Below are 56,859 nucleotides of genomic sequence, written 5' to 3'. Positions count from 1 at the left end.
TTCGGCTCCGGCATGGCCGCCATCTCCACGGTGCTGATGCTCTTCAGCGCGGGGGACCACCTCGTCGTCACGGACGACTGTTACGGCGGCACCTACCGGGTGCTGACGCGCGTGTTCAGCCGCTTCGGGCTCAAGGCCACCTTCGTGGACACGAGCAACCCGGACGCGGTGCGCGCCGCCCTCCGGCCGAACACGAAGGCCCTGCTGGTGGAGAGCGTCAGCAACCCGTTCCTCCGCCGCACGGACGTCACCGCGATGTCCATCCTCGCGCGCACGTGCGGGGCACTGCTCATCGTCGACAACACCTTCCTGTCGCCGTACGTCTCGCGGCCGCTCACCGAGGGCGCGGACATCGTGGTGCACTCGGCCACGAAGTACCTCGGGGGCCACAGCGACGTCGTCGCGGGGACGGTGGCGGTGAAGACTCCGGCACTGGCGCAGGAGGTCTACTTCCTCCAGAACGCGGTGGGCGCGGTGCTGGGGCCCCAGGACTGCTTCCTCCTCCAGCGCGGCATCAAGACGCTGGGGGTCCGCATGGAGCGGCAGGTGCGGACGGCGGCGGCGCTCGCTCGCTGGCTCGCGGACAGGCCCGAGGTGCGGGAGGTCTTCTACCCGGGCGCGGGGGCGGTGGTGTCCTTCCGGCTGGCCCAGGATGCGTGGGCGCCCCCCTTCGTGGAGGCGCTCCAGTTACCCCTGCTCGGCGTGTCGCTGGGCGCGGTGGAGAGCATCGTCACCGTGCCTGCCCGCCACTCGCACGCGTCCGTCCCCGCCGCCGAGCGGCAGCGGCGCGGCATCACCGACGGGCTCATCCGCTTCTCGGTGGGGCTGGAGGACCTGGAGGACCTCCAGGAGGACCTCGCGCGCGCATTGGGACTGGCGGTGCGTGTGGCGGCGTGAGCGGCACATCGTGTTGACGCGCGCGCGACGCCTCATTACCTGAAGGGCCGATGCTCATTTCCGTCGCCACGTCCGGTTCCTGTCGCGGAGGCATGTGTTGCCAGGCCTCCACGGGTCCGTCCGTTCGCGCGCGCTGAGCCTTCCTCACGCACCGCGCGTTGACCGGCCCGTTACCCGCTTCTCGGGAACGGGCCGTTTCATTTTCCCCTCTTCGCCCCGGCAGGGGCCTTCCACCACGCGGTGACGACACGTCACCCAGGAGAAGCAGATGTCCGGCAGTCCCCATGAGGACGCGCAGCGCACCGAGTCTCCGCAACCCGGAGCGAGTGCCGTCAGCCCCGCCCGCGAGAGCACGCGCTTGAGCCAGCCGAGGGTCTCCCCCGCCATCACCCGGCTCGAGCGGCATCCCGCCAGCCTCAGCTCGAAGGTGGTGACACGCGGACTCCGCCGTCAGGTGCGCCGTGATTGAGCTTCGAGGTGTCAGCAAGGTGTACGGGCAGGGCGCGCGGGAGGTGTCAGCCCTGCGCAACGTGTCGCTGCGGGTGGAGTTCGGTGAGGTGTTCGGCGTGCTCGGGCAGAGCGGCGCCGGCAAGTCCACGCTCATCCGCTGCCTCAACCTCCTGGAGCGCCCCACCACGGGCGAGGTGCGGGTGGACGGGCGGGACATGCTGTCGCTCGGCCCCGACGAGTTGCGCGCGGCGCGGCAGGGCATCGGGATGATTTTCCAGCACTTCAACCTCTTCTCCTCGCGGACGGTGGCCGGCAATGTCGCCTTCCCGCTGGAGGTGGCGGGCTGCTCGCGCGCGCACATCCGCGAGCGCGTGGCGGAGCTGCTCGCGCTGGTGGGGCTGTCCGACAAGGCGGCGGCGTATCCCTCGCAGCTGTCAGGCGGACAGAAGCAGCGGGTGGGCATTGCCCGGGCGCTGGCCCCGCGTCCGCGTGTCCTGCTGTCCGACGAGGCCACGTCCGCGCTGGACCCGGAGACCACGCGCTCGGTGCTCGGGTTGCTGCGGGACATCAACCGCCAGCTCGGGCTGACCATCCTGCTCATCACCCACCAGATGGAGGTGGTGAAGTCCATCTGCGACTCGGTGGCCGCGCTGGAGCGCGGGCGCGTGGTGGAGCAGGGCAAGGTGGTGGACCTCATCGCCCGCCCCGGCACCCGGTTGCATGACCTGTGCTACCCGCCCTCCGCGGGCGCCGCGTCTCCCGGCGGGCGGCGGGTGGAGCTGTCCCTGGTGGGCGAGCACTCGACGCGGCCCATCCTCACCACGCTGGCGCGGCGCTTCGGCGTGGACGCGTGGCTGCTGGAGGGCTCGATGGAGCGCGTGGGAGAGACACGCGTGGGCCGGCTCCTCTTCGAGCTCACGGGTCCGCCGGAGGCGGTGGACGGAGCCCTGGGCTTCCTGCGCGAGCAGGGCCTGACGCCGCAGGTGCCCCATGTCTAGCGAGCTGCTGCGCTCCCTGTGGGTGGCCACCGGAGAGACGCTCTACATGACGTCGGTGGCCGCGGTGCTGGTGCTGCTGGCGGGCCTGCCGCTGGGCGTGCTGCTGGTCATCACGGACCGGGGTGGACTGTGGGAGCGGCCGGCGCTGGGGCGCGTGCTGGGGACGCTCGTCAACGTGGGCCGCTCGGTTCCCTTCATCATCCTCATGGTGGCCATCGTCCCGCTTACCCGGGTGCTGGTGGGCACCACCATCGGCACCACGGCGGCCATCGTCCCGCTGGTGGTGGCGGCGATTCCCTTCATGGGCCGCGTGGTGGAGCAGGCCCTGCGTGAAGTGGACTCCGGACTCGTGGAGGCCGCCGTCGCCATGGGCGCCACCCGCCGCCGCGTCGTCTTCGGCGTGCTGATTCCGGAGGCGCTGCCTTCACTCGTGCGCGGCACGGCGCTCGTGGTCATCAGCCTGCTCGGCTACAGCGCCATGGCGGGCGCGGTGGGTGGCGGCGGGCTGGGCGACCTGGCCGTGAAGTACGGCTACATGCGCTTTCGCACCGACGTCATGCTGGGCTGCCTGATGGTGCTGCTGGTGCTGGTGCAGCTCGTCCAGTGGCTCGGCGACGGGCTGGCCTCGCGCTTCGAGCGCGCGTCTTCCTGAACCTCTACCTGGAGCCCTCCATCGTGAAACGCTTCTTCGTCCCGTTACTGCTCTCCGCCGCCGTGCTGCTGGCCGGCTGCAAGGCTCCCGCATCCGATACGTCCACCGAGGTCGTCCGCATCCTGAGGGTGGGCGTCAACCCGGTGCCGCACGGAGAAATCCTGCGCGCCGCAGCGCCCGTGGCCCTGCGGGAGGGCCTGCGCCTGGAGGTGGTGGAGTTCACCGACTACGTGCAGCCGAACATCGCGCTGTCGGATGGGCAGCTCGACGCCAACTACTTCCAGCACGTGCCCTACCTGGAGCGCTTCAGCTCGGACCGGAAGCTGGCCCTGCGCAGCGCGGGGCCCGTGCACCTGGAGCCGCTGGCGCTCTACTCCACGAACTACCGACAGCTCGCGGAGCTGCCCGAGGGCTCACTGGTGACAATTCCGTCCGACCCCAGCAACGCGGCCCGTGCGCTGCGCCTGCTGGAAACGCAGGGGCTGGTGCGCCTGCGCGAGGGCGCGGGGGCCACCGCCACCGTGCAGGACGTGGTGGGCAACCCGCGCCGGCTGGAGCTGCGGGAAATCGACGCGGAGCAGCAGCCGCGCACCCTGGAGGACGTGGCCGCCGCCGTCATCAACGGCAACTACTTCCTGGAGGCGCAGAAGCACCTCGAGCTGAAGGCGAACGTCCTGGCCCGTGAGGCGCCGAGGAACAACCCCTACGCCAACGTGCTCGCCGTGAGGAAGGGCGACGAGGGACGGCCCGAGGTCCAGACGCTGGTGCGGGCGCTCCACTCCGAGGAGGTGCGGAAGTTCATCGAAGCGCAGTACGGCGGTGCGGTGGTGGCGGCGTTCTGAGGGAAGCCTGGCGGGTCGGCATGCCCGCCGCATCCGAGCTCCAGTCGGGTCCCAGTTCCTGCCCCGTTCAAGACACGGGTTGGGTGCCAGTCGGAGAGGCTCCTGACCCGTCCTGTTCGGAAATGTCGGGGGTTTCGTGCGGCGAAATGTCCCGACATTTCCGAACAGGACGCCCCCGAAGTGCCACCGGGGCCTGAATCAGTCCGGGCGCTTGAAGTCGTCCGAGCGCACGCCATAGCGCTTGAGCAGCCGGTGCAGGCTCTCGCGCTCCATCCCTGCGCGCTCGGCGGCGTGGGTGACGTTGCCGCCGAACTCCTGCATCAGCGCGGAGAGGTACTCGCGCGACACGGCATCCCGCGCGCTGTCCACCGCCTCGCGGTAGGGCAGCTTCGCCAGCGCCTCGGCCGGGACTCCTCCGGCCGGGGCCCCGCCAGCCTCCGCCACCCGAGCCACACCCAGCTCCGGCGGCAGGTCGTCCACGCCGATGCGCGGCCCCTGCGCCACCGCCGCCGCACGAGCCACCGCGTTCTCCAACTGCCGCACGTTGCCGGGCCACGCATACGCATTGAGGGCTCGCAGGGCCTCCGGCGAGAAGCCCTCCAGCTCCGGCCGGCCCGCTCGCGACAGGAAGTGCAGCGCCAGCAGGGCGATGTCCTCACGCCGCTCGCGCAGTGCCGGTAGCCGCACCGTCACCACGTTGAGCCGGTAGTAGAGGTCCTCGCGAAAGCGCCCCGCCGCCACCTCCGCGGTGAGGTCCCGGTGCGTGGCCGCCACCACTCGCGCGTCCACCTTCACCGGCGTGGTGGTGCCCACGCGTCGCACCTCACGCTCCTGCAGCGCGCGGTTGAGCTTCACCTGCACCGGAAGCGGCAGGTCGCCAATCTCGTCCAGGAAGAGCGTCCCGCCGTGCGCCTCCTCGAAGAGGCCGGCCTTCGCCATGGTGGCGCCGGTGAAGGCACCCTTCGCATGGCCGAACAGCTCGCTCTCCACGAGGTCCGCGGGAAGCGCCCCGCAGTTCACCGCGACGAAGGGCTTCGCCTTGCGCGGGCTCTCCGCGTGTACGGCGCGCGCCGCCAGCTCCTTGCCCGTGCCCGTTTCCCCCGTGAGCAGCACGGTGAGGTCCCTCACCGCCACCTGGGACAGCAGCGCGTGCAGGCTTCGCATCGCGGCGCTCGCCCCCAGCAGGCCATGGAGGTCCGGCGCCGTCGCGAGCCGCGCCTTCAGCCCCGCCGCGACCTGGCGCTGCCGCCGCTGCTCCAGCGCCCGCGCGACGAGGAGGGCCACCTCGTCCGGGTCGAATGGCTTGGAGAGGTAGTCGTACGCGCCCTCCTTGATGGCCTCCACCGCCTTGGGAATGCTCGCGTACGCCGTGACGAGCACCACCTCCGTGTCGGGCGCGCGCCGCTTCACCTCGCGCAGCACCGCGAAGCCGTCCGCCCCGGGCATCTGGATGTCCGTCACCACCACGTCGAACTCGCGCTCCGCCAGCCGTGCCAGCGCCTGCGTCCCGTCCGCCGCCTCCGTCACCGCGTAGGCGTCCGCGAGGATGCGCGCGAACAACTTGCGCATGTTCTCCTTGTCATCCACCACGAGGATGGCCGGCTTCCGGGTCGTGCTCATGCCATGGCCTCCTGCGCGGGAGACGCGGGTGGCAGCCGCAGCGTGAAGCGCGCGCCCCCCAGCGGCCCCGTGTCCGCTTCAATCCGGCCGCCGTGCGCCTCCGCGATGGCCTGGCTCACCGCGAGCCCCAGCCCCGTCCCCGACGGCTTCGTGGAGAAGAACGGCTCGAAGAGGCGCGGCCGGTCCTCCGGCTTCACCCCGGGCCCGGAGTCGGACACCGCGACGCTCGCTCCGCCGTCCGGCGCCGCTTCGATGTGAAGCGCCACCCTGCCCCCCTGCCCCGCGGCTTCCGCCGCGTTCTTCACGAGGTTGAGCAGCACCTGCCGCAGGCGCGGAGGCCACGCCCACGCGGTCGCGGCTCCCTCCACGCGCACCTCCACGTCGCCCAGCCGCGAGGACTCGCGCAGCCGCGCCACCACCTCTTCGCAGACCTCGCGCAGTGGCACGCGCTCCAGCGGGCCACGCCCCGGGCGGGAGAGGTCGAGCAGCCCCTCGACGATTTCCTGGCAGCGCACCGCCTCCTGCTCCACCACCTCGAGGTCCTCCGCGAGCGCCCCTTCCGCCTTGCGCTGGAGCAGCCGCACATAGCCGAGGATGACGCCCAGCGGGTTGTTGATTTCGTGCGCCACGCCCGCCGCCAGCCGGCCGATGCCCGCGAGCTTCTCGTGCTGGACGAGCTGTGCCTGGTGCGCTCGGAGCGCGTCTGTCATCCGGTTGAACTGGGCCGCGAGCTGGCCGAGCTCGCCCGGGTCGCCCTCGGGGATGCGGGTGTGCAGGTCGCCGCGCGCCAGCCGTGCCGCGCCGTCGGAGAGCCGCGCCACCGGCCGCGCCACCGAGTTGCCGATGTAGATGCCCACGCCCACGGCGAACAGCGTGGCCCCGCCGAGGAACAGCAGGGCCCAGCGAAAGCTGGCGTGCTCCACCGCGCCCACGTGCGCCTCGAAGGAGCCGATGGAGGTGTCGAAGCGCTGCGCCAGCGAGTCCGCCCGCGCCTGGATTTGCGACACCAGCTCCAGCGCGCGCCCGTGCGCGGCGGTGATGGCGGCCTGGTCCTTCGCGAGCACGGCCGGGAGGAGCGTGTCGTGGTAGAGCCGGTTCAGCGCGTCGCCGTTCTGCTGGATGTCCGCGACCCAGGTCTGCTCCTGCGCGTCGCGCGCCTGCTCACGGAGCTTGCGGGTGAGCGTCTCCACGCGGGCCCGCGCCTCGTCGTGGAAGCGCACGTGGCTGGCATTGCCGAGGATGATGGTGTGCGCGAGGTGCGCGTACTGGTCTCTCACGGCGGTGGCCAGTTCCAGCGCGTCCCGGACACGGCCGCCCGCCTCGCGCAGCGCGTGGGAGCCATCGTGGATGTCCGTCAGCCGGGCGAGCGCGAAGCCGGACGCGGCCGTGAACAGCGCCACCAGCGCGCCGAAGGCCAGGAGCAGCTTGCGAGTGGTGGAGCCGGGGGTGGAGAGCATCTCGCCCTCTATATAGGGGAGTGAGGCCCGGGCTGCTCACTGTGCGGCGGCGAAGATGCCCCGCGGGGTGGGTACGGCCCCGGGAGGGCCCCCGGTAGGCTCGCCAGGCTGCTTCCTCTGCCTGGAGGAACGCCGATGCGCTGGCCGGCCATGTGGGTCTGTTCGCTGTCTCTTGCCGTATTCGGGTGTCCCGAGGTTCACAGGCCGGGGGGACTGGCCGACAAGGCCGCGCATCGGGATGCGCTGGAGAGCATTCCCAAGCAATGTTCAGACGCGGAACGCAAGAAGTTCTGCGGCGGAGACGAGGAGGGCACTGAAGAGTGCATCAAGAGGTGCGGTGGATGAACTGGCGCACCGCGATGGGCGCCTTCGCCGCCCTGCTGTTCCCGCTCCCCATGGTGTTCCTCCTGGGCAGCGTCTTCCGGCCGGGACTGCCTGAGCAGCAACAGGAACACGGGCGGCGGGCCGCCCCTGTCCTTCGGGGTGAAGAGCGGCTGCAACTGCAGAGCTATCACCGCAACTGCAAGCGAGCCCCCGACTGCGAATTTCCCCTCGGATGTCTGCATGATACCCGGGCTGGAGCCAACTACTGCTCAGACAGCCAGTGCCTGACGGACATGCAATGCGGTGATGGGGAGGAATGTCGGACGCTGACAACCTCTGGCGATGGACCGCTGGTGCGCATCTGTGTCCCGGTTGGACTCCGCAAGGAGGGCGAGTGGTGCGTCCCGATTGGAAGGGACCTGCACGGCACCTGTGGTCCCGGACTCGTCTGTGGCGGAGAGGCGGGACTGTGCGCTCGCGCTTGCCGCAAGGATGACCCGGGCTCCTGTCCGGAGCACTTCTTCTGCGCGGACACGGAGCTCGAGCCGCTGTGCCTGCCAACCTGCGAGAAGTCCGGGTGCCCCGACGGCCAGGAGTGCATCCACTACGAAGAGGGCGCCTCCATCTGCGAGAAGGTCTACGGCCCCAACTGCCAGCAGACCCCGTGTCCTGAAAATCAGAAGTGCGAGCTGGACCACGAAACGGCCTACCCGGCCACGGTGTGGATGCAGTGCGCGCAGTACTGCCACAAGGACCCGACTTCCTGTCCCCCCGGGCGCATCTGTGACGGATGGAGCTGTGAGCCCCCCTGCGACCCGAACGGCCCCAACACCTGCGCGGAAGGCTACCGCTGCAGGAAGAGACGCCCCACGCGCGCCTGGGTCTGCCTCCCGGACTATTGACCCGCGCCTCCTCCCCCTTGCGCGCCATGCCGCTCCCGAGCATGTAAGGGCAGGCATCACCCCAAGCGGAGGAGCAGTCCCATGGCCTTGCGGTTCAAGAACCTCGACGGCAGCGGTCCCCAGTCCTTCGACCGCGTCCTCAAGTGGGCCGTGGCCGACAAGCTCACCGGCCGCCGCCGCAAGTCCCCGGACCGCGCGCCCGTCCCCCGCGTGGAGCCCGACCTCGCCCTCCTCGCGACGCCTCCCGGCCCCGGAGAGGGCGCCCGCCTCACCTGGCTCGGCCACGCGAGCTGGCTCGTGCAGCTCGACGGCCTCTCCCTCCTCGTCGACCCCGTGCTGCGCGACGCCATCAACGTCGTCATCCACCGCAACGTGCCGCCCGGCGTCCCCGTGGAGAAGCTGCCGCCCATCACCGCCAGCCTCGTGTCGCACAACCACTATGACCACCTGGACCTGCCCACGCTGAAGCAGGTCGGCGCGCCCATCGTCACCGGGCTCGGGCACACGCCCGTCTTCAAGGGCTCGCGCCTGCCCGTCACCGAGCTGGACTGGTGGCAGTCCACGAAGGTGGGCCCCGTCACCGTGCACTTCGTACCGTCGCAGCACTGGAGCCGCCGCGGCCTCAACGACGTCAACGAGATGCTCTGGGGCGGCTTCGTCATCGAGGGCTCCAGCGCCCGCGTCTTCCACTCCGGCGACACCGCCTGGTTCGACGGCTTCAAGGAAATCGGCCGGCGCTTCCCGGGGCTCGACGCCGCGCTGCTGCCCATCGGCGCGTATGACCCGGCCTGGTTCATGAGCCGCCAGCACATGAACCCCGAGGAGGCCGTGCAGGCCTTCGAGGACCTCGGCGCCACGCGCTTCCTCGCCATGCACTGGGGCACCTTCAAGCTCACGGACGAGCCGCTCGACGAGCCGCCCCGCCGCCTGGACGCGGAGTGGACCCGCCGGGGCTGGCCGCGCGAGCGCGTCCACGTCCTCCCCGTGGGCGGCACCCTCACCGTGCGCAACGGTTGAAACCCACCGGGGCCTGTGCTGTGGGGAGGAAATGCTCCTGCCCACCCTCGTCGCCCTGGCCCTCGCCCAGGCCGCACCGCCTCTCACCACCGTCTCCGAGCAGAGCGGCTGGACGCGCACCGGCCGCTACTCCGAGGTGGAGTCCCTCTGCCGCGCCTTCCCCAAGGCCTTCCCCGGCAAGGTCCGCTGCGACACGCTCGGCACCACGCCCGAGGGCCGGCCGATGCTCGCGCTCGTCGCCAGCGCGGACGGCACCCTCACCCCCGCCGCCGCCGGGAAGAAGGGCCGCCCCGTCGTCTTCTTCCAGGGCGGCATCCACGCGGGTGAAATCGACGGCAAGGACGCCGGCTTCTGGCTGCTGCGCGACATGCTCAACGGCACCGCGCTGCCCGGCGTGCTCAAGGGCGTCACCGCCGTCTTCGTCCCCGTCTTCAACGTGGATGGACACGAGCGCTTCGGGAAGAACCACCGCCCCAACCAGGTGGGCCCCGAGGAGATGGGCTGGCGCGTCACCGCGCAGAACCTCAACCTCAACCGCGACTATGCGAAGGCGGACGCCCCGGAGATGGTGGCGCTCCTGAAGTACCTGCACGCGTGGGACCCGCTCGTCTACGCGGACCTGCACGTCACCGACGGCGCCCAGTTCGAGCCCGACGTGTCCGTGGGCATCGAGCCGCAGAAGTCCGGCCCGGCGGCCCTGCGCGAGCTCGGCGTGAAGCTGCGCCAGGAGCTCTTCCAGGAGCTGGAGTCCCAGGGCCACCAGCCCCTGGAGTTCTACCCGTCCTTCCGCGAGGACGATGACCCGGCCTCCGGCTTCGCCTACGGCGTGGCCCCGCCGCGCTTCAGCCACGTCTACTGGTCCATCCACCACCGCTTCGGCGTGCTGGTGGAGACGCACTCGTGGAAGCCGTACGCGGAGCGCGTGAAGGCCACGCGCGACACGGTGGCGGGCCTGCTGCGCCTGGTGGCCCGGGACGGCGCGGCCCTGCGCGCGGCGGCGAAGGCGGCGGACACGGAGGCGGCGTCCGGCAAGGTGCGCGAGGTGGTGCTCGCCTGGCAGAACACGGAGAAGAGCCGCCCCATCGCCTTCCGGGGCTACGCGTACGAGCGCGCCCCGTCCGAGGTGTCCGGCCAGACGTGGATTCGCTACGACGTGACGAAGCCGCAGGTGTGGAACGTGCCGTACTTCGACGAAATCCGCCCGGCCCTCACCGCGCCGCTGCCCTCGGGCGGCTACCTGGTGCCGCCGGCCCACGCGGCGCTGGTGGCGCAGAAGCTCGCCGCCCACGGCCTGCGCTTCCAGCGCCTCACGCGCGAGGCCCCCTCCACCGAGGCGGAAGCCTTCCGCGCCACCGACGTGAAGTGGAGCCCCCAGTCCGTCGAGGGCCGCCAGTTGCTCACCGTGAAGGGCGCCTGGGAGAAGGGCACGCACGCGCTGCCCGCGGGCACGCTGTACGTCCCGGTGGCGCAGCCGGGCATCCAGATGGTGGCCCACCTGCTGGAGCCCACGGCGCCGGACTCGCTGCTGTCGTGGGGCTTCTTCAGCTCCCACTTCGAGCAGAAGGAATACATCGAGGACTACGTGCTCGAGCCCTTCGCCCGGGAGCAGCTGAAGGACCCGGCGGTGAAGGCCGCGTGGGACGCGAAGCTGAAGGACGCCACCTTCGCGAAGGACCCGCGCGCCCGCCTGCGCTTCTTCTACGAGCGCCACCCCGCCCGCGACGTCCGGCTGCGCGTCTACCCCATCCTGCGCACGCAGGCGGCTCCCGCCGGGCTGGCGGCCGCGAAGTAGCGCCCCAGACACGGACGCCCCGCGAGCCACAGGGCTCACGGGGCGTCCTTTCACTTCACGCCTGCTCCGGGCCCCTCAGCGGACGAGGGGCCCGGCGTGACGAGCCACCTCAGCCGAGGATGGGGTCACACGTGCAGGTGCTCGGGTTGCAGACCTCGCGGCGCCCGCAGCCACCGCAGTCCGCCTTGCACGCGCACGAGCACGAGTTCGCATCCGGCTGGTGCTGCGGGTCGCAGTTCAGCGCCGCCGTGTTGCACGCGCAGGCGCACACATTCGGGTCGAACTCGTAGCCCTCCGCGCAGGTGGCGTCCGGCGCGCAGGTGCAGGCGCAGGCGGCCTGGTCGCACGTCTCATACGTGCCGCACGTCCCGCCGCAGTCCGCCGTGCAGGCGAAGGCGCACACCGCCGGGTCCGTGTTGCACACCTGGCCCGGCGCTCCGCCGCCGCCGCAGTCCGCCGGGCACTCGCACCGGTCCGTGGCGCGGTTGCACGCCAGCTTGCCCCGGCACGAGTCCGCCTCGCTGGCGTCGTAGTACGGGTCCGACCTGCACGGGGGCGGCACGCCGTTGGGGTTCGTCGTGCGGTCGCTCCAGTACCGGTAGGACACCGCCGCCTCCGTGGTGCCCGCCGTCTTCGGACGGCAGGCGCCGTAGAAGGACACCGCCCGGCTGATGCCGTCCACGTCGAAGCCGTGGGTCCGGCTGCGTGGCAGGTCCCCGGCGCTCGGGCACACGGCCGCGTCCGTCACCTCCGCCACCGCCACCCTCAGCGAGGCGCCGATGGGCGGCTTCAGCGTCTTGTAGCCCACCGAGGCGATGACGCTGTCGACGATGGCGTTGATGGTGGTGGTGATGGAGGCCGCGTCGCGGATGCTCCCGTACACGCCGCCCGTGGCCTGGATGATGTCCAGGTGCCGCGGGTTGGCGTTCTCCTCGTAGTTGTTCGGGTCATTCGCATCCGTCCAGCAGCGCGGCCCGTCCGGCGGGCAGATGATGCCGTGCACCTGGATGGGCTGGTCCACCGGGTTGTTGCTCTCCCCCGCCACGCTGCCCGTGTCGAGGAAGTACTGATTGAAGGTGGCCACGGGGTTGGAGGACTGGTCGCGCGTGTCCGTCAGGATGACGACCACCACCTTGGCGCCCGCGCGGAAGCGGGTGTCCGCGGTGCCGCCGGCCGCCTTCAGGTCATTGATGGCCTTGCGCGCGGAGTCCAGCGAACGCTCCGTGCCGGTGCCGTCGATGTTCACCCAGCACTGGTTCTTGCTCGTGCACGTGGTGGCCTCACCGCCCGCGGGGATGGTGACGTTGGTGCACTGGCCGTTGCCGCCGCAGGTGCTGCTCTGCGTGAGCCACGCCCGGAACTGATTCACGTTGCGGGTGAAGCCGCGCAGCAGGTTGGAGTTGGGCTCGTTGGAGGCCGTGTAGCTCGTCGTCACCATGGCCAGACGCCAGTCGAGCGTCGCGTTGCCCAGCTTCTGCGCCACCGCCGTCGCCGCGTCCGCCAGCGACTGCTGCGACGTCGCCATGGAGCCGCTGTCGTCCACCACGAAGAGGAAGTCCACCACCGCCTGGCTGGCGGTGAACTTCTCGCACTGCACCGCGTCCGTGTCGCCGAACTGCGCCAGCGCCGTGCCGCCCGCCGTGTCCGACAGCGTGAAGAGGCTCTTCGCCTCCGTGTACTCGGCCGCCGGCGTAATCGCGAGCACCACCACCACGCTCTGGTTGGAGCGGTGCACGTACTGCGCCTGCATCTTGAACGGGCCGGTGATTCCAGCCGTCCCCGCCAGCGCACCGGCGCTGTTGGGCACCAGCGAGCGGGCCAGGGTGTTGGTGAAGGCCTTCAGGTCCGTGGTGCCCGCCTGCGAATAGCGCGCGGCCAGCGCCTGGAAGCCGTCCCAGGTGGTGAAGGTCTGCGTGTAGTCGCGCGTGGCGGAGTTGAAGGACGCCGTGCGGATGCCCGCCTCGTCCCCGGTGGGGTCCGCGGCGGTGCCCACCTGGCCGCGCTTGTACGCAATCAGCGTCACCTTCTTCGTGGGGTCCCAGCCGATGAGGCCCACCGAGCTGCCACCCACCGTGAGATTCACGAGGTTGGCGTCCGTGAAGGTGCTGGGCAGCGCCAGCCGCAGGTCACCACCGGAGTCCTCCTTGAAGGTGACGGTGCGCAGGTTGGTCGTCTTGCACGCCTGGCCCGCGGGCGTGTTCGACGCGCCGTCATTGGGGTTGCGCGGGTCCAGCTCGCCCGGGTCCACCTGGCCGTTCTGGTTGGCGTCCTCCGCGCCGTCCTGGATGCCGTCGCCGTCCGAGTCCGGATTCAGCGGCGAGGTCGTCGTGGTGGTATTCACGTCGCCGGAGTAGCCGCAGTTGGTGCGGGGAGCCGCCGCCGTCGCCACGCCGCGCTCCAGGCCGTCGCGCAGGCCGTCGCCGTCCGTGTCCGGGTTGGTGGGGTCCGTCTCGTTCGTGTCCACGCGGCCGTTGTTGTTGGGGTCCTCGCCCTGGAAGCCGCCCCTGCCGGGGCCGTCCTGCAGGCCGTCGCAGTCGGTGTCCGTCAGGCGCGGGTCCGTCTCGTTCGCGTCCACGCGGCCGTTGCGGTTCTCGTCCTCCACACCGTCGGGCGTGCCGTCACCGTCCGTGTCGGCGTTGTCCTTGTTGGTGTTGGTGGCGGTCTCCACCGCGTCGGGGATGCCGTCGAAGTCCGCGTCCGGCACGGAGGCGGCGCAGTCGGACACCTTCGGGTCCGACTCACCGGAGTCCTTCACGCCGTCGTGGTCCTTGTCCTCGTCGCCGTCCTTGCACGAGTCGCCGTCGGTGTCCGGCTTGAGCGGGTCCGTGCCAATCTGCTTCTCGAGGCCGTCCGGCAGGCCGTCGTCGTCCGTGTCCCGCTTGCGGGGGTCCGTCTCGCCCGGGCTCACCGTGCCGCTGTGGTTGGTGTCCTCGTCGCCGTCCTTCAGCCCGTCGCCGTCCGAGTCGAGCGCGTTCGGGTCCGTCTCGCCCGGCTCTCGCGCGCCGTTGCGGTTGGTGTCCTCCAGCCCGTCCGGCAGGCCGTCGCCGTCCGTGTCCGCCTTCACCGGCGAGGTGCGGGTGTCCGGGTCCGCGTCCGCGCGGAAGGTGCACCCGGTGTTGAGGGTGGTGGTGCGGCCCACCTCCACGCCGTCGCGGAGGCCGTCACTGTCGGTGTCGCGCAGGCCCGGGTCCGTCTTCAGGCCGCTGGGATACACGTTGGCGAACTCCTCGGAGTCCGCCAGGCCGTCGCAGTCCGAGTCCTTCGTAGGGTTGCTCTCGTCGCCCGCGTCCGTGGGCACCCGGCCCGGGTCGGGGTCCGGGTCCGGCTCGATACCAGCATCCTCGTCCGTGGGCTGGACACCAGCGTCCGGCTCTTCGCCCGGGCCTGCATCCACGACGGGCTTGGGGTCATCCTGGGGGTCATCGCCACCGCAGGCCGTCAGCAGCGAAGCTGCCAGCAGCACGCAGGTGACGAGCTGCTTGATAGGGGTACGCATCGTCTTTGACTCCAGTTGCTTCGACACCAAGTGGGGGGAGGGATGGGTCGAAGCAGACATCGATTCTAGAGAGCGATTCGTGCCCTGCCAGCCTGTATTCCCTTTAGGGCGAGAGAGGGTCGGCGCCCGGTCGCTTCCCATGCAGCCACATGGGCAGATTGTGGCCGGACTGTGAGCGAACAGGGTTCGCGAGGTGAGAGGGCTCGGATATCTTCGCGTCCGTGCCCGTCTTCGGTCTTGCGGCATTGTGGAATGGCTCGGCCCTGCCGGAGCGTGTCGCGGCCTGGGTGGAAGGGCTGGGCACGCTGCTGGCCACGGCTCAGTCGCTGCATCTCGTGGTGTCGCTGCGCGCGGAAGAAGCGGGCCTCGAGCTGAAGGTGGAGGCCCCCGGCTACCCGCGCGCCGCGGTGGAGAAGCTGGCCGAGGAGGCGAAGCGCAGCCGCGGCACCTTCGTGGAGCTGTGGCGCATGCCGAAGGCCGAGCGCGATGCCTTCCGTGCGGCCACCTTCGGCGGTGGCACCGCCTACCCGGGCGAGGAGCGCGCCGCCGCCGCACGCGCCCTGCAGCAGCACGTGAGCAAGCTGGCCCTGAGTGACGCGCGTCCGTCCGCGCCCCCCGCCAACCCCATGGACGCGCCAAAGCCCGTGGCGGTGCCCGTGCAGGCGGCCCGGCCCGCGTCAGGCTCCTTCCCCTCCGTTGCCGCCGCGAGCACACCGGAGGCCGGTGCCGCGGCAGCCGCTCGTGACGCCGCGAGCGCGCCGGAGGCCTCGGCCCCGCAGCCCCGGGCCATTGCCCCCTCGCACCGGGTGCCCACGGCGCCCCAGGACGGCCCGCAGCGGCGCGGACGGCGCTTCGCGGTGAAGCTGGAGCTGGAGTTCCGCACCGAGCTGGACTTCGTGCGCGAGCACGCGCTCAACATCTCCAACGGCGGCCTCTTCGTGCGCACCGCGCACCGGCCGCAGCCCGACAGCGTCGTCACCGTGGACGTGAAGCTGCCCAACGGGAACCGGCTGCAGGGCGACGCGGTGGTGGTGCACGTGGTGGATGACCCGTACACCGGTGGCGTGGGGCTCGCGTTCCTCAGCGACGACGCCACCTTCTCCCAGACGCTGGACCAGTACCTGGCGAGCCTGGTCGGCGGCACGGGCTGACGATGGACGGCACGTCGGAGACCTGGCCGCGCGACTGTGGCCGCTTCGAGCTGCTGTCGCGGCTGGGGCGCGGGGGCATGGCGGAGGTGTTCCTCGCGCGGATGCGGCAGGGGCCCCGGGCCGGAGAGCGGGTGGCCATCAAGCGGGTGCGCCCCGAGCGCGCGCGAGACGCCGAGGCCCGCGAGCAGCTCCTCCACGAGGCAGAGCTGGCGCGGTGCCTGAACCACCCGCACATCGTCGGCTTCGTGGAGTACGGCGAGCTGCCGGATGGCGGCTACCTGGCGATGGAGCTGGTGGAGGGGCCGGACTTGGGCCGCGTGCTGGCCCAGTGCCGGCGCCGCCGGATTCAACTGCCCATCGACATCTCCGTGCTCATCGTCCGGCAGGTGCTGGAGGCGCTGGCGCACGCGCACCATGCCACCAGCACCACGGGACGGCCGCTGGGCGTGGTGCACTGCGACGTGTCCCCGCACAACGTGCTGCTGTCGCGCACGGGCGAGGTGAAGCTGGCGGACTTCGGCGTGGCCCGCTCGCGCGCGGGCCTGGCGCTGGATGCGCGGCGCCTGGGCAAGCAGCACTACCGCTCGCCGGAGCTGATTGCGGGCGACGTGTCCGTGGCGGTGGACCTGTGGGCGGCGGCGGTGCTGCTGTACGAGCTGCTGTCGCTGGAGTCCCCCTTCCCCTCCGGCCCCGGTGACGAGGTGGAGTCCTCCATCCGCGGAGGCCGGGTGACGCCCATCCGCCAGCTGGTGCCGGAGGTGTCCGACGCGCTGGCGCTGGTGCTGGAGCGCGCGCTGGCGCCCCACCCCGCGCAGCGCTTCAAGGCCGCGGAGCAGTTCGCCCGGGCGCTCGCGCCGCTGTGTGATGACCGCGTGGCCACGCCGCTGGCGGTGGCCGCCGTGGTGCGCGGGCTGATGGGCACCGAAGCCTGAGGCGTAAAGCCCCTCGCCTCACGCCACCTGCTGGCCCACCGCGGGCGGCACCATGCCCGGGTCTCCCTCCACCACAAGCCGGCTGCGGCCTCCGCCCTGCTTCACCACGCGCACCTGGACGCCGATGCGCTCGGCCAGCCCGCTGACGTGGGAGATGATGCCCACCTGCCGGCCCGTGGCCTGGAGCGCGTCCAGCGTGGCCAGGGCCACCTCCAGCGTTTCCGGGTCCAGCGTGCCGAAGCCCTCGTCGATGAAGAGCGTCTCCACCTGCGTCGTCTCGGACGACAGCGAGGCGAGCCCCAGCGCGAGCGCCAGCGACACCAGGAAGCTCTCTCCGCCGGAGAGGCTGGCCACGCTGCGCACCTCGTCGCCCATGTCCCCGTCCACCACCTGCAGGTCCAGGTCGTGCCCCGGCACGCGCATCAGCCGGTAGCGCCGCGCCAATTCCCTCAAGTGGGCGTTGGCGTGCAGCAGCAGCGCGTCCAGCGTGAGGCTCTGGGCGAACACCTTGAAGCGCTTGCCGTCATGCGAGCCGATGAGCTCGCCCAGCGCCTTCCACACCTCCGCCTCGCGCCGACGCTCCTCCAGGGCCGCGGCCTCCGTGCCGTGCCGCGCCCGGGCCGCGTCGTCGGACTCCAGGCGGGCGCGCAGCGAGGCCTCGGCGTGGCGGCGGGCCGCCACGTCGGCGCGCAGCCGCTCGCAGGCGGGCTTCGCGTCGGACTCGGACAGGGCCGGGGGGCCGGACTCCTCGTGCCGCGTGCGCCGCTCCCGCCGCTCCGCCAGCACCGCGCGCGTCTGGGCGAGCGCCTCGCGCAGCGCGGACAGGGCCCGCGCCTCCGCCTCGCACCACGCGGCGTCGTGGGCCAGCAGCGCCTTCACCGCCTCCAGCGTGGTGCCCCGGGCGGAGAGCTGTTCCGCCAGGGCGGCGCGCGCGGACTCCCTCGCCTCGATGGCGTCGGCACGCGCGCGCAGGGCGTCCTCGGCGCGGGCGGCGGCCACGCGCTCCGCCTGCTTCGCGGCGTCCGCGGCCCTGCGGGCGCGCTCGAAGGACTCCACCGCGGCCTCCAGCCGGGCGCGCAGCTCCGCGCGCACGTCCTCGGTGGAGCGGCCGTCCAGCAGCGCGGCGCGAGCCCGGGCCACCTCGCTCCGCTCCTCCTCCTTGAGCGCGGCGAGCTTCGCGTGCTCCTCGGCGTGCTGGGTGCTGACGTCCACGAGTCCCTGGGCGCGGGCGCGGTGCTTCTGCTCCTCGGCCTCGCGGCCTTCAGCCTTCTGCCGGGCCTCTTCCTTCGTCTTCCACAGGGCCACGCGCTTCGCGCAGTTGCCCCGGAAGGTGGCGGGGTCCGCCTCCAGCTTCGCCTCCCAGCCCTCGTCCTGGGCGAAGACGGGCGCCACGTCCGCGAGCACCTGCCGGCGGATGGCCTCCGCCGCCTCCACGCGGGCCAGCACCTCGTTGAGCGCGCCCTCCGCCCGGGTGAGCAACTCCTCGGCGCGCCGGAGCATCTCCGCCGCCGCCTCGCGCCGCATGCGCTGCGTCTCCAGCGCGGCCCGGGCCTCGCGTGCCGCGCGGGCGAGCCCCTCCGCGGCCTCCTCCTCGGCCTTGAGCGCGGCGAGCCGCTCCTGCACCTCGGCATGCGCCGCGCGCAGCCAGGCGCCGGCGTCGGCGTCCTCACCCGACTCCGAAGGCAGGGATGCGTCGTGTGCCGCCCCCGACGACGCCGCGCCCGCTCCGGGACCGGACGCCAGCGAGGCACCCGGCACCTCGCGCACGTCTGACAACGCCGTGCCTCCGAAAGGCCCGGACACCGCGCGCACGTCTGACAACGCCGTGCCGCCGCGAGGCCCGGACACCGCGCGCAGCCACCTCTCACGCGCCCCGCCCCACGCCGCGCGGTGCTCCGCGCTCCGGGCCGCGGCCGTGTCACGGCGAGCCCCCGCCTGTCCCGCGCGGGCACGGGCCGCCGCGCCCTTGGCGCTGGCCTCCATCTCGGTGCGACTGGCCTCGGCCCGCTCCGCCTCCAGCGTCTCCACGCGCGCCGTGGACTCCGCCACCAGTCCATCCAGCGCGGACACCTCGCGGGCATACGGATGCTCGGTGGCCCCGCACAGCGGGCACGCCTCGCCCTCGCGCAGCAGGGCGCGGTGGGACGTATAGCTCTGCGTCGCCTGCGCCATCGACAGCGCCCGGCGAGCCTCCTTCAGCGCGGCCTCGCGCTCCGCCCGCCGGGTCGCCGCCTCCCGGGCCTCACCTTCCGCCGCATCCGCCTCTGCCTTCGCCTTCGCGGCCTCGCCCTCGGCGGCGCGCACCTCCGCCACATCAGACGTCAGCCCTTCCCTTGCCACCTCCAGCGCCCGCAGCACGTCCTGCCGCGCCAGCAGCGACTCGCGCAGCGCACGCCGTGCCGCGCCCGCCTCTGCCCCCTCCGCGGCCTCCGCATGCGTGGCCGCCGCCTGCGCCATCTCCTCGGCCTCGGCGGCCTTGGCCTTCTCCTCCCGCCGCAGCGTCACGTCCCCGCGCAGCCGGTCCACGTCTCCGCGCAGCCGCCCGGCCTCCTCGCGCGCCTTCCGCCCGTCGCCCAGCGCCGCCTCGTAGCGCTCCAGCTCGCGCTGCCAGCGGGGCCACTCACCCGCCAGGGCGACCCAGTGCGCCTTCTCCGTCAGCCACCTGCGCGCGCCCTCACCCTCCGCGCGCGCCGCCGCCTCGCGGGCCAGCACCGCCTCCAATTCCGCCTTCGCCGTCCCCGCCGCCCCGCGCGAAGTCTCCGCGCGCTTGCGCGCCTCCTCCGCCTCCCGCGCCACCACGGCCAGCCGGGCATCCAGCCCCGCCGCCTCCTCCAGCGCGGGCCTCGCCGCCTCTTCCGCGTCGTGCGCCCCCGTCCTCGCCCGCTCCGCGTCCAGCAGCACCACCCCGCGGGCCGCCGACTCCGCCAGCGCCTTCTCCGCCTCCGAGGCCCGGGCCACCTGCGCGGCCTGCGCCTCCGTCCACCGCCGCTCCGCGCCCTCCGCCGCCGCCACCGCGCCCCGGAAGGACTCCGCCGCGCGCACCTCCTCCAGCCGTGCCGCGCGGGGCGCCGCCTCCTCCAGTGACTGCGCGGCCTCCGTGGCCTTCGCCTCCGCCGCCAGCTCCGCCCCCTGCAGCTCCGCCCGCTCCGAGTGCCAGGCCGCCGCCCCCTCCGCCGCCTCCAATTGAGCTTCCGCCGCCGCCCTCGCCCCGGCCTCCTCGCCGAGCCGCGCCTGCGCCGCCTCGCGGTCCGCCTCGGACATGAGCGCAATCGCCGCCAGCCCCTGCGCCCGCCGCGTCAGCTCCTCCTGCTCCGCGCGGTTCTTCTCGTGCGCGGCGACGGACAGCCGGCTGTACACCTCCGTGCCCGTCATCCGCTCCAGCAGCTCCGCGCGCTCGCTGGCATCCGCCTTGAGGAAGGCCGCGAACTCGCCCTGCGCCAGCAGCGCCGAGCGGCGGAACTGGTCGAACGACAGCCCCAGCCGCTCCTGGATGGCCGCCAGCACCTCGCTCTTGGTGCGGCCGAACTGCTGCGCGCTGGCCACCTCCGTCAGCATCATCTCCTGCGGCCGGAAGCGCCCCTCCGCGCGGCTGCGCGCGCGCCACACCGACCAGCGCGCCCGGTAGCGCTTGCCGTCCTTCCCCTGGAAGTCCACCTCGGCGTAGCCCTCGCCCGCCCCGCGCCGCAGCATGCCGCGCACGTCGTACGCCGACAGCCGCGCCTCCTCCTCTTCATCCGCCCGGCCCACCGGCGCGCCGCCACGCCCGCCCAGCCGGGGCGTGCGGTCGAACAGCGCCAGGCACATCGCGTCCAGCAGCGTGCTCTTCCCGGCGCCCGTGGCACCGGTAATCGCGAACAGGCCCAGCCTGTCGAGCGGCGGCCGGTCCAGCTCCAGGGCGAAGTCGCCCGCGAAGCTCGTCAGGTTGGCGCCACGGATGGCCAGAATCTTCATGACGCCTCCTCCACCTCGGCCAGCAGCGTGTGGAAGGCCTCCAGCAGCACCGGGGACGGCGGCTCCTGGAAGTCCCTCGCGTAGCGCGCGCGGAAGACGTCCTCGGGCGTGCGCTCCTTCAGGGACAGGCCCGGCTGCGCTTCGGCCAATGCGCCGCCCGTACCCGTGTACGCCGGAGTCAGCTTCACCAGCCGCACCGCCTTGCCCTCCAGCACCTTCTCCACCTTCTGCCGCAGCGACGGCTCCGGACGGGGCAGCGCCACGCAGACCTCCAGGTAGGGCCGCGTCCACTCCGGCGAGGCCTCCTCGCGCTCCGGCAGCGCCTCCAGCAGCGCCACCACCTCCTCCAGGGGCACCGCCTCGCGCGCGGGCACGCGCACCATGTCCGTGGTGCGCGGCACCGTCAGCGGCCGCACGCCTTCCAGCGCGTCACCCTTCAATTCCACCAGCAACACCTGGTGCCGGTAGCCCGCCTCCGACAGCGACAGCGGCAGCGGCGAGCCGCTGTAGCGCACCCCCTCGCGCCCCCCCACCCGCTGCGCCTTGTGCAGGTGCCCCAGCGCCGCGTACGCCACGTCCTCCGGGAACAGGTCCACCGGCAGCGCGTGCTGGTTGCCGCCCAGAATCTTCCGCTCGCTGAGCGCGGACAGCTCCGTGCCCGTCATGTAGCAGTGGCCCATGGCCACCAGCGCCTGTCCGGGCTGGCGCCTGCGCCGCGCCGCGGACAGCACCTCGCCGTACACCGCGCGCACGCCCTCCACCAGCCGGTCTCCCGCCTCCACCGGCACGGGCGGCAGGTCCGCGGGCCGCAGGTACGGCACCGCCGCCACCCACGCGCCCACGCGCCCCTTCGCGTCGTGCAGCGGCACCAGGAGCCGCTCCAGCTCCAGCTCCCCGCGCGCACGCGGCAGGCCGCCCACCACGCGCACGCCGAGCGCGGCGAACAGCGGGTCCGGCGCGTCCAGCCGCGCGGCCGAGTCGTGGTTGCCGCCGATGACGACCACGTCCAGCCGGGGCAGCCGCCTGCGGGCGCGCGCGACGAAGTGGTACCAGGCCGCCTGCGCGTCCGCGCCGGGGTTGGCGGTGTCGAAGATGTCGCCGGACACCAGCAGCGCATCCACCGCGTGCGCCTCCAGCGTGTCCAGCAGCCAGTCGAGGAAGGCCGCGTGCTCCGCCTCCCTCGAGACGTCGTACAGCGTGTGCCCCAGGTGCCAGTCCGACGTGTGCAGCAGGCGCATCCCGCGTCCACCCTCCCTCGCCCCGCGGCGCTCGGGCCGCGGGCAGCCTCCCCTGGGGAAGCCACCCGCTCCAAGCGGCAGGCGCTTGCTCCCTTACTCGCTCGCTCTGACATGCGCGCAAGTTCCTGGAAGTCCGCGCAGTTACGAAGGCGACTCCCCTGGCGGGTCCTCCCCTCCCACCCCACGCGCGGAGGTGGCTGGCCACCGCCTCCCGGTGCGGAGCTGCTCACACCCCAGGTCCGCCGGGCTCCGGGGCGTCCTCTTCAGGAGCGCCAGCTTTGCCACCCTGGGGTGGCTGGCGGTCCGCGCCAATGGCGGAAGAAGATGCCCGCCCATGTCCTTCACCCAGCTCCTGCTCGTCTCGCTCCTCGGGGGCGCCGTCGTCTTCGCCGTCTGGAACCTGCGGCGGCGGCAGCACGCGTGGACCACCTTCGCGCAGCGGAACGGCTGGGCCTCCACCGGCACCCTGTCCCGGCTGGAGGTGCGCCGGTCCACGGGCCGCCCTCTCTCCGCGTTCACGGTGAGGGATACGGACGGCGATAGCCCGACCCGCACCGTGGTGCGGCTGGACGTCAGCGACGTGCTGCCCCGGGAGCTGACCCTCCGGAGCGACGAGGTGAAGGAAGGCCTCCTCGTGTGGCTCGGCATCCGGGACGACGAGCTGGGCGCGGACGCCGTCGCCCGGGTGCTCGACCAGCAGCGCCTCACGCCCCGGGCCCTCTCGGTGCTCCGCACGCCCTCCGTGCGCGAGCACCTGCTGGCGCTGCGAGACCCGGACACCTTCTGCGCCCTCGCGGACGGCACGCTGGAGCTGACGTGGCTCAGCGTGCCGGGAACCGCGGACGAGCTGGAGGTCCTCCTGGCCCCCGCGCTGGACCTGGGCGAGGCGCTGGACGCCGCGTCCGAGCGCCCCACCGAGCGCGCCCGGACGTCAGGCTGAGCCAGGCGACTCAGTCCCCGCGCGCCCGCCTCCGCCGCAGCGCCAGCGCCCCCAGGGCCAGCCACGCGAGCGGCGCCACCGGGGCCGCGCCGCAGCCGCAGCCGCTGTCGTCCTCCGGCTCCCGCGGCCCACCCGTCCCCGCGTCCGGCCCGCCCGTCCCCGCGTCCTGCCCACCCGTCCCCGCGTCCGGCCCGCCCGTCCCCGCGTCCTGCTCGCCCGTCCCCGCGTCCGGCTGTTCCAGCGAGCAGCCCTCTTCACCGGCGCACACCGTCACCTGCACCTCTGACTGCTTCCCCGAGGTATCCACCACGACGAAGCGGACCGTGTGCTCGCCCGGCGTCAGCCCCGTGGTGTCCCAGCGGTTGTGCTCGCCGCCGAAGTGGAAGTGGTTGTCCGTGCGCGTGTCCGTGAATTCCAGCACGCCGTCCACGTAGAACTCGGCGCGCGTGCAGCCCACGTCGTCCACGCAGTCGCCGAAGAACTCGGCCGTGGCACCGGACACGCGCTCTCCCTCCTCGGGGCGCGTGAGGACGGCGCGCGGCGCTTCATCTTCCTTCACCGTGATGGTGAAGGCCTGCTCCGCGACCGGCACCTCGCCGTTGCTCACCCGCACGACGACGTCCGCCGTGCCCACCGCAGAGGGCGTCCAGGAGACGAGGCCGGTGGCCGCGTCCAGGGACATCCCCTCCGGCACCGTGCCCACCAGCGAGTAGGCCGGGGCCGGCCGGCCTTCTGCCTCCACGTCGTAGCGGTAGGGGTTGCCCACCACCGCGGTGGTGATGGGCGTGGAGGTGATGATGGGAGCCAGCGGCTCGTCATCCATCTCGGTGGCCACCACCTCGCGCGCATCCAGCTCCGGCGCGGCCACGGTGATGGTGGCGACTCCGGCCAGGTTGTCCGCGTCCGACGCGGCCCGCAGCGTGACAGTCTTCGGCGTGCTCCAGTTCGAGGTCGTGAAGGCGAGCGAGGCCCCATCCTGCACCGTGATGTCCGCGTCGCCCAGCGTACGGGCCACGGTGACGGTGACGTTGCCCGAGGGCCGCTTCGTCAGTGACACTTCGAAGGTGGCGGTGCCGTTCTCCGGGACGGACACCTGCGCGGAGGACAGCACCAGCTTGGGGGCGTTGTTGTCGATGGTGGTGACCACCACCGACTCCTGCCCGAGCCCCGCCGCCGTCACCATGAAGGTGGCGACATCCTCCACCGAGTCCTCGTCCTCCACCGCCGCGAGCGTCACCGCGCGGGGAACGCCCCAGTCCGTCGGGGAGAAGGTGAGCGACTCGCCGCTGAAGACGCTCAGGTCCTCCGAGCCCCCCATCGCCCGTGTCACCTGCACCGTGACGTCCGCCGTGGGAGCCTGGGCCAGGCGCACGGTGAAGGCGGTTCGACCGCCCTCCACCACACGCAGGTTGAGCCCGGACACCACCAGCTTCTGCCCGGGCGCGGACGGGGTGATGCGGCGCACGGTGCCGTTGGTGTACCCGAGCGCGTACAGCGCCCCGTCCGGCCCCACCGACAGGTCCACGTTCGCCGAGAAGCCCGTGCCCCACTCGTCCACCGTGGCCACCGAGTTGTCCGCGGCCAGCGTGGCGCGCGTCACCTGCGCGGAGTTGTAGTCCCCGAAGAAGAAGTTGCCGCGGTACTCCGGAGGAAAGAGCGTGGCGTCATAGAAGGTGCCGCCGGTGATGGAGCCGCCCAGCGCCTGCGTCGTCGCGGTGCCGCCGCCGCTGCTCGCATCCGGCTGCCCCGGCTGGGCCACGGTGAAGGTGGTGGCGTCGGGCGCGGCGGGCGCGCTGGCGACATAGAAGGTGCCGTTGAAGCTCGCGTCGCCCACACCCGCGAGGGTGAGCTTCTCGCCCTTGCGGAAGCCGTGCGCCCCGGTGGTGGTGAACGTCGTGACGCCCCCGCTGCGCACCGCACCGCCCGGGGTGAGGTTGCGCGTATCCCTGCCATTGGTGCGGTACTTGATGACGGGTTGGATGTACCCGTTGGCGGGCTGGTTGTTCTCGTACTCGCCGAAGCCGGCGTGGTCTCTCCTGCCCACCACGAAGACCTGCTCGTAGCCCGTGCCCACGGTGTTGCTCCACAGCTTCCCGGTGGACGGCTGGAAGGTGAGCGTGAAGGGATTGCGGAAGCCGCGCGCCCAGATGTACTCGTTGTTGGGGCCCACGCCGTCGTTGAAGGGGTTGTCGTTGGCGGGCGTGCCGTCCAGGTTGGCGCGGCCCACCTTCGCCGCGAGCGACGTCAGGTCGGCATCCACACCGGAGCCGTTGCCCAGGTCGCCAATGGACCAGTAGAGCTTCCCGTCCGGGCCGAAGCCCAGGCCCCCGCCGTCATGGTTCTGCCCGGCGGTGGGAAGCCGGGTGACGACCTCCGTGCGCGCGGTGCCCACGCCATTGGCGTCCGTGTAGCGGACGATGCGCTGCTCGGAAGAGGAGACGGTGACGAAGAAGTAGACGTAGCGGTTGACCACGTAGTTCGGGTCGAACGCGATGCCGATGAGCCCGCACTCGTTGGTGGTGTAGACGGCGGGCTCCGTCGCGAAGACGCTGGAGACGGGCGTGTTCGTCCCCGTCTGCGTCTCCAGGGCGCCATTCTTCATCGCCACCGTGCGCACCACGCCATTCTTCAAGATGACGAACAGGCGTCCCGAGCCATCCGGCGCCCACGCCATGCCCGTGGCGGGCGACAGCAGGTTGGACGTGTAGTTCGTTTCCGTGAAACCGGCAGGCACCGCGGCCCATGAAGGGGAACACAAAACCAGGAGCAACAGCGACGTCACGAGGTGGGTACGCATGGCCGGCGAAGCTACCGCACGAGGAGCGCGGCTTCAGTCCGTCATCTTGTCCGCCCACACCCCGTGCTGCGCCACTGTCGGCTTTTTACAACCCGGTTGCCTCCACAACACCTCACCAGGTGATGAAGCCCTCCAGGTACAGCGCGGCCTGGCCGGCGATGCGCACGCGCGAGCCCCGCTCCTCGCAGCGCAGCTCGCCGCCGCGCGCGGACACCTGCCGGGCGGCGAGCGCGGGCTTGCCCAGCCGCTTCGCCCAGTACGGCACCAGCGAGCAGTGCGCGGAGCCCGTCACCGGGTCCTCCGGCACGCCCGCGCGCGGCGCGAAGAAGCGCGACACGAAGTCGCAGTCCTTCCCCGGCGCCGTCGGCACCACCGCGAAGGTGTCCAGCGTCGCCAGCCGCGCCAGGTCCGGCCGCAGCGCGCGCACCTGCTCCTCCGAGTCGAAGACGGCCACCAGGTCCCTGGAGGCGAGCGTCTCGCGAGGCGCCGCCCCCAGCGCCTCCGCCAGCCCGGCGGGCACCGGGCACGGCGTGGGTGGCCGCGAGGGGAAGTCCATGGCCAGCCACCCGTCCGCCTCCTGCGTCACCACCAGCGGCCCGGAGCGCGAGGCGAACTCCACGCGCTCCAGCCCCACCTCCCAGCGCTGGAAGAGCACCCACGCCGCCGCGAGCGTGGCGTGGCCGCACAGGTCCACCTCCTGCGTGGGAGTGAACCAGCGCAGCCGGAAGCCGTCGGCCTCGCGGACGAAGAAGGCCGTCTCGGAGAGGTTGTTCTCCAGGGCGATGGCCTGCAGGTCCGCGTCCGGAAGCCACGCGTCCAGCGGGCACACCGCGGCGGGGTTGCCACCGAAGACGCGGGAGGAGAAGGCATCCACCTGGAAGAGGGGCAGGCGCATGGGGCTTCCTTTCGTTCACCGCCGCGGCCGGCTCAGCCGGTGGCGGACAGGGTCTGCTCGTACAGCGAGCGTACGCGGTTGGCGAGCGCCACCGGGTCGGGGCCGAACGTCTCGGGCGGCAGCGGCGGCAGCACCCGCACGCGGATGGAGGCGCGCGGGAACATCCAGGGGCCATCGCCGTCCAGCAGCTGGGGCGTGCCCTCCACCACCACCGGCACCACCGGCACGTGCTCCTCCAGCGCCAGCTGGAACGCGCCGCGCTTGAAGGGCAGCAGCTGGCCTCCGTTGGAGTAGGTGCCCTCCGGGAAGATGAGCACCGGCATGCCCCGGCGCAGCCACTTGCGGCACGGGTCCATCAGCTGGTGCAGCGCGGTGGAGGAGCCGCGGACGATGGGGACGTAGGCCAAAAGCGACATCATCCACCCCACCAGCGGCAGGGAGAACAGCGACGCCTTGGCCACGAACTTGTACGGGTAGCGCAGGCCCATGACGGCCAGGATGTCCGCGGCGGACTGGTGATTCACCACCAGCACGCACGGCCCGCTCGGCAAGAGCTCGCGGCCCTCCACGCGCGTGCGCCAGCCCGGCGACGCGTGCAGCCACAGCCCATGGCACCAGCGGCACACCAGCGCGTGCAGCAGCCGGCGGTCCCTGTCGAAGGGGTACGTGACGAACAGCAGCAGCGCCCCCAGCGTGAAGAGCACCGGGGCGGTGAGCGCGAAGACGAGCCAGAACCAGAGCGTGACGGCGTACTTCATGGCGAGGGCCCAGGGCATACCATCTTCCGGCCCCCCGGGCTCCACGCCCCTCCGCGTCGAGGCAGGCCGCCTGCCAGGCCGCACTCGCACTGGAAACCCCGGGGTTCCTGACATAGACGCGCACATACATGGGCCTGCCCTCTCCCACGGACACTTCTCCTCCCCCCGCCCGGCCCCTGTCGGGCGTGGAGGCGTGGCTGACGGCCGGGCTCGTCCTGGCGGCGGTGGCGGCGCTGGCCTACCTCTGCGGCTACATGGCCGTGCCCATCGTGGACGACGCGGCCATCTCCATCGCGTACGGCCACACCTTCTTCAGCGGCGAAGGCCTGCGCGTCACCGAGGCCTCGCAGCCGGTGGAGGGCTTCTCCAACCCGCTCTGGACGCTGCTGCTGGGACTGAGCCACCCGCTGGACCTGCCGCCGGACACGTACGCGCACACGCTGGGCATCATCTTCGGCCTGCTGGCGCTGCCCCTCTTCGCGCTGTGGGGCTCCGCGTCGGAGCGCCGGGCCCCGCGCCTGGAGGACGCCGCCGCGCCGTGGGTGGCCGCCACCAGTCCCACGTACGCGACGTGGATTTCGAGCGGCATGGAGACCGGCCTCCAGTCCTTCCTCCTCGCCGCCGCCGGCGTGCTGCTGCTGCGGCAGCTGCGCACGGGGGTGGGCGCGAGCGCGGGGCTGGCGCTGGGCCTGCTGTGCCTCACGCGCCCGGAGGGCGTCCTCTACACCGCCGCGGCCGGCGGGCTCTGGCTCGTGCACCGCGCGCTGGAGCGGCGCTGGACGGGACGGCAGGCGCTGGGCATCGCGCTGTGGCTGCTCCTCCTGGTGGGCGGGTGGCTCCTGGTGCGCTGGGTGTACTTCGCGGACCTGCTGCCCAACACGTACTACGCCAAGCGGCTCTGGCAGTTCGACGGGCCCGGCTACGTGCGCCACTACCTCGCGGAGCACGCGCGGCTCTGCCAGCTCGCCGCGGTGGGCGTGGTGCTGGGCCTGGCGGGAGGCGCCGCGCGCGCTCGGACGGCGGCGCTCGCGGCGCTCTTCCTCGCCAGCGGCGGGTACTTCGCGTGGCGCTCCGGGGACTGGATGCGCGAGTGGCGCTTCCTCGCGCCCCTGGTGCCGCTGCTGGGCGTGGGCATGGCGGCGGGACTGTCCGGCGTGCGCGCGTGGGCCGGCTGGCTCCGCGGGCGGGACGCGCGGTGGACGTGGCCGGCGCGGGGCGTGGTGGCCATGGCGGGGGTGGGTGTGCTCTTCGTCGGCGTGCCGGCCCTGAAGGTGTCGGTGCTGCGCGCGCCCCACATCAAGGCCTCGCCGGAGCTGCCGTACGACTTCATCGCGGGGCGCTTCCGCCACGTGAAGGAGATGGCGGACAGGCTCGGGCAGGCGCGCCCCCTGGTGGGGTACCCGGACCTGGGCGGGCAGGCGATGGTGATGCGCCGGGCGGAGGTCATCGACGTGGCCGGGCTGGCGGACTACGCGCTGGCGCACCACGCGGGCAACTACCCGGCGATGGAGGACTACCTCGTCTCGGAGGGGCCTCCCGTGTTGCTGGACGCGCACGGCCCCAGCGGGCACCTGCGCGGGTTCCAGCAGCTGATGTCGCAGTTCCGCGCCCTGGGAAGCGACCACTGGCAGCTCGTGGGCCTCACCGACAGGGAGGACCCGCGCTGCCCCGGCGGCAAGGACGCGGCCCTGGCCCCGGACCGGGAGGCACTGGCGCTCCTGTTCGAGCAGGACATCCAGGAGGGCGAGGCGGAGCGGGGCCTGAAGCGCTGGCGCTGCGTCTTCTCCTACAAGCCCTGGGACGCGCTGCCGGACGCCGACACGCGGGAGCGGCTCGCGGACCTGGCCGAGGAGCGCGGCGAGGCGCTGGAGCGCGAGGGGAAGCTGGTCCCCGCGCTGCGCCACTACTCGCTGGCCACGCTGCTCGACGAGGGCGATGCGCACCGGCGCCGGAGGACGGAAGCGCTGCGTGCCCGCGTATTCCCACGGCAGCCGGGCGGATGAACACCCGCCACCCGGTCCTGCTCCTACGGCGGGGCCATGCACGCCGCGAACGGCGACATTTGAACGTCCCGCTGGCGCCCGCACGGCCCGCCCGTTAGCAGAGGGCGGAAGAAGCGTGCGTGGGGACTGACGTCCAGGTCACTCCCCGGTCGGAGCGGACGTCACGCCCCCATCACTGCGCGCACTCTCAACTTGCCCGGCGACGATGAAGGCGGCGAAGGTGCCCGCCCCAGTCGAACCCGGAGGAGGCAGCGGCATGGACGCGCAGGGGCTGCACATCGAGACCCATCCCCGTGAAGGAGACCCGGTGGTGCGCGCCGGGCGTCCGGACCCGTGCACGGTGGTCATCTTCGGCGCCACCGGAGACCTGGCCGAGCGCAAGCTGTTCCCCGCGCTGTTCGAGCTGGACCGCGCCAACCTCCTCCCGGACCACTTCGCCATCGTCGCCTACAGCCGCTCCAAGCTGGAGGGAGACGCCTTCCGCGAGCACGTGAAGGAGGGGCTCCAGAAGTTCGCCCGCACGCAGCCGCTGGACGAGTCCACCTGGCAGCGCTTCGCCCCGCGCCTGGAGGTCGTCTCCGGCGCCTACGACGACCCGGCCTCCTTCGTCCGCCTGAAGGAGAAGCTGGAGCAGGTCTCCAAGCACCACGGCACCGACGGCAACCAGCTCTATTACATGGCCACGCCGGCCTCCACCTTCCCCCAGATACTCAACGGCCTCGCCCAGGCCGGCCTGCTGCCGCGGCAGGAGAAGCCCCACCAGAAGTCCTGGCGGCGGCTGGTCATCGAGAAGCCCTTCGGCCACGACCTGGAGAGCGCGCGCGAGCTGAACCGCCAGCTGTCGGCGGTGCTGGACGAGAAGCAGGTGTTCCGCATCGACCACTACCTGGGCAAGGAGACGGTGCAGAACATCCTCGTCTTCCGCTTCGCCAACGCCATCTTCGAGCCACTGTGGAACCGCAACCACATCGACCACGTGGAAATCACCGCGGCGGAGAAGATTGGCGTGGAGGGCCGCGGCGGCTTCTACGACGAGACGGGCGTCATCCGGGACATGGTGCAGAACCACCTGCTCCAGGTGCTCGCGCTGTGCGCCATGGAGCCGCCGGTGTCCTTCGGCGCGGAGGACATCCGCGACGAGAAGAACAAGGTCTTCCGCGCGCTGCGCCCGCTGGAGGGCCGCGACGTGGCGCAGGCGGTGGTGGCGGGCCAGTACGAGGGCTACCGCCAGGAGAAGGGCGTGAAGCCCGACTCGCGCACGCCCACGTACGTGGCCATGAAGATGAACGTGGACTCGTGGCGCTGGCAGGGCGTGCCCTTCTACCTGCGCGCGGGGAAGAACCTGAAGCAGCGCCTGACGGAGGTGTCCATCCACTTCAAGTCGGTGCCGGTGGGCCTCTTCTCCGGCGAGGGCGCCACGTGCCAGCGCCTGCAGCCCAACGTGCTCACCCTGCGCATCCAGCCCAAGGAGGGCATCGCCCTGTCCTTCGAGTCCAAGGTGCCCGGTGAGGACGTGAGCATCGCGGGCGTCACCATGGACTTCAACTACGCGGAGAGCTTCGCCAAGCCGGTGCCGGAGGCGTACGAGCGGCTGCTGCTGGACTGCATGCGCGGCAATGCCACCCTCTTCGCGCGGCAGGACAGCGTGGAGCAGGCGTGGAGCTACGTGACGCCCATCCTCCAGGCGCTGGAGTCCGGCGAGGGCGGCGAGCTGCACCCGTACGCGCCCGGCACGTCCGGCCCGGAAGCCGCCGCCGCCCTGCTGGCCCGCAACGGCCGGAGGTGGACCCAGCTATGAGCTTCGCCCCGCCGACCATCGTTCCCTCCGAGTCGCTCGCCCACGAGGCCGCCGCGTGGATGGCGCGCTCGCTCCAGGACGCGCTCGCCACGCGCCCGCGCGCGAGCCTCGCCCTGTCCGGCGGCGGCACGCCGGTCCCCGCCTACCGCGCGCTCGCGGAGGCGAAGCTTCCCTGGGAGCGGGTGGACGTCTTCTTCGTGGACGAGCGCTTCGTGCCGCCGGACCACGCGGACAGCAACTACCGCATGGTGGAGGACACGCTGCTCAAGCCGCTGCGGCTGCCCTCCTCGCAGGTGTTCCGCATGCAAGGCGAGCGGGCGGACCGGGACACCGCCGCGCGCGAGTACGAGGCCACGCTGCCCCCGGTGCTGGATGTCGTCCTGCTCGGCATGGGGCCAGACGGGCACACGGCCAGCCTCTTCCCCGGTCACCCGGCGCTGGAGGAGCGCGAGCGGCGGGTGCTGGCGATTGTCGGCCCCAAGCCGCCGCCGTGGCGGATGACGTTGACGCTGCCGGTGCTGCTCTCGGCGCGCGCCGTGCTCAACCTGGTGGCGGGCGCGGGCAAGGCGGACGCGGTGCGCCGGGCGCTGGCGGGGGACCTGTCGCTGCCGGCGGCGCGGGTGACGAACACGCAGTGGATGCTGGACCCGACCGCCGCTGGACGGTGAGCGGCCGTGCGGAACCAAGACTTCTGGAGGAACCATGGGTGACACAGCGGGCGCGCAGTTTGGCGTGGCGGGCATGGGAGTCATGGGGGCGGCCCTCGCCCTCAACATCGCGGACCACGGCTTCCGGGTGACGGCGTGGGACCGCCACCCCGAGCGCATCGACCAGATGCACGAGAAGTACGGCCACGAGGAGCTGAAGGGCACCGCGTCGCTGGAGGAGTTCGTCCAGCGGCTGGAGCGCCCGCGCCGGGTGCTGCTGATGGTGACGGCGGGCGCGGCGGTGGACCAGATGATGGAGCGGCTCTTCCCGCTGCTGTCGCCCGGCGACGTCATCATGGACGCGGGCAACTCCTGGTTCCTCGACACGCGCCGCCGCGAGGAATTGTGCAAGGCGAAGGGGCTGCACTTTCTGGGCATCGGCGTGTCGGGCGGTGAGGAGGGCGCGCGCCACGGCCCGTCCATCATGCCGGGCGGCCCGCCGGAGGCGTACGCGCTGGTGCGCCCCGTGCTGGAGGCCATCGCCGCGCGCGCGGAGTCCGGCCTGTGCGTCACCCACGTGGGGCCGGACGGCGCCGGCCACTTCGTGAAGATGGTGCACAACGGCATCGAGTACGCGGACATGCAGCTGCTGGCGGAGACGTACGACGTGCTGCGCCGGGGCCTGGGCCTGGGCGCGGAGGCGGTGGCGGACCTGTTCTCCCAGTGGAACCAGGGCATCGCCGAGTCCTTCCTGCTGGAGACCAGCATCCAGGTGCTGCGCAAGAAGGACGCGGAGACGGGCAGGCCGCTGGTGGACCTGGTGCTGGACAAGGCGGGCCAGAAGGGCACGGGCAAGTGGACGGTGCAGGTGGCGTTGGACCTGGGCGTCCCGGTGCCCTCCATCGCCTCGGCGCTGGACGCACGCAACCTGTCCTCCATGAAGGACGAGCGCGTGGCGGCGAGCGCGAAGCTGAAGGGCCCTTCCGAGACGCTCTCCTCGGAGGAGAAGGCGCAGCTGGCGCAGTGGGCGCATGACGCGCTCTACGCGGCGCGGGTGGTGACGTACGCGCAGGGCATGCGGCTCATCCAGGCGGCGTCCACCGAGTACAAGTGGAACATCTCCCTGGCGGAGATGGCGCGCATCTGGCGGGGCGGCTGCATCATCCGCGCGAAGCTGCTCACCCCGCTGCGCGAGTCCTTCGAGAAGCAGCCGGACCTGCCCAACCTCATGGTGTCGGACGCCTTCGCGCCGGTGCTGGAGAAGATGGGGCCCGCGTGGCGCCGGCTGGTGGGCGTGGCCGCGAAGGCGGGCATCCCCGTGCCGGTGTTCAGCGCGTCGCTGGCGTACATGGACAGCTACCGCAGCCCGGAGCTGCCGCAGAACCTCACCCAGGCGCAGCGTGACGCCTTCGGCGCGCACACGTACCAGCGCCGCGACAGGCCCGAGGCCGGCTTCGTCCACACGGAGTGGAACAAGTAGCGACGCTGGCGGCGCCTCCAGCGCGAGGCCCCGCTACTGCTCCGAGCGGGCCACCGCCCCCATGGCATCGAGCAGGGACACGCCGGCCATGAGCGCGGCCCGCGGCGACGCGAGCGGACGCGCGCCCACGCTCACCCCGGCTTCGGCGGCGTGGCCCGCAGCTCCGCGCGGCGAATCTTCCCGCTCACCGTCTTGGGCAGCTCGGTGACGAATTCGATGTCGCGCGGGTACTTGTACGGCGCCGTCGTGTGCTTCACGTGCTCCTGGAGCTCCTTCGCGAGCGCGTCGGACGCGGTGTGCCCCGGCGCCAGCACCACGTAGGCCTTGATGCGCTGGCCAATCTTGTCGTCCGGCACGCCGATGACGGCCGACTCCGCCACCGCGGCGTGCTCCAGCAGCGCGGACTCCACCTCGAAGGGGCCCACGCGGTAGCCAGACGTCTTGATGACGTCGTCCGAGCGGCCCACGAACCAGAAGTAGCCGTCCGCGTCCCGCACCGCCCTGTCTCCCGTCACGTACCAGTCGCCCCGGCGGCAGGCCGCGTTGGCGCCCTCGTCGTTGAGGTAGCCCTGGAACAGGCCCACCGGCCGCTCCGGCGCCACGCGCACGGCGATGTCGCCCTCCTGCCCGTCCGCCACCTCGCGGCCCGCGTCGTCGATGACGCCCACCGTGAAGCCCGGCGACGGCTTGCCCATGGAGCCCACGCGCGGCTCCACCGAGGGGAACATGCCCACCACCATCACCGTCTCCGTCTGCCCGTAGCCCTCGCGGATGTGCAGGCCCGTGGCCTCCTTCCACGTGTCGATGACCTCGGGGTTGAGCGGCTCGCCCGCGCTCACCGTGTGCCGCAGCGAGGACAAGTCGAAGCCCTTCAAGTCCTGCAGCACCAGCGCCCGCCACGCGGTGGGCGGCGCGCAGAACGTCGTGACTTTCTGCGCCTCCAGCACCTGGAGGAGCTTCGCGGGCTCGAAGCGGCCGCGGAAGTCGTAGACGACGTTGCACGCGCCCTGGCTCCACGGCCCGAAGAGCTTGCCCCACGCGCACTTCGCCCAACCGGTGTCGCTCAGCGTCAGGTGCCTGTCGTCGGGCGTGAGGTCCAGCCAGTACCGACCGGTAATCACGTGCCCCAGCCCGTAGCTGGCGTGCGTGTGCAGCACCATCTTCGGCATGCCGGTGGTGCCGGACGTGAAGTAGATGAGCATGGGGTCGTCCGCGCGCGTGGGGGCGAAGCCCTCCCCGTGCGCGCCCGTGCCCGCCGCGCCCGGCGTGTAGCGCACCCACGGCGACGGCGCGCCCTCGCCCACCGCCACCCAGGTCTCCACCCGGCCCGTGCCGACGAGTCCCTCGAAGCGCTCCAGGCAGCTCACGTCCGCGATGACGGCGTTGGCGTCCGCGGCCACCAGCCGGTAGCGGATGTCCTTGACGGTGAGCATGGGCGTGCCGGGCATGAAGACGATGCCGGCGCGGATGCAGCCCAGCACCAGGAACCACCACTCCGGCACGCGCGGCATGATGATGAAGGCCCTGTCGCCCTTGTGCAGCCCCAAGCCGGTGAGGAAGCGCGCGGCGTGCAGCGAGTGCCGCCGCACGTCCTCCCACGTGAAGCGCTGCTCCTGCCCCGCCTCGTTGGACCACAGCAGCGCGAGCGCGTCCGGCCGCTCGCGCGCGTGCCGGTCCACCACGTCCGCCGCGAAGTTGAAGTGCTCGGGCCGCTCCCACCGGAAGTCACGGCGGGTGGCCTCGTAGTCACGCATGTTGCGCGGGGCGGATGGGGGCATGAGTCACTCCTGGGGAAGGGACGCACCCCGGAGCCTGCCACGCGCCCCCGTACCGGACCTCCCCTTCCCTGCCGCCTTCGCCCGGTGGACGACACGCGCGCGGCCCCTGAAAAAGCGAAGAGGCCGGCCCTGTGCAGGCCAGCCCCCCCGAAGTCCACCCGCCCCCCGTCACCGGAAGGCCGCGCGCGTCAGTTGATTTCGGCGCAGTGGAAGAGCTTGTCGTACGCCTCGCAGGTGCGCAGCGTGGCCAGCAGCAGCTGCTCGGCGGCGGCGGTGCGGCCCGCCAGGCCCTCGCCGCGGGCGCGCTCGCGCTCCACCACCAGGTTCAGCCACGGGTCCCTGGAGCCGTGGGCGAACCGCTGCAGCGCCTTGAGCGCCTCGGCGTCCTTCTGCGCCTCGCCGGTGTGCACCAGCGCGCCGAAGTAGAGGTCCCACTCCTTCGAGCGGCGCAGCGCCTCCAGCAGGCCCGGCGACGTCTGCCCCTCGGCCACCAGCTTCGCGTACTCGCGGGCCAGCGGAGCGCGGGCGCTGAAGTCCCGCGCCGCCATGTCCCGGACGTAGTCCTGCAGCACGGCGCCGCCGCCCACGCGGTCCAGCTCCGCCGCCAGCGGCAGCAGCGCCGCCACCTGGGCCGGGGTGGTGGCCGTGCGCACGGACTCGTAGAGCGCCGCGCGGGCCACCGCCGGCTGCTGCGCCAGCTGCTTCACGTCCGCCGTGCCCGCGGCCAGCTGCTGCCACGACTCCTTCACCTGCTTGTGCCACCGCGAGCCCTCGGTCTCCCGCAGGTCCTTCAGCTCGTTCGCCCGGTCCTCCGCCTCCTTCTTCCACCCCGCGTCCTGCTCCGGCAGCGCGGCCACCTCGCGGAAGGACTCCTCCGCCTGCGTCAGCAGCCCGCGCCCGTGCAGCGCCAGCCCGCGGTTCCACAGCGCCTGCGGGTGCTTCGGCTCCTGGCGCAGCGCGCTGTTGACGAGCTCCAGCGCCTCCTCGTACCGCTGCCGGCTCAGGGCCACCACCGCGCGGTCATTGTCCTTGTCCGCGGACTCGGGGGCGCGGGCCAGGAAGGCCTCCGCCTGCTGCCAGTCCCCGCGCAGTGCATACGCCGCGGCGATGCCGCGGAAGTCCTGCCGCTCCTCCAGCTCCGCCAGCGGCCGCAGCGGCAGCGCCTCCGAGGAGGTGCTCTGGCCGCGCATGGGCTCGAAGCGCCGGAAGTTGTCCGCGTTCGGGTGGCTCAGCCGCGCCGCCAGCGTCCGCGTGTCCGCGCTGGCCAGGAAGACCTCGGACGGCATCCGGGGCTCCGCCTGCAGGCGGTACACCCCCACCGCCGCCAGCCCCGCCGCCAGCGCCACCGGCACCGCCGCCCGGTACGCGCGGTGCAGCCACGGGCGCAGCGGCGTCACCTTCTCGCTCTCGGCCTGCGCGGCCCCGGTGCCCGCCAGGGCCCGCGAGGCCAGCAGCTCCAGCTGGAGCAAGTCCCTCAGGCCGACCTCGCACTCCTCGCAGCGCGTCAGGTGCTGACGGAAGGCGTCTGCCTCGGCGGCGGACAGCTCCCCGTCCACGAAGAGGTGCAGCTTGGTGCATGGCGTGTTCATGAGCTCGTTGCCCCCTGCTCCCGGGCTACCGCCACCTGGGGCAGCAGCAGTTCCTTCAGGTCCCTGCGCGCCAGGGTGAGCCAGCTGCCCACCGTGCCCACGGGTACGTTGAAATGCTCGGCGATGGCCGTGTAGCGCTTGCCCTCCGCGTGGAGCCGGTAGGCATCCCGCAGGTGCGGCTTCAGTCGCTCGATGGCCTTCTGGAACTCGTCGGTGTTCACCAGCTCCCAGTTCTCCTGGGAGTCATCCGGCGACAACGCCGCGTCCTGAACCAGCGCCAGGTGAGGCAGCCCCCGGGTCTCCGTCCGCTGTCGGCGGCAGTAGTCCAGGAAGCGGTTCGTCATGGTGGTGCACAGCCAGGCCGCCGCCGCCGAGTCCGTCCTGTCCTTCAGGTGCTCGAACTCCGGCATCGCCCGCTCGAACGTCTCCTGGACCAGGTCTTCCGGCTCCAGGCTCGAGCGCGCGCACAACCGGCGTGCCAGGCCCAGAAGGCCCGGACGATGCTGGCGGATGAACGCTTCGAAGCGCCGCCGCTCCCGGTTGAAGAGGTTTGCCATGATGCCCCACGCTTGCGCAGCTGGTGGTTTCCCACCAAAGACGCGCGGCGGCCCAATCCTTGAGAAGAAAAAAAGCCGCCACCAGACAGTAAAATGCCCGGGAGGGTGGAAAAACCCTTACCGGGCAGGAGGATCAGCCGTTCCGGGCCGCGCCGCTGGCATCCGCCAGGGGGGCCGTGGCCGGCGGGGGCAGCGGCCGGCGCGGGCGCTGGACGTCCACGTTGGTGGCGCAGTCCACGTAGCTGTTCTTCACGTTGGGCTCCCCGGCGACTGCCTCAAGGGAAGGGCTCTGCTTCGTCTCATTGGCACCGGGCGTCATGGCGCTCGCTCCTCGTGCTGGCTACAGGCAGCACGGACAAGTTGCTGATGTATGTAAAACGCAAACGGTCGCATTCCTTACCATGCTGGTTGCGATTTCGTGAGTAGCCCCGGGTCGGACTGGCGCCAGGAATCCAGGGAGTTCCAAATGAGCAGGGAAAATTCGCGACTGACGCCGGAGTGGCAGTCCTGGCTGGTGGAAAACCTGGCACTGGGAGTGAGTCACGACGAGGCGGTGCAGGTCCTGACGGGCGCGGGCGTGGCGGAGGACGTGGCGCGCGAGGAGGTGGCCTCGGTGCTGGCGCATCCCTACTTCCAGGCGGCGCTGCGCGTGGGACGCCGGTACGGCTGGCTGGAGTCCGTCATGGACACCTACAGCGCGCTGCACCGGCAGGCGGGCGGGCACCGGGCGCTGGAGCGGCGCGAGGGGCTGAGCCCGGAGGAGTTCTTCTCGCGCTACTACTTCGGGCACCGGCCGGTGGTGCTGCGCGGCCACATGGAGGACTGGCCCGCCCTGGGGCGCTGGTCCCTGGCGTACCTGGCCGAGCGCGCGGGGGACGTGGAGGTGGAGGTGATGACGGGGCGCAACGCCAACCCGGACCACTCGCCCGAGTACGAGAAGCACCGCTCCACCCTGCGCTTCCGCGACTACCTGCGGATGATTGAGACGGGGGGCGAGACGAACGACTACTACATGGTGCCGCGCAACGAGAACTGGGCGCGGGAGGGCTTTGGCGCCCTGCGCGAGGACGTGCGGCCGCCCAGGGGCATCATCGACGCGGACTCGGGCCCGGACATGATGACGCTGCTACTGGGCCCGGCGGGCACCGTCACCCCGCTGCACCACGACAACATGAACGTGCTGCTGGCGCAGGTGATGGGGCGCAAGCACGTGAAGCTCATCCCCTCCTTCCAGCGCCACCTCATGTACCCGCGCTTCGGCACCTTCAGCGAGGTGGACGCGGAGCGCCCGGACCCGGAGCGCCACCCCCTCTACGCGGAGGCGGACGTGGTGGAGGCGGTGCTGGAGCCGGGGGACCTGGTCTTCATCCCCGTGGGCTGGTGGCACTGGGTGCGCGCGCTGGACGTGAGCGCCTCGGTGACGTTCCACCACTTCCGGGTGCCCAAGGGGAACACCTTCCTGCCCACGCCCCGCTGAAGGCCCGGCTACGGGGACGTCTCCACCAGCAGCACCGACTGCGTCCAGGCGTTGCGCGAGTCGCGGGCCAGCCACTTCTGCCGCTCGTCGCGCAGGGCCACGGCGGGCGGGGCGCCGTCGCGGATGCGCTGGCGCACCCCGTCGAAGAAGCGGCCCGCGGCGTCCGGGATGTCCACGGTGGAGGCGAGCACCGCCCGCGCGCCCGCGTCGATGAAGGCGGCCGGCAGGCTGAAGGGCTCGTGGGTGGTGGAGGAGGCCAGCCGCCCCGCGCTGCACGCGGCGAGGAAGACCAGGGGCGAGCCCGCCAGCTTCTGCTGCCGGACGACGTCCGCGGTGAGCGCGTAGCGCCCGTTGCCCTCCGGCGACAGCACCACCAGCGACGCGTCCGACAGGGCGGGGTCGCTGATGCCGTGCGCGTGAATCTCGATTTCGGTGGCGTCCGACATGCTCGACAGCACGCGCGACGGCGTCGCCTCGGAGCCGGACAGCAGCTCCAGCCGCGTGGGCTCCGGCTCCGGGGACGGCGTCCACGCGGGCAGCCGGGGCAACTGCAGCAGCGAGGGGGCCTCCACGCTGGAGACGACGAGCCGGCGCCCGCTGGACGCGGCGCGCGGCTGGGCCGTCTTCCCCATGCGGAAGCTCCAGGCCATGTCCGGCGGCAGCAGGTCCGTGCGGCCGAAGACGGGGGCCCAGGCCAGCACGTCCACCCGCTCGCAGCCCCGCAGCGCCTGCCGCAGCTTCTCCGGGACGAGCTTCGACGTCGGGCTGCGGGAGAAGGGCTCCTGGCGGTTGCCCTCGTAGACCCCCTCCACCTGGCCCTGGGGACCGCGGGCCACCACCACCGCGCGCTCGTGGTGCACCGCCGCCGCCAGCGCGCACCGGGCGGGCACGGACGTGCCCAGCTGCGCGGCCATCAGCTCCAGCACCCGGGGGTAGTCCCCCGTGCGCCCCGCGTCGGTGACGAGCGACGAGTAGCTCAGCGTCCACGACTCGCGCGCCAGCGCGTCCGCGCGCGGCAGCTTCTGCGCGTCGCTGATGACGCGCTCGAGCAGGGCCTTGCCCTGCGCGTGCTCACGGTCCAGCGCGAAGCGGCCCTCGATGTAGCGCGCGTAGACGGCGTCGCCGGGCATCGGGTTGGAGGAGCGGGCGACGGCGAGCACCCGGCGAAGCTGCTCCGCGTCCCCCGGCACCGGGCGGGCGCGGGCCATCTCCGCGAAGGTGGCGCCGAACACCAGGTCCAGCGGCGCGACGGGGCACGCGGTGGCGGCGTCCATCGCGCGGCGCGCATCCTCCGGCCGCATGTCCAGGTAGTGGATGTGCGCCAGCTGGCTCTGCGGCCAGTAGCAGGTGTTCTTGCGCCCGCCCCGCGCGGTCCACTCCTCCACGTAGGCCCGGGCGCTCGAGAAGTCGCTGCGGTCCCTGGCGATGTGGTTGAGAATCTCCAGCGACGTCAGCTCCAGCTCCCACTCGCGCAGCTGGCGCGCCCACGTCCACGCGGTGCGGGCGTGCTGCTCGGCCTCGGTGAGGCGCCGCAGCTCGGCGTAGAGGATGCCCAGGCGCAGCTCCAGCTCCACGCAGCCCGCGGAGAAGGCCCCCTCGCGGCAGCGCTGCAGCGCGCTGAAGAGCCGCTGCTCGGCCTTCCACCACTCGCCGTCCGCCGTCTCCTTCCGGGCCTGCTCGCGCTCCAGGTAGACGTTGAACCAGGGGTCCTGCTGGCGCTTGCCGCGCTCCACCGCGTCCATCACGTAGCTCAGCGCGCCGCGGGTGCGCACGAAGGCCCCCGAGAAGAGGTCGTCCTCGCCGGAGGCGCGCAGCGTCTCCAGCATCGCCTCCGGGACGGGGCCCTGGGTGCGCACCAGCTCCGCGTAGCTCTTCGCCAGCGACGCGCGGCGGGAGAAGTCCCGCGCCGCCACCTTGCGCACGTAGTCCCCCAGCGCGGAGCCGCCCTGCAGCCGGTCCAGCTCCTGCGCGAGCGGGAGCAGCGCCAGCGCGCGCTCCTTCGACTGCGCCGAGCGGACCACGTCATAGAAGCTCTGCCGCACCACGCCCGGCTGCTGGCGGGCCTCCTCGAGCGGCAGCCGGGCCTGGGGGTCCTCCATCAGCGCCAGGGTGGCGTCGCGGGCGCCCTTCCACTTCCGGGCGCGCTCCAGCGTCTCCTCGCGCAGGGCCAGGGCGTGGGCATGGGCCTCGCGGCCCCAGCCCTGCTCGTTCAGCGTGGCCACCTGCTCGTAGGTCTCCGACGCCTTCATGGTGAGCCCCATCTCCTGGAGCACCAGCGCGCGGTTCCACAGCGCCTGCGTGTGCTTCGGCTGGGTGGCGAGCACCGCGTCCAGCAACCGCAGTGCCTGCTCGTGTGCCCCCTTCGCCAGGTGGACGGCCGCCAGGTCGCTGTCCCGGTTCGGGGAGGCGGGCATGCGCTCCAGGAAGGAGGCCGCCTGGTTCCACTCGCCCTGGAGGGCATAGGCCGAGGCGATGCCACCCCAGTCCCCCACCTCCTCCAGCTTCGCCAGTTCCTTGAGGGGGATGGGCTCCGGGGGCACGGGGCAGCCGCCGGACGAGACGCGCGGCCGGTACTTGTCCGCCTCGGGGTGGGTGAGCCGGGCCTCGATGCGGGCCGCCGCGCGCCGCTCGGCCCAGAACTGGGGTGACACGCCCGCACCGCCCCCCCGGGAGGGGCTTCGCGCGAGCAGGACAGTCAATACGAGCACGGGCGTCGCCAGCGCCAGGACCCAGAGCTTGTCGTACGCCGGCTTCAACATACTGCCCCCTCGGGCGCCACCCCCAAGCAGTCGCCCACCTGTCAGGTTCTACACCAACATCCGCTTGCCGCCGACTGCGCCGCCGGCCATCCCTTCATGCCGCGGGGCGTCTCGACGTCCCCCAACCCACGAAATCCCCGCATGCACGGGCACGAGTCCATCCGGTTCTGGCATTTCCCGGGGGCTTTTTCGGGGCCCTCGCGAGACACCTTCCCCTGCGGACGGGCCGTGCTGGGCTCCGTGGCCAGGCCGGAAACCGACCGGCCTTCAATAGAGACGATGTGCGCCGGAATCCTTGAATGACTCCTTGCGCGCATCCCTTCGTAATCATTGCATCCGCAATGTTGAGGCGGCGGCAGATGGGGGGGCTCGCAGGGCAGGTCGCCCTCCGAGGCAGGGCGCGGGCGCGAGCCCTTCTGGGGGTTGGCAGACGGGCGTTGGCGGGAAGCGAGAAGGCGGCCCGGATGTCCCATTGCGCCAACCCGAGACGAAAGGACCTCGCTTGCCGCATCTCCTTCGCCATGTCGCCCTGTTGTCCCTGCTCCCCATGCTCGCTTCCGCGGACGTGGCCTGGAAGGGTGACTTCGAAACGGGAAACATTTCACAGTGGACGCGCTCCCAGGCCGTCACCAGCAGCCGACTCCAGGTCGTGACGGACGTCGTGCGTGAGGGCCGCTATGCGCTCAAGGCCATCGTCCGCCAGGGGGATGACCCCATCGGCGCGAGCGGCAACCGCAACGAGCTGCTCTACATCAGCCAGGAGAAGACGGGCTCCACGTGGTTCTACAAGTGGAGCACCCAGTTCCCGAAGAGCTACCCCAGCGCGGACGGCTGGCAGGTCTTCGCCCAGTGGCACCAGGAGGGCTGCTGCGGCTCTCCCCCGCTCGAGTTCTTCGTGCGCGGCGAGGAGATGAACATGCGCGTGGGCGGCTCCAGCGGCACCGTGCTGTGGCAGGCGCCGCTGGACCGCGGTCAGTGGCACGACTTCGTGCTGGAGGTGAAGTGGTCCTCCAACAAGAAGGTCGGCTACGTGCAGATGTGGCACAACGGCAAGCTGGCGGTGCCCAAGACGTTCGCGGCCACGCAGTACGGCAGCGAGTTCAACTACCTCAAGCTCGGCCTGTACCGTGACGACGCCATCCGCCCGGAGGCCTTCGTGTACCACGACGGCTTCACCATGGCCTCCAAGCTGGAGGACGTGATGCCGCCCGCGCCGACGCCGGAGCCCACGCCCGAGCCGACGCCGGAGCCCACGCCCCCGCCCGTGGTGACGCTGCCGGACCCGCTCCCCACGCCCGAGACTCCCGAGGAGGAGCTGCCCGACGCGCCCGTGGAGGAGACGCCCACCCCCGGCACCCAGCAGCCCGTCCTGGGCGCGCTGCCCGGTGACGACCTGGGCAGCGGTACGCCCGCGGACGGCTCGCGCGTGCCCGGCACGGCGCCCCAGGGCTGCGGTGCCTCGGCCACCGGCACGGGAGGTGTCCCCCTCATGGCGGCCGCCGGCCTGCTCGCCGCCTTCGCGATGCTCGGCCGCCGGCGCAAGCACGCCCACGCGGTCGCCCGCTCGCGGCGCTGACAGCAGCGGCCAGCCCCTGACGCATCCGGCGGGTCCATCCTTCGAGGATGGACCCGCCTTCTTTTTTCCGGGGCCGGGAAAAAGAAGCGAAAAAGCCGTGTCGATCTCCCGCGACGTCGTTCGTCGCAGGGTTGGAACCCACCTAGGAGACCCGAACCATGGCGACCCAGATTTTCGTGAACCTTCCCGTGCAGTCCCTCAGCCGCTCCATCGAGTTCTTCAAGCAGCTGGGCTACACGTTCAACGCCCAGTTCACCAACGAGAGCGGCACCTGCATGGTCATCAGCGAGGGCATCTACGCGATGCTGCTGGTGCGGGACTTCTTCAAGACCTTCACCGACAAGGAGGTCGCGGACCCCACCAAGGTCACCGGGGCCATCATCGCCCTCTCCGCGGACAGCCGGGCCGCCGTGGACACGCTGGCGGACAAGGCCCTGAAGGCCGGCGCCACGAAGGCGAAGGACCCCCAGGACCACGGCTTCATGTACCAGCGCAGCTTCCTGGACTTGGACGGCCACCACTGGGAAGTCTTCTGGATGGACCCCAAGCACGTGCAGCCGCAGCAGTAGCTCGCGCGCGAAGAGCAACGGGCCCGCCCCCTTGAAGAGGACGGGCCCGTCGGGGGCTCCCACGTGGCGGGCGCGCGACTCAGTGCGCGCCTTCCACCTTCACGCCGGGGGCCGGCTTCTTGAGCATGAAGACCAGCACCAGCGACAGGGCGAAGATGGCGGTGAGCATCGTGAAGTTGGCGTTGAACGCGCGCACCAGCGCCTGGCCGTTGATGCGCTGGCTGAGCAGGCTGTAGGCGGCGCCCAGCGGGTCCGCCACGCGCGCGCCCACCGCGCCCTTCATCGCGGCGAGCTGCTCCTGCGTCACCTGGCTGTACGGGTCCACGTGCGACGTCAGCGCGGTGAAGTTCACCTTCGTCGTCCGGCTGAGCGCGCTACTCATCCACGCCGTGCCAATGGAGCCGCCCAGTTCGCGCGTCAGGTTGTAGAGGCCCGCCGCATTGCCGCGCTGATCCGGCCGCAAGTCACTGAGCGCCATCACCGACAGCGGCACGAACACCATGCCCAGCGAGCAGGCGCGGATGAACACCGGCAGGATGAGCGCGCCCTCGTCCGCGGTGCTGGACAGGTGGCCGTTGGTCCACAGCGAGAAGCACATGCCGATGAGGCCCAGCCCCACCAGCATCCGCCCATCCACCTTCCCGCCGAAGCGGCCGATGAGCGGCATCAGGAGCAGCTGGATGACGCTGCCCTTGAGGAAGATGAGGCCGATGTCGAGCGCCGAGTAGCGCATCACCGTGCCGCAGTAGAGGCTGAAGAGGAACGAGCCGGCGAACAGCGCCGTGCCGACGATGAAGTTGATGCCCGTGGCCGCCGTGTACGAGCGGTTGGCGAACACGCGCAGGTCCACCACCGGCTGGGGTGTCTCCAATTCGTGGACGATGAAGGTGATGAGCGCCACCCCCGCCACCACCGCGAGCAGGGTGATTTTGGTGCTGTCGAACCAGTCCTCGCGGTTGCCCTCCTCCAGCACGAACTGGAGCGAGGCCATGCCCACCGCCAGCAGGCCGATGCCATACCGGTCCACCCGGTCCTGGGTGGGCGCGAAGGCCGGCTGCTCGATGTGGCGCCACGCCATCCAGGCCGCGAACAGGCCCACCGGCAGGTTGATGAGGAAGATCCAGTGCCAGCTCGCCACCTCGATGAGCATGCCGCCCACCGTGGGGCCGAGCAGCGGCCCCGTCACCGCGCCGAGGCCGAAGAGCGCGCCCGCCATGCCGTGCTCCTGGCGCGGGTAGCGGGCGAAGAGGATGGCCTGCGAGGTGGGGATGATGGCGCCGCCACCGATGCCCTGGAGGATGCGGAAGGCCACGAGCGACGGCAGGTTCCACGCCAGGCCGCACAGCACGCTGGCCGCGGTGAACATCAGGATGGAGGCGGTGAAGTAGCGCCGGTAGCCGAAGCGCCGCTGCAGCCAGCCCGTCATCGGGATGACCACCACGTTCGCCATCATGTAGCCGGTGGACACCCACGCAATCTGGTCCAGCGGCGTGCCGAAGCTGGCGCGGATGTCGCTGAGCGCCACGTTGACGATGGAGATGTCCAGCACGGACATCAGCGCCGCGGCCATGGCGGCGATGGTGATACCGGCCTTGGAGCCGGTGATGGCGTCGCTCTGCATGACTAGCGGCCCTTGGTATTCACGGTGACTTCGGCGCTCATGCCCGGACGCAGGCCCGCGTCCTTCAGCTCACCGTCGAAGCGGATGAGCACGGGGATGCGCTGCACCACCTTCACGAAGTTGCCGGAGGCATTGTCCGGGGGCAGCAGCGCGAAGCGCGCGCCGCTGGCGCCGGCCAGGCTGTCCACGTGGCCCCTGAACTCGCGGCCGCCGAAGGCGTCCACCGTGAGCTCCACTTCCTGGCCGGGCTTCATCTCCCCGACCTGGTCCTCCTTGAAGTTGGCCACCACCCAGAGGTCGTCCTGGGGCACCAGCGCCATCAGCGGGCGCGAGGGGTCCACCACCTGGCCCACCTCCACCGTGCGGCGGCTCACCACGCCCGCCACCGGCGCGCGCACCTGGGTATAGGACACGGCCAGCTCCGCCAGCTTGAGCGCCGCCTGGGCCTGCTTCAGCTTCGCCTCGGCCAGCTTCACCGCCGCCTGGGCCGCCTGCACCTGCACGGCCACCGTCTCCGCCGCGGCCAGCTTGCCCTGCGCCGCCTCCAGGCCGCCGGACGAGCCCTGCACGCCGGCCTCCGTGGACACCAGCCGCGCGCGCGCCACGTCCAGGTTGGCCTTCGCCTGGTCATACCCGGCCTGCCGCGCGTCCAGGTCCGCCTGGGTGACGGCGCCCTCCGTCTTGAGCGTCTTCACGCGGTGGAGGTCCGACTCGGCCAGCTTGAAGCGGGCCTCGGCGGACTGCACGTCCGCGCGCGCCTGGTCCAGCGCCGCCCTGGACGAGCTGATGCCGCTGGAGGCCTGCACCACGCCGCCGCGCGCCTGGCGCAGGTTGGCGCCGGCATTCGTCTCGGTGAGGGCGAGCTGCGCCTGGGCGCTGGAGAAGCCGGCCTCCGCGCTCAGCACGTCCGCGCGCGCCACGTCCAGCTTCGCGTTCAGGTCCGTGTCGTCCAGCTCCACCAGCACGTCGCCGGCCTTCACCAGCTGGTTGTCGCCCACCCGCACCTTCGCCACCTGGCCGGAGATGCGCGGCGCCACGTTGGCGATGCGGCCCTCCACCTGGGCGTCGTCGGTGGACTCGTGGCCGTACGTCAGCGCGTAGCTGACGCCGCCGCCCAGCAGCGCCACGGCCAAGAGCGCCGGCAGCACCTTCTTCGCCCGCGACGAGCGCGGGGCGGCCGGCTTCGTGCCGACATTGGCGGGGGCCTTGGGTTCTTCGATGCCAGGGAGGTCCTTGTCGAGATTCGCGGTCTGGGTGCTCATGGAAGGCTCGGGAGATTCGGTGACAGATGGTTTGGTGGCTAACCATCCAGCCCGACGGAGGCCTCCGCCGGGACTGGACGGAACGAATCAGGGGTGTGGGAGGGGCTTCAGGGGTCCCGCAGGGCGGGGATGCCCGAGCTGACCTTGGACATCAGCTCCTGGAGGGTGGCCCGCTCGGCCTCGCTCAGGGGGTCCATGAGGGCGGAGATGCGGCGGTAGTGGTCCGGCAGCATGCCCTCGAGCAGCTTGCGCGCCTTGGCGGTGAGCTTCACCGTGTACATCCGGCGGTCCTCGGGGTGGTCCTGGCGGGAGATGAGGTCGTCCTTCTCCAGGGTGTCGAGCAGCCCCGTCATGGTCGCCCGGCTGACGCACGAGCTCTCCGCCAGCTCCGCCGGGGTGAGGCCCCGCCCGCCCTCCCCCTCCTCGGTGGAGAAGAGGCGGATCAACACGACGAAGCGGCCCATGGAGAGGCCATGCCGCGCCAGGTGCGCGTCGTAGGCCCCCGTCAGCTCGTGCGCCAGGTCCAGCATGGCGATGCACGTCTGGATGGCGCTCATGTCGAGCTGGGGGAAGCGCTCCGCCAGCCGGCGCAGCCGCTCGTAGCGGGCCGCCGGCGGGACCGCCAACAGGGATGGGGTTCGCGTCGCCACAGTGACCTTACAATAAGGGACCTAACTAAATTCGCAATCGGAAGTTCGAAAGCGCCTCTGGAGACGAGCCCTCGCCTGCCCTCCTGCCGGGAGGCTCCGGACGCGGGCCGTTAGGAAGGGCGTGAGATGGATGTGAAGGACCCCACGGTGCAGGCGGCGCTGCGGCGCGCATGTGAGGAGGCCGGACTGCCGGACTCGCTCCGGGGCTGCGTGTACCCGCTCCTCAGGGAGCCGGAGGGCGAGTGGCCCGCGTGCTGTGGCGGGGGCTGCCTGCCGTGCGCGTCCACGCTGGCGGATGTGGCGGCGCGCACGCTGGAGTTGCTGGGCACCCCGCGGCGCGCGCCGCTCTGACGGGGTGGAGGCTGACCTGGGGCGCGCATGCTGCTCGGTGACGTACGCTCGCGGGCATGAATCCCATCGTCCATGGCGAGATTGCGTGGCTCGCCGCCCAGGGTCTGCGTGAGCGCAGGGACCGCATCCTCGTCGTCTGCGCCGGGCTGGCTCCGGACCTGGACGGGCTCACGCTGCTCGCGGGCGAGGAGTATTACGGGCGCTATCACCACGTCCTCTTCCACGGGTACGTGGGCGCGCTCGTCACCATGGCGGTGTGCGCCGCGCTGGCGCGGCAGCGGGCGTGGGTGGCGGGCCTGTCACTGCTGGCCTTCCACCTCCACATCGTCTGCGACCTCGCGGGCAGCGGGCCCGGCTGGCCCATCCACTACTGGTGGCCGAACAGCATGCGCGAGTGGTTCTGGGACGGGCAGTGGGATCTGGCCTCGTGGCAGAACAGCCTCATCGGCCTCGTGACCACGCTGGCGTGCCTGGCGTGCGCGCTGCGCTTCCGGCGCACCGTGGTGGAGGTGTTCTCCCTGCGCTGGGACGCGGAGGTGACGCGCACGCTGCGGCGCCGGTTCCTCGGAGAGGTGGACTCCCCGGGCCCCACGCCTCCCGCGCGGTGAGCGAGCGAGGTGCTGCCCACGCGCGGCGGACCGCGCGGTGCGCGAGCGAGGTGCTGCCCACGCGCGGCGGACGGCGCAGTGAGCAAGCGAGGTGCTGCCCACGCGCGGCGGACGGCGCGCGCGCCTCACTCCGGCTGCTTGCACTCGCGGCGCAGCGCCTCGACGCGCTCCTTGGGCATGGCGCGCACCGTGGCGGGCACCAGGGCGCGGAAGCGCTCGCACCGCTCCGTCACGTCCTGCTCCTGCTCCAGCTGCTTCACGGCCACGTCCGCCGCCTGGGACGGCTGACCCTTGCGCTGGTACAGCCGCTCCAGCAGCACGTACGAGCCCTCCGGCCGCGGGTTCTCCGCCACCTGGCGCTTCGCGGCGTCAATCGCCTCGTCCACCCGGCCCTCGCGCTCCAGCTCCGACGCGCGCTCCAGGTCCTCCGTCTTGGTGCAGTACGGCAGGAGCGACCGCACCTTCTGCATCACGTCGCTCTTCGACTGGTACAGCTTCGAGTCCACCGAGCGCCAGATTTCGCAGCGCGTGGCGCGGCGCTCGCCCTGGATGAGCTTGGACACCTTCTCCGTCATCCGCGTCGCCGCGTCCATCCGCCCCACCTTCTCCAGCCGCTTCGCGAAGTTCAGGTGGTCCATCGCGTCCTGCGAGTCCCGGTACGGGCTCACCTCCAGGTGCTTCTCGTAGCTGCGCACCGCCGCGTCCACGTTGCCCTCGTTCAGCTCCGCCTGGGCCAGGTCCTTGTTCGCCTGCGGGTGGCGCGGGTTGAGCGCCACGGTGCGCTTGAGCAGCGACACCCGCGCCGGCTCGCTCTTCTGCCGCAGGCTCAGCTCCCAGTAGGCCCGCGCGTCCTTCGTGCCCCCGTCCACCAGCTTCTGGTAGATGCCGAGCGCGCGCTGCTTCAGTTCCCCCCGTGAGCGCGCCTGCGGGGACTCGCGGAAGGACGTGTTCCAGTAGGCCTGCGCGAGCGCGAGCTGCACGTCGTTGTTGTCCGGGTCCCTGCGCTCCGCCTCCTTCAACAGCTGCACGGCCTTCTCGCAGCCCGCCCTGTCGAAGCCGTCCGACGGGCAGTGCTCCTGCGCCAGGCGGATGCCCTCCTTCGCGTCGCTCGACAGCACCGCAGGGGCCGCCACGGAGGGCGTGAGCGCGGCCGACTGAGGCGGAGGGGGCGCGGCCTGCGCGCGCTCCGGAGGAGGCAGGGCCTGGGCCTGGGCCTGGGACGGCAGGGGCGTGAGCAACGCCAGCAGCCACACGCAGCGGACATGGAACGCGGTCATGGAAGGCTCCTTGCTCATCGCTGCACGTGGACGTGGTCCGCGGCCGGGTCGTTGCAGTCGAGGAACGTCACCGGGCCGTTCTCGCTGAAGCTGTTGTCCTCACCCGCCACGCGGATGCCCGCTAGCTCCACCACGCACATGAGCTGCCGCGCGTCCTTGCCGGGAATGGTGAGGCTGCGCGGGTCCAGGTCGAGCGCCAGCCCGCGCGTGTGCCGGCTGTTGATGGTGCCCGAGCCGATGAACTTGTTGCGTTGCGGGTTGCGGAACGCGCTGGTGACGATGCGCTCCAGGCTCACCCGGCTGGCGCGGTTGTTCGCGGACGTGTCGGCGATGCCGTTGGGCCCGGCGCGGATGGCGCCCGCGCAGCCGCCGTTGACGCGCGCGCCGACGCACACGTCGTCTCCCTTCGGCTCGGTGTCCCCCAGCGCCCCCAGCATCAGCACGGCCTGCCCGGGTGACACCACGGTGGAGGAGGGACTCGCCGCCCGCGTCCCCACCGGCACCACCTGCACGTCGTCGTTGAGGATGCGGTTGACCTCCGCTTCCAGGTCGGTGAGCAGCTTCTCCAGCTCGCCCGGCTTCTCCTCGACGATGATGGAGTAGTTGCCCCGGTTGAGCGTGGTGCGCCCCGGCACGCTCACGTTCGTCAGCGTCGGCTGGAACGTCGTGCCGTAGTCCACGTACTCCTGGCGGAGGATGTCCGCCTCCTCCTGGCGGATGAAGGTGGTGGGCGGCAGCTTCGCCTCCAGCGTCCCGCCTTCCAGCACCAGCGTGGCCACCACCTCGTACTCCAGTGGAGGATTGGGGTCCCTGCTGCCCGTCTTCGGCAGCGCCGAGGTACCCCGGAAGACCAGCTCGGCGCCTGTCGCCACCGCGGGCACTGCGGGCCCCGACTGCGTCCCCACCGGCTTCACCGTCCAGCGGATGCGGTCCGCCAGCCCCGCCTCGCCGCCCTCCACCCGCGCGCGCGCCACCGTCTCCTCGCGCGTGACGAAGGACGTGCGCGCCGTCGTGCCCTCGCGCCGGGTGAAGACCTCGGTGAGCGCCAGCGTCACCTGCTGGCCTTCAATGTCCTTCGTGACCTCGACCAGGGGAGGAGGCGGCGCACCGCTGCCGCCCGTGGCCGGGCCGGCATCCTCCTTCGCCTCCTCGGTGCCGCACTTGCAGCCCGTGGCGAGCACGACGCAGGTCAGCCCCGCGGCCAGCCACCAACGTGGATTCGTCTTCACGAGCGCTTCACCCCCCGCCGCGCGCCGTCCGAGTGACTCTCGCCGGGCGCGGCCGTGTAGCGACGCGCGCATCTTGCGTGAGCCGTCACGCGCCGCCGGGCGCGTCCGTGTCGCGGATGTCCGTGACAGGACGCGCTCGCGCGCGACGACGCACTGTCCGACGCTGCGCCCGTCCCCGGGGGCGACACGCCCCACCCCGCCACCCCTCCCCGCGAGTCACCCACGCGGTGAACGGAGCGACAGTTGCCCCGCAGGCGCCCTGCGTGCGCGACCGCGTCGCCGCGCACCGACGCAGGGCCGCATGCGCACCCGCGCCTCTCCACACCGAAGTAGGACGGCATGCGCGCCGCCCCGCACCGATGCGGCGCCTCGAAGGAGCCCTTGCGCCTCGCCGCGCCGGGGCATCCTGCCCCCGATGGGGCGATGTGCCCCAGCCGGACGGGGCCGTCCGCCCCGGTCAGCCGCCACTTCCCGAGGGAGGCTCCCTCCACTGGAGGCTGGCACGGCCGATGCTCTTGCCCACCCACAGCCAACCTGCCCCGGCACCCGCCGAGGGCTCCAGCCGCGGCAACTAACCGCCGCTTTCCTTGCAGCACTCGCGGTACGTTGTGAGTACCCACCTCCGGTCCGTGGGCTCCACCCCCTCGCCCACGGACCGGGGAAGCCTCTCCAGAAGACCGCCCGTGAGACTCGCTCGCAAGTTCACCCTGGCCCTCGTCCTGCTCGCTGTCGCCGTCATCTCCGGCCTGCAGTACATCCAGGTGCGCCGGGAGCTGGAGCGCTCCGCGCTGGACATGCAGCACGACCACCGCCTGCTCGGCCACACGCTCGCCGGCGCCATCGGCAAGGCGTGGCAGCTCGCCGGTGAGCGGGAAGCCCTCACCCTCCTCCACCAGTCCAACCGCTTCCAGGAGCAGGTGCACCTGCGCTGGGTGTGGCTCGACGGCGGCCCCGGCACTCCGCCGCTGGCGGGCTTCCCGCCGCGCCTGCTCGCCACGCTGCGCGCGGGGCAGGACGGCTCCATGGTGGACCCGAGCCCGGAGCCGGGCCTGCTGCACTCGTACACGCCGGTCATCATCAACGGGCAGCGGCTGGGCGCCATCGAAATCACCGAGTCGCTGGGCGACCAGCGGATGCACGTGCGCACCGTCGTCGTGGGCACCATCGCCGCCACCGCCGCGATTACGGCCGCCTTCTTCGTGGCCGCCATGGCCATGGGCCGGCGCCTCGTGGGTGAGCCGGTGGACCGGCTGGTGAAGCTCGCGCACCGCATCGGCCAGGGCGACCTCACCGCCCGCGTGCAGCTCCCGCAGCGGCGCGGCGACGAGCTGACGACGCTGGCCAGCGCCATGAATCGCATGGGCGAGCAACTGGAGGAGACGCGCGCGCGCCTCGCCTCGGAAACGGCCGCGCGGCTGTCCGCGGTGGAGCACCTGCGCCACGCGGACCGGCTCACCACCGTGGGCAAGCTGGCCTCCGGCGTGGCGCACGAGCTGGGCACGCCGCTCAACGTCGTCATGGGCCGCGCGAAGATGATTTCCAGCGGCGAGGCCGAGGGCGAGGAGGTGAATGAGTGCGCGCAAATCATCTCGCAGCAGGCCCAGCACATGACGGGCATCATCCGCCAGCTCCTGGACTTCGCCCGGCGCCGCCCGCCCCATCGCGCGCCGGAGGACGTGCACGGGCTGGTGGAGCGCTCGCTCAGCCTGCTGCGGCCCATGGCGTCCAAGCGCAGCGTGGCGCTGGAGACCCAGGTGCCCTCGGGACTGGCGCTGGAGGTGGACGGAGGGCAGGTGCAGCAGGTGCTCACCAACCTGGTGATGAACGCCCTGCAGGCCATGAAGCGCCCGGGTACCGTCCACGTGCGCGCCGAGGAGGTCCGCGCCACGCCGCCGGCCGCGGAGGGCGGCGCCGAGGCCGACTACGTGCGGCTGGACGTGCAGGACGAGGGCGACGGCATCCCCGCGGACGTGCTGCCCCACGTCTTCGAGCCCTTCTTCACCACCAAGGACGTGGGCGAGGGCACGGGCCTGGGCCTGTCCGTCTCCTACGGTCTGGTGAGAGACCATGGGGGCTGGATTGGCGTGCGCAGCGAGCCCGGACGCGGTAGCTGCTTCTCCATCTACCTGCCACGAGGAGAGCACTGATGCCGGGCCGCGTCCTGGTCGTCGAGGACGAGCGCGAGATGCGCGCCATGCTGGAGAAGGGCCTCACGCGCCGGGGCTTCACGCCGCTGGCGCTGCCTTCCGCGGACGAGGCGCTGGCGAAGCTGGCCGCCGAGGACTTCGACGTGGTGCTCACCGACTTGCGCATGCCCGGCATGGACGGGCTGGCGCTGTGTGAGCGCATCGCCCTCAACCGCCCGGACATCCCGGTGGTGGTGGTGACGGCCTTCGGCAGCCTGGAGACGGCGGTGGCCGCCATCCGCGCGGGCGCGTACGACTTCGTCACCAAGCCCATCGACGTGGACGCGCTGGTGCTGGTGCTGGAGCGCGCGGTGCAGCACCGCGCCCTGCGCGAGGAGGTGCGCCGGCTGCGGCAGGAGCTGGGCCGGCGCGACGACGGCGGCGCCGTGGTGGGCGAGAGCCTGGCCATGAAGCAGGCCTACGCGCTCATCGACCGCGTGGCCGATTTGGACTCCACGGTGCTGATTACCGGCGAGAGCGGCACCGGCAAGGAGGTGGCCGCGCGCGCCGTGCACACGCGGGGACGCCGCAAGGACGGGCCCTTCGTGGCCCTCAACTGCGCGGCCATGCCGGAGGCGCTGCTGGAGAGCGAGCTGTTCGGCCACGCCAGGGGCGCCTTCACCGACGCCAAGGCGGCGCGCACCGGCCTCTTCGTCCAGGCGCACGGCGGCACCCTCTTCCTGGACGAGGTGGGCGAGCTGCCCCTCACGCTCCAGCCCAAGCTGCTGCGCGCGCTCCAGGAGCGCGTGGTGCGCCCGGTGGGCGGGGACACCGAGGTGCCCTTCGACGCGCGCATCGTCGCGGCCACCAACCGGGACCTCGAGCTGGCGGTGGAGGAAGGCCGCTTCCGCGAGGACCTCTACTACCGTCTCAACGTCATCGGGATTGAGCTGCCGCCCCTGCGCGCGCGCGGCAACGACGTGCTGGCCCTGTCCCAGCGCTTCATCGAGCAGTTCGCCGCGCGCACCGGCAAGCGCGTGGTGGGTCTGTCCCCCGCGGCGGCGCAGCGGCTGCTCGTCTACGGGTGGCCGGGCAACGTGCGCGAGCTGCAGAACTGCATCGAGCGCGCGGTGGCGCTCACCTCCTTCGAGCAGCTCACCGTCGATGATTTGCCCGAGCGCGTGCGCAACTACAGCCAGCCGAAGGCGGTGCCGGAGAACACGGACCCGTCGGAGCTGGTGACGCTGGAGGAATTGGAGCGGCGCTACATCCACCGCGTGCTGGAGACGGTGGGCGGCAGCCGCACGCTGGCCGCGCGGGTGCTCGGCGTGGACAGGAAGACGCTCTACCGGAAGCTGGAGCGCGACGACGAGGCGAAGAAGCCCTGACGGAGCCCGCTCAATTCTCGCCCGGCGCGGGCTCCAGGCGGACCTCGAAGAGCTTGGGCCACAGCTTGCCCGTCATGAACATGCGGCCGGTGCCCGGCTCCACGGCGATGCCGTTGAGCACCGCCTCCTTGCTGTCCAGCTGCGAGGCCACCGCGCGCGTCAGCTCCGACGCGTCGATGATGGCCACCACGTGGCCGGTGTGCGGGTCGATTTCGATGACCTCCGAGGTGTGCCAGACATTGGCGTAGATGACGCCGTTGGCGCACTCCAGCTCGTTGAGCTGGTCCAGGGGCTGGCCCTGCAGCGTCACCTCCACGGTGCCCAGCGGGCGGAAGTCGTCGAGCGCGTGGAAGGTCAGCGTGGAGCTGCCGTCGCTGCGCACCAGCTTCCCCTCCCAGTAGCACAGGCCCCAGCCGTCGCCCTCGTAGCGCGTGGTGCGCTCGCGGCGCGGAGGACTGCCGCTCCACGTGAAGAGCAGCCCCTCCGTCCAGGTGAGCTGGTAGAGGCGCTCGCCGTCGCTGGCCAGCCCTTCCGTGAAGATGTCGCCCAGCTCCTCCATCCACACCGGCTCGGCGGAGTCGAAGGAGAGCTGGCGCAGGGTGCCCTCGTGGCCGGTGCTCTCGAAGAGGCGGCCCTGGTGGAACACGAGCCCCTGCGTGAAGGCGTCCGTGGAGTGCGGGTACTCACGGACGATGCGCGCCACCCGCCGCTGCGGCACCGTCGGCTGCGTGCCCTCCGACACGGGCCGGTGGGCGGGCGTGCACGTCGCACTCAGCGCGCACAGCGGCAACAACCAGGACGACTTCCGCAGGGAGGGCTTCATGATGCGCGAGCTTATCGCGCGGCACGGGCCGCGTTGGCCAGCGCCTCAGCGCTGCGGAGGAACGAGCGTTTCCACCGCCGCACAGAGGTCCTCCATGGCGAAGGGCTTGTTGAGCACACACGCCGCGCCCAGCTGCTTCGCCTCCGCATGGAGCTGCGCGTCGCCAAAGGCGGTGATGAGGATGACCGGCGTGGTCCACCCCTCGCGCCGCAACCGGGCGAGCACCTCCAGACCCGAATAACCGGGCATGCGCACGTCGGTGACGATGAGGTCCGGCACCTGCGTCTGGGGCGCCAGCAGTCCATCGACAATCGCCTGCACCAGGTGCGGCCCGTCGGGCGCGTCCACCACCTCATAGCCCCGGCGCATCAGCGCCCGCCGCAGCAGCACGCGCATCTCCGCCTGGTCCTCCGCCACCAGGATGCGCGGCGCCCCGCGCCTGTCCACCCACGCCCGGGTCGAGGCGGGCCGCTGCCGCGACGACACCTGCTCATTCACGTTCTCTTCCGGCCCCATCATCAATATCGGCTCCTTGGGAATTCGGGTGGGCCCGCCAGGCAGAGCATTCGCCGTGCCATGCCCGCTTCCTCGGAACGGGGCGCGTTTCCCGCGGAGAAATGCCCCGGGCGGGGCACTTTGCCCCGCCCCACTCCGCCCCATGGGGCCCTCGCACCGGCGCTTCCAGAGGGAGACACGCCCTGTCTGGGATTGGCCCGGGGCCTGCAATGACTCGCGGCATCGGTTCGGGCGTGGGGCTTCGCACAGGGTCCCCATGCACCAGTGGCCGCCGCGAGGAGTCGGGGGACGCCTCGCGCGCGGCCATCGCGTCCACCCCGCGCCCGGACCGGGATTTCCACCCCTTTTTGCGGCCGGACTCCCTCCGGCCCACATGGAGAACGAACGATGCCCTGCTCGCTCCCGACCCGCCGCTTCCTCGGTGCCCTGGCCCTGCTTCCCGCCGCGACCTTCGCCGGTGCCTGCGGCCAGTCCCAGGGCACCGCGGCCGCCGCGGCTCCTGCGGCCGCCGTCTCCGCGCCCGCGCCCACGAACGTGGCCGCCACGCCTGTCGCCTCGCCCAACGTGCCCGTGCAGCAGGCGCTCTACAGCCCCGCGGCGTCCGGCGCACCGGGCACGCTCACCTCGCTGGCGCCGCTGGTGGACGCGGTGAAGGGCGCGGTGGTCAACGTGGAGGTGACGGCGCGGCCGCGCCGCGTGTCCGGCATGCAGGGCCTGCCGCCGGGCATGGCGGAGCGCTTCGGCCTGCCGCCCGGCATGGGCTTCCAGGGCCAGACGCCGCAGCGCCAGGGCGCGGGCTCCGGCTTCATCATCGACTCGAATGGCACCGTCCTCACCAACAACCACGTGGTGGCGGACGCGGACGTGGTGCGCGTGAAGCTGGACGACGGTCGCGCCTTCGATGCCGAGGTGCTCGGGAGGGACCCGCTCACCGACGTGGCGCTCATCAAGCTCAAGGGCGCGCCGGGCAACCTGCCCGCCGTGCCGCTGGGCGACTCGGACGCGCTGCGCGTGGGTGACGCGGTGATGGCCATCGGCAACCCGTTCGGCCTCGCCTCCAGCGTGAGCGCCGGCATCCTCTCCGCCCGGGCGCGCGACATCCACGCGGGGCCCTATGACGACTTCCTCCAGACGGACGCCGCCATCAACCCCGGCAACTCCGGCGGGCCGCTCTTCAACATGAAGGGCGAGGTGGTGGGCATGAACACGGCCATCATCGGCGGCGCCACGGGCATCGGCTTCGCGGTGCCCAGCAACCTCATCCGCAACCTCCTGTCGCAGCTGCAGGACACGGGCGCGGTGCGGCGCGGCTGGCTGGGCCTGTCCGTGCAGGACCTCACGCCGGACATCGCCAAGGCGCTGGGCGTGCAGGCGACGAAGGGCGCGGTGGTGGCCGGCGTCAGCCGCGGCGGGCCGGGCGCCCGCGGCGGCCTGCGCGAGGAGGACGTCATCACCTCCGTGGAGGGCAAGCCGGTGGACACGGCGGGCGCCCTCACGCGCGCGGTGGCCCAGCTCAAGCCCGACAGCAAGGTGAAGGTGGAGCTCTTGCGTGACGGCAAGCCGCAGACGCTGGAAGTCACGCTGGGCACGCGCCCGGCCATGGAGGGCGAGGAGGAGGTGGCGCCGCGCAACGGCACCGCGGCCCAGCGCCAGCGCATCGGCGTGC

The 56,859-nt window shown here is 72.1% G+C and carries 43 protein-coding genes (2 of these 43 cut by a window edge); 23 read left to right on the top strand and 20 right to left on the bottom strand.

Annotation, left to right across the window (positions count from 1 at the left end; genetic code table 11):
* The 5 genes from ACX9TP_RS06410 to ACX9TP_RS06390 all read left to right on the top strand — a co-directional run.
* Positions 1–897 carry the 3' portion of a trans-sulfuration enzyme family protein gene (locus ACX9TP_RS06410; RefSeq protein WP_482978830.1) on the top strand. 261 nt of this gene lie to the left of the window's left edge, so the window shows 897 of its 1,158 coding nt (coding positions 262–1,158); its start codon lies beyond the left edge, outside the window; it ends in the stop codon at positions 895–897.
* Between the two features lie 268 nt (positions 898–1,165).
* Positions 1,166–1,366, top strand: coding sequence for a hypothetical protein (locus ACX9TP_RS06405; protein WP_482978829.1), 201 nt, complete (start codon positions 1,166–1,168; stop codon positions 1,364–1,366).
* Positions 1,359–2,345 (top strand): methionine ABC transporter ATP-binding protein, encoded by a 987-nt coding sequence (locus ACX9TP_RS06400; protein ID WP_482978828.1) that lies wholly within the window; start codon positions 1,359–1,361, stop codon positions 2,343–2,345. Before ACX9TP_RS06405 ends, ACX9TP_RS06400 begins: the two co-directional genes overlap by 8 nt.
* Complete coding sequence (locus ACX9TP_RS06395) at positions 2,338–2,997, top strand: methionine ABC transporter permease (RefSeq protein WP_482978827.1); 660 nt, start codon at positions 2,338–2,340, stop codon at positions 2,995–2,997. Before ACX9TP_RS06400 ends, ACX9TP_RS06395 begins: the two co-directional genes overlap by 8 nt.
* 23 nt (positions 2,998–3,020) lie before the next feature.
* A complete protein-coding gene (locus ACX9TP_RS06390; RefSeq protein ID WP_482978826.1) occupies positions 3,021–3,839 on the top strand; it encodes a MetQ/NlpA family ABC transporter substrate-binding protein in 819 nt (272 codons plus the stop codon).
* Between the two features lie 198 nt (positions 3,840–4,037).
* Here ACX9TP_RS06390 and ACX9TP_RS06385 read toward each other — a convergent pair whose 3' ends face one another.
* Together ACX9TP_RS06385 and ACX9TP_RS06380 are read right to left on the bottom strand one after the other, a co-directional pair.
* Positions 4,038–5,459, bottom strand: a complete 1,422-nt coding sequence (locus ACX9TP_RS06385) for a sigma-54-dependent transcriptional regulator (protein ID WP_482978825.1) — start codon at positions 5,457–5,459, stop codon at positions 4,038–4,040.
* Complete coding sequence (locus ACX9TP_RS06380) at positions 5,456–6,916, bottom strand: sensor histidine kinase (protein WP_482978824.1); 1,461 nt, start codon at positions 6,914–6,916, stop codon at positions 5,456–5,458. The genes ACX9TP_RS06385 and ACX9TP_RS06380 overlap by 4 nt, the downstream gene beginning before the upstream one ends.
* A 677-nt stretch (positions 6,917–7,593) precedes the next feature.
* Here ACX9TP_RS06380 and ACX9TP_RS06375 point away from each other — a divergent pair.
* The 3 genes from ACX9TP_RS06375 (at position 7,594) to ACX9TP_RS06365 (ending at position 10,951) form a co-directional block, all read left to right on the top strand.
* A complete protein-coding gene (locus tag ACX9TP_RS06375; protein WP_482978823.1) occupies positions 7,594–8,142 on the top strand; it encodes a hypothetical protein in 549 nt (182 codons plus the stop codon).
* A gap of 81 nt (positions 8,143–8,223) precedes the next feature.
* Positions 8,224–9,159: an MBL fold metallo-hydrolase gene (locus tag ACX9TP_RS06370; protein ID WP_482978822.1), complete on the top strand. Its 936-nt coding sequence runs from the start codon at positions 8,224–8,226 to the stop codon at positions 9,157–9,159.
* A gap of 31 nt (positions 9,160–9,190) precedes the next feature.
* The gene (locus ACX9TP_RS06365) at positions 9,191–10,951 is read left to right on the top strand and encodes a M14 family metallopeptidase (RefSeq protein ID WP_482978821.1); all 1,761 of its coding nucleotides are present in this window, start codon (positions 9,191–9,193) and stop codon (positions 10,949–10,951) included.
* A 109-nt stretch (positions 10,952–11,060) separates the two neighbouring features.
* Here ACX9TP_RS06365 and cglD read toward each other — a convergent pair whose 3' ends face one another.
* Positions 11,061–14,447 carry an adventurous gliding motility lipoprotein CglD gene (gene cglD, locus ACX9TP_RS06360; protein WP_482978820.1) on the bottom strand — a complete coding sequence of 1,129 codons (3,387 nt, stop codon included), beginning with the start codon at positions 14,445–14,447 and terminating at the stop codon, positions 11,061–11,063.
* Between the two features lie 221 nt (positions 14,448–14,668).
* Here cglD and ACX9TP_RS06355 point away from each other — a divergent pair, with 221 nt between their 5' ends.
* Positions 14,669–15,598: a TIGR02266 family protein gene (locus ACX9TP_RS06355; RefSeq protein WP_482978819.1), complete on the top strand. Its 930-nt coding sequence runs from the start codon at positions 14,669–14,671 to the stop codon at positions 15,596–15,598.
* Between the two features lie 2 nt (positions 15,599–15,600).
* Complete coding sequence (locus ACX9TP_RS06350) at positions 15,601–16,530, top strand: serine/threonine-protein kinase (protein ID WP_482978818.1); 930 nt, start codon at positions 15,601–15,603, stop codon at positions 16,528–16,530.
* A gap of 18 nt (positions 16,531–16,548) precedes the next feature.
* Here ACX9TP_RS06350 and ACX9TP_RS06345 read toward each other — a convergent pair whose 3' ends face one another.
* Positions 16,549–20,481 (bottom strand): AAA family ATPase, encoded by a 3,933-nt coding sequence (locus tag ACX9TP_RS06345; protein ID WP_482978817.1) that lies wholly within the window; start codon positions 20,479–20,481, stop codon positions 16,549–16,551.
* Positions 20,478–21,719, bottom strand: coding sequence for an exonuclease SbcCD subunit D C-terminal domain-containing protein (locus ACX9TP_RS06340; RefSeq protein ID WP_482978816.1), 1,242 nt, complete (start codon positions 21,717–21,719; stop codon positions 20,478–20,480). The genes ACX9TP_RS06345 and ACX9TP_RS06340 overlap by 4 nt, the downstream gene beginning before the upstream one ends.
* Positions 21,720–22,053: 334 nt before the next feature.
* Here ACX9TP_RS06340 and ACX9TP_RS06335 point away from each other — a divergent pair, with 334 nt between their 5' ends.
* Positions 22,054–22,659, top strand: coding sequence for a hypothetical protein (locus ACX9TP_RS06335; RefSeq protein ID WP_482978815.1), 606 nt, complete (start codon positions 22,054–22,056; stop codon positions 22,657–22,659).
* A gap of 10 nt (positions 22,660–22,669) precedes the next feature.
* Here the strand turns inward: ACX9TP_RS06335 and ACX9TP_RS06330 are convergent, their stop codons facing one another.
* From ACX9TP_RS06330 to ACX9TP_RS06320, 3 genes are all read right to left on the bottom strand, one after another.
* A complete protein-coding gene (locus ACX9TP_RS06330; protein ID WP_482978814.1) occupies positions 22,670–25,456 on the bottom strand; it encodes a PQQ-dependent sugar dehydrogenase in 2,787 nt (928 codons plus the stop codon).
* Between the two features lie 112 nt (positions 25,457–25,568).
* Entirely contained in the window at positions 25,569–26,351 is a 783-nt protein-coding gene (locus ACX9TP_RS06325) for a PhzF family phenazine biosynthesis protein (RefSeq protein ID WP_482978813.1), read from the bottom strand.
* 32 nt (positions 26,352–26,383) lie between these two features.
* Positions 26,384–27,109, bottom strand: a complete 726-nt coding sequence (locus ACX9TP_RS06320) for a lysophospholipid acyltransferase family protein (protein ID WP_482982371.1) — start codon at positions 27,107–27,109, stop codon at positions 26,384–26,386.
* A 128-nt stretch (positions 27,110–27,237) separates the two neighbouring features.
* Here ACX9TP_RS06320 and ACX9TP_RS06315 point away from each other — a divergent pair, with 128 nt between their 5' ends.
* The 4 genes from ACX9TP_RS06315 (at position 27,238) to gndA (ending at position 33,037) form a co-directional block, all read left to right on the top strand.
* The gene (locus tag ACX9TP_RS06315) at positions 27,238–29,112 is read left to right on the top strand and encodes a hypothetical protein (RefSeq protein ID WP_482978812.1); all 1,875 of its coding nucleotides are present in this window, start codon (positions 27,238–27,240) and stop codon (positions 29,110–29,112) included.
* A 256-nt stretch (positions 29,113–29,368) separates the two neighbouring features.
* Positions 29,369–30,910, top strand: coding sequence for a glucose-6-phosphate dehydrogenase (zwf, locus tag ACX9TP_RS06310; RefSeq protein WP_482978811.1), 1,542 nt, complete (start codon positions 29,369–29,371; stop codon positions 30,908–30,910).
* On the top strand, positions 30,907–31,578 hold the full coding sequence (gene pgl, locus ACX9TP_RS06305; protein ID WP_482978810.1) for a 6-phosphogluconolactonase: 672 nt from the start codon (positions 30,907–30,909) through the stop codon (positions 31,576–31,578). Before zwf ends, pgl begins: the two co-directional genes overlap by 4 nt.
* Before the next feature lie 34 nt (positions 31,579–31,612).
* Positions 31,613–33,037, top strand: a complete 1,425-nt coding sequence (gndA, locus tag ACX9TP_RS06300) for an NADP-dependent phosphogluconate dehydrogenase (RefSeq protein WP_482978809.1) — start codon at positions 31,613–31,615, stop codon at positions 33,035–33,037.
* A gap of 131 nt (positions 33,038–33,168) precedes the next feature.
* Here the strand turns inward: gndA and ACX9TP_RS06295 are convergent, their stop codons facing one another.
* The 4 genes from ACX9TP_RS06295 to ACX9TP_RS06280 form a co-directional block, all read right to left on the bottom strand.
* Positions 33,169–34,815: an acetate--CoA ligase gene (locus ACX9TP_RS06295; RefSeq protein ID WP_482978808.1), complete on the bottom strand. Its 1,647-nt coding sequence runs from the start codon at positions 34,813–34,815 to the stop codon at positions 33,169–33,171.
* Positions 34,816–35,003: 188 nt separating this feature from the next.
* The gene (locus ACX9TP_RS06290) at positions 35,004–36,404 is read right to left on the bottom strand and encodes a zf-HC2 domain-containing protein (protein ID WP_482978807.1); all 1,401 of its coding nucleotides are present in this window, start codon (positions 36,402–36,404) and stop codon (positions 35,004–35,006) included.
* Positions 36,401–36,961 (bottom strand): RNA polymerase sigma factor, encoded by a 561-nt coding sequence (locus ACX9TP_RS06285; RefSeq protein ID WP_163990225.1) that lies wholly within the window; start codon positions 36,959–36,961, stop codon positions 36,401–36,403. The genes ACX9TP_RS06290 and ACX9TP_RS06285 overlap by 4 nt, the downstream gene beginning before the upstream one ends.
* A 133-nt stretch (positions 36,962–37,094) precedes the next feature.
* Positions 37,095–37,280 carry a hypothetical protein gene (locus ACX9TP_RS06280; RefSeq protein WP_482978806.1) on the bottom strand — a complete coding sequence of 62 codons (186 nt, stop codon included), beginning with the start codon at positions 37,278–37,280 and terminating at the stop codon, positions 37,095–37,097.
* Positions 37,281–37,427: 147 nt separating this feature from the next.
* Here ACX9TP_RS06280 and ACX9TP_RS06275 point away from each other — a divergent pair, with 147 nt between their 5' ends.
* A complete protein-coding gene (locus ACX9TP_RS06275; RefSeq protein WP_482978805.1) occupies positions 37,428–38,438 on the top strand; it encodes a cupin-like domain-containing protein in 1,011 nt (336 codons plus the stop codon).
* Positions 38,439–38,446: 8 nt separating this feature from the next.
* Here ACX9TP_RS06275 and ACX9TP_RS06270 read toward each other — a convergent pair whose 3' ends face one another.
* On the bottom strand, positions 38,447–41,197 hold the full coding sequence (locus tag ACX9TP_RS06270; protein ID WP_482978804.1) for a CHAT domain-containing protein: 2,751 nt from the start codon (positions 41,195–41,197) through the stop codon (positions 38,447–38,449).
* A 502-nt stretch (positions 41,198–41,699) separates the two neighbouring features.
* Between ACX9TP_RS06270 and ACX9TP_RS06265 the strand changes: the two genes are divergently transcribed.
* Together ACX9TP_RS06265 and ACX9TP_RS06260 are read left to right on the top strand one after the other, a co-directional pair.
* The gene (locus ACX9TP_RS06265; protein WP_482978803.1) at positions 41,700–42,773 is read left to right on the top strand and encodes a polysaccharide lyase family 20 protein; all 1,074 of its coding nucleotides are present in this window, start codon (positions 41,700–41,702) and stop codon (positions 42,771–42,773) included.
* A 158-nt stretch (positions 42,774–42,931) separates the two neighbouring features.
* On the top strand, positions 42,932–43,342 hold the full coding sequence (locus tag ACX9TP_RS06260; RefSeq protein ID WP_482978802.1) for a VOC family protein: 411 nt from the start codon (positions 42,932–42,934) through the stop codon (positions 43,340–43,342).
* 79 nt (positions 43,343–43,421) lie between these two features.
* On the opposite strand, the gene ACX9TP_RS06255 is transcribed toward ACX9TP_RS06260, so the two are convergent.
* The 3 genes from ACX9TP_RS06255 to ACX9TP_RS06245 form a co-directional block, all read right to left on the bottom strand.
* Positions 43,422–44,963 carry a DHA2 family efflux MFS transporter permease subunit gene (locus ACX9TP_RS06255; RefSeq protein ID WP_482978801.1) on the bottom strand — a complete coding sequence of 514 codons (1,542 nt, stop codon included), beginning with the start codon at positions 44,961–44,963 and terminating at the stop codon, positions 43,422–43,424.
* A 2-nt stretch (positions 44,964–44,965) separates the two neighbouring features.
* Positions 44,966–46,225, bottom strand: coding sequence for an HlyD family secretion protein (locus ACX9TP_RS06250; protein ID WP_482978800.1), 1,260 nt, complete (start codon positions 46,223–46,225; stop codon positions 44,966–44,968).
* A 107-nt stretch (positions 46,226–46,332) separates the two neighbouring features.
* Complete coding sequence (locus ACX9TP_RS06245; RefSeq protein ID WP_482982370.1) at positions 46,333–46,782, bottom strand: MarR family winged helix-turn-helix transcriptional regulator; 450 nt, start codon at positions 46,780–46,782, stop codon at positions 46,333–46,335.
* Positions 46,783–47,001: 219 nt separating this feature from the next.
* Between ACX9TP_RS06245 and ACX9TP_RS06240 the strand changes: the two genes are divergently transcribed.
* Together ACX9TP_RS06240 and ACX9TP_RS06235 are read left to right on the top strand one after the other, a co-directional pair.
* On the top strand, positions 47,002–47,226 hold the full coding sequence (locus ACX9TP_RS06240) for a hypothetical protein (RefSeq protein ID WP_482978799.1): 225 nt from the start codon (positions 47,002–47,004) through the stop codon (positions 47,224–47,226).
* A 56-nt stretch (positions 47,227–47,282) separates the two neighbouring features.
* Complete coding sequence (locus ACX9TP_RS06235) at positions 47,283–47,834, top strand: metal-dependent hydrolase (RefSeq protein WP_482978798.1); 552 nt, start codon at positions 47,283–47,285, stop codon at positions 47,832–47,834.
* A gap of 125 nt (positions 47,835–47,959) precedes the next feature.
* Here ACX9TP_RS06235 and ACX9TP_RS06230 read toward each other — a convergent pair whose 3' ends face one another.
* Together ACX9TP_RS06230 and ACX9TP_RS06225 are read right to left on the bottom strand one after the other, a co-directional pair.
* Entirely contained in the window at positions 47,960–49,111 is a 1,152-nt protein-coding gene (locus tag ACX9TP_RS06230; protein WP_482978797.1) for a tetratricopeptide repeat protein, read from the bottom strand.
* 14 nt (positions 49,112–49,125) lie between these two features.
* Positions 49,126–50,340, bottom strand: coding sequence for a hypothetical protein (locus ACX9TP_RS06225; protein WP_482978796.1), 1,215 nt, complete (start codon positions 50,338–50,340; stop codon positions 49,126–49,128).
* Positions 50,341–51,023: 683 nt separating this feature from the next.
* Here ACX9TP_RS06225 and ACX9TP_RS06220 point away from each other — a divergent pair.
* Both ACX9TP_RS06220 and ACX9TP_RS06215 read left to right on the top strand, forming a co-directional pair.
* Positions 51,024–52,487, top strand: a complete 1,464-nt coding sequence (locus ACX9TP_RS06220) for a sensor histidine kinase (protein WP_482978795.1) — start codon at positions 51,024–51,026, stop codon at positions 52,485–52,487.
* On the top strand, positions 52,487–53,854 hold the full coding sequence (locus tag ACX9TP_RS06215; RefSeq protein ID WP_482978794.1) for a sigma-54-dependent transcriptional regulator: 1,368 nt from the start codon (positions 52,487–52,489) through the stop codon (positions 53,852–53,854). The genes ACX9TP_RS06220 and ACX9TP_RS06215 overlap by 1 nt, the downstream gene beginning before the upstream one ends.
* A gap of 10 nt (positions 53,855–53,864) precedes the next feature.
* Here the strand turns inward: ACX9TP_RS06215 and ACX9TP_RS06210 are convergent, their stop codons facing one another.
* The gene (locus ACX9TP_RS06210; protein WP_482978793.1) at positions 53,865–54,677 is read right to left on the bottom strand and encodes a glutaminyl-peptide cyclotransferase; all 813 of its coding nucleotides are present in this window, start codon (positions 54,675–54,677) and stop codon (positions 53,865–53,867) included.
* Positions 54,678–54,722: 45 nt separating this feature from the next.
* The gene (locus ACX9TP_RS06205; RefSeq protein WP_482982369.1) at positions 54,723–55,193 is read right to left on the bottom strand and encodes a response regulator; all 471 of its coding nucleotides are present in this window, start codon (positions 55,191–55,193) and stop codon (positions 54,723–54,725) included.
* Between the two features lie 387 nt (positions 55,194–55,580).
* Here ACX9TP_RS06205 and ACX9TP_RS06200 point away from each other — a divergent pair, with 387 nt between their 5' ends.
* Positions 55,581–56,859: the 5' portion of a Do family serine endopeptidase gene (locus ACX9TP_RS06200; protein WP_482978792.1), read on the top strand. The gene runs 242 nt beyond the window's last position; only the first 1,279 of its 1,521 coding nucleotides appear in the window; its start codon is at positions 55,581–55,583; its stop codon lies beyond the right edge, outside the window.

The organism is Pyxidicoccus sp. M15, assembly GCF_056858435.1.
This window is presented reverse-complemented; position numbering and strand designations above follow the sequence as displayed.

Bases quoted from the DNA above. Each gene is read 5' to 3' on its own strand.
- ACX9TP_RS06405 (WP_482978829.1), top strand. From the start codon at position 1,166: ATGTCCGGCAGTCCCCATGAGGACGCGCAGCGCACCGAGTCTCCGCAA.
- ACX9TP_RS06395 (WP_482978827.1), top strand. From the start codon at position 2,338: ATGTCTAGCGAGCTGCTGCGCTCCCTGTGGGTGGCCACCGGAGAGACG.
- ACX9TP_RS06385 (WP_482978825.1), bottom strand. From the start codon at position 5,459: ATGAGCACGACCCGGAAGCCGGCCATCCTCGTGGTGGATGACAAGGAG.
- ACX9TP_RS06380 (WP_482978824.1), bottom strand. From the start codon at position 6,916: ATGCTCTCCACCCCCGGCTCCACCACTCGCAAGCTGCTCCTGGCCTTC.
- ACX9TP_RS06370 (WP_482978822.1), top strand. From the start codon at position 8,224: ATGGCCTTGCGGTTCAAGAACCTCGACGGCAGCGGTCCCCAGTCCTTC.
- ACX9TP_RS06365 (WP_482978821.1), top strand. From the start codon at position 9,191: ATGCTCCTGCCCACCCTCGTCGCCCTGGCCCTCGCCCAGGCCGCACCG.
- cglD (WP_482978820.1), bottom strand. From the start codon at position 14,447: ATGCGTACCCCTATCAAGCAGCTCGTCACCTGCGTGCTGCTGGCAGCT.
- ACX9TP_RS06350 (WP_482978818.1), top strand. From the start codon at position 15,601: ATGGACGGCACGTCGGAGACCTGGCCGCGCGACTGTGGCCGCTTCGAG.
- ACX9TP_RS06345 (WP_482978817.1), bottom strand. From the start codon at position 20,481: ATGAAGATTCTGGCCATCCGTGGCGCCAACCTGACGAGCTTCGCGGGC.
- ACX9TP_RS06340 (WP_482978816.1), bottom strand. From the start codon at position 21,719: ATGCGCCTGCTGCACACGTCGGACTGGCACCTGGGGCACACGCTGTAC.
- ACX9TP_RS06335 (WP_482978815.1), top strand. From the start codon at position 22,054: ATGTCCTTCACCCAGCTCCTGCTCGTCTCGCTCCTCGGGGGCGCCGTC.
- ACX9TP_RS06330 (WP_482978814.1), bottom strand. From the start codon at position 25,456: ATGCGTACCCACCTCGTGACGTCGCTGTTGCTCCTGGTTTTGTGTTCC.
- ACX9TP_RS06325 (WP_482978813.1), bottom strand. From the start codon at position 26,351: ATGCGCCTGCCCCTCTTCCAGGTGGATGCCTTCTCCTCCCGCGTCTTC.
- ACX9TP_RS06320 (WP_482982371.1), bottom strand. From the start codon at position 27,109: ATGAAGTACGCCGTCACGCTCTGGTTCTGGCTCGTCTTCGCGCTCACC.
- ACX9TP_RS06315 (WP_482978812.1), top strand. From the start codon at position 27,238: ATGGGCCTGCCCTCTCCCACGGACACTTCTCCTCCCCCCGCCCGGCCC.
- zwf (WP_482978811.1), top strand. From the start codon at position 29,369: ATGGACGCGCAGGGGCTGCACATCGAGACCCATCCCCGTGAAGGAGAC.
- pgl (WP_482978810.1), top strand. From the start codon at position 30,907: ATGAGCTTCGCCCCGCCGACCATCGTTCCCTCCGAGTCGCTCGCCCAC.
- gndA (WP_482978809.1), top strand. From the start codon at position 31,613: ATGGGTGACACAGCGGGCGCGCAGTTTGGCGTGGCGGGCATGGGAGTC.
- ACX9TP_RS06295 (WP_482978808.1), bottom strand. From the start codon at position 34,815: ATGCCCCCATCCGCCCCGCGCAACATGCGTGACTACGAGGCCACCCGC.
- ACX9TP_RS06290 (WP_482978807.1), bottom strand. From the start codon at position 36,404: ATGAACACGCCATGCACCAAGCTGCACCTCTTCGTGGACGGGGAGCTG.
- ACX9TP_RS06285 (WP_163990225.1), bottom strand. From the start codon at position 36,961: ATGGCAAACCTCTTCAACCGGGAGCGGCGGCGCTTCGAAGCGTTCATC.
- ACX9TP_RS06280 (WP_482978806.1), bottom strand. From the start codon at position 37,280: ATGACGCCCGGTGCCAATGAGACGAAGCAGAGCCCTTCCCTTGAGGCA.
- ACX9TP_RS06275 (WP_482978805.1), top strand. From the start codon at position 37,428: ATGAGCAGGGAAAATTCGCGACTGACGCCGGAGTGGCAGTCCTGGCTG.
- ACX9TP_RS06270 (WP_482978804.1), bottom strand. From the start codon at position 41,197: ATGTTGAAGCCGGCGTACGACAAGCTCTGGGTCCTGGCGCTGGCGACG.
- ACX9TP_RS06260 (WP_482978802.1), top strand. From the start codon at position 42,932: ATGGCGACCCAGATTTTCGTGAACCTTCCCGTGCAGTCCCTCAGCCGC.
- ACX9TP_RS06255 (WP_482978801.1), bottom strand. From the start codon at position 44,963: ATGCAGAGCGACGCCATCACCGGCTCCAAGGCCGGTATCACCATCGCC.
- ACX9TP_RS06250 (WP_482978800.1), bottom strand. From the start codon at position 46,225: ATGAGCACCCAGACCGCGAATCTCGACAAGGACCTCCCTGGCATCGAA.
- ACX9TP_RS06245 (WP_482982370.1), bottom strand. From the start codon at position 46,782: ATGAGCGCCATCCAGACGTGCATCGCCATGCTGGACCTGGCGCACGAG.
- ACX9TP_RS06240 (WP_482978799.1), top strand. From the start codon at position 47,002: ATGGATGTGAAGGACCCCACGGTGCAGGCGGCGCTGCGGCGCGCATGT.
- ACX9TP_RS06235 (WP_482978798.1), top strand. From the start codon at position 47,283: ATGAATCCCATCGTCCATGGCGAGATTGCGTGGCTCGCCGCCCAGGGT.
- ACX9TP_RS06230 (WP_482978797.1), bottom strand. From the start codon at position 49,111: ATGACCGCGTTCCATGTCCGCTGCGTGTGGCTGCTGGCGTTGCTCACG.
- ACX9TP_RS06215 (WP_482978794.1), top strand. From the start codon at position 52,487: ATGCCGGGCCGCGTCCTGGTCGTCGAGGACGAGCGCGAGATGCGCGCC.
- ACX9TP_RS06210 (WP_482978793.1), bottom strand. From the start codon at position 54,677: ATGAAGCCCTCCCTGCGGAAGTCGTCCTGGTTGTTGCCGCTGTGCGCG.
- ACX9TP_RS06205 (WP_482982369.1), bottom strand. From the start codon at position 55,193: ATGGGGCCGGAAGAGAACGTGAATGAGCAGGTGTCGTCGCGGCAGCGG.